At 40.6% G+C, this 56420-nt stretch carries 47 protein-coding genes, 4 tRNA genes and 3 pseudogenes; 29 read left to right on the top strand and 25 right to left on the bottom strand.

From position 1 onward, the window contains the following. The 4 genes and pseudogenes from FTV11_RS13420 to FTV11_RS13435 all read left to right on the top strand — a co-directional run. Positions 1-90: pseudogene (locus FTV11_RS13420) on the top strand (IS5/IS1182 family transposase); the annotation flags it as partial. 37 nt (positions 91-127) lie between these two features. Next, positions 128-412, top strand: a pseudogene (locus FTV11_RS13425) (DUF4424 family protein); the annotation flags it as partial. Between the two features lie 152 nt (positions 413-564). Continuing rightward, positions 565-1194, top strand: a complete 630-nt coding sequence (locus tag FTV11_RS13430) for a hypothetical protein (RefSeq protein ID WP_180074146.1) — start codon at positions 565-567, stop codon at positions 1192-1194. Between the two features lie 160 nt (positions 1195-1354). Further along, complete coding sequence (locus FTV11_RS13435; RefSeq protein WP_180074147.1) at positions 1355-1879, top strand: cysteine peptidase family C39 domain-containing protein; 525 nt, start codon at positions 1355-1357, stop codon at positions 1877-1879. A 64-nt stretch (positions 1880-1943) separates the two neighbouring features. Here the strand turns inward: FTV11_RS13435 and FTV11_RS13440 are convergent, their stop codons facing one another. The 6 genes from FTV11_RS13440 to radA all read right to left on the bottom strand — a co-directional run bounded on the left by FTV11_RS13440 (position 1944) and on the right by radA (position 7680). Then, positions 1944-2456 carry a tetratricopeptide repeat protein gene (locus FTV11_RS13440; protein ID WP_180074148.1) on the bottom strand — a complete coding sequence of 171 codons (513 nt, stop codon included), beginning with the start codon at positions 2454-2456 and terminating at the stop codon, positions 1944-1946. 102 nt (positions 2457-2558) lie between these two features. Next, a complete protein-coding gene (locus FTV11_RS13445) occupies positions 2559-2897 on the bottom strand; it encodes a DUF3325 domain-containing protein (RefSeq protein ID WP_180074149.1) in 339 nt (112 codons plus the stop codon). Then, positions 2894-4645, bottom strand: coding sequence for a PepSY domain-containing protein (locus FTV11_RS13450; protein ID WP_180074150.1), 1752 nt, complete (start codon positions 4643-4645; stop codon positions 2894-2896). The genes FTV11_RS13445 and FTV11_RS13450 overlap by 4 nt, the downstream gene beginning before the upstream one ends. 1 nt (position 4646) lies before the next feature. Then, complete coding sequence (locus FTV11_RS13455; RefSeq protein ID WP_180074151.1) at positions 4647-4994, bottom strand: hypothetical protein; 348 nt, start codon at positions 4992-4994, stop codon at positions 4647-4649. A gap of 202 nt (positions 4995-5196) precedes the next feature. After that, positions 5197-6168, bottom strand: coding sequence for a Tim44 domain-containing protein (locus FTV11_RS13460; RefSeq protein ID WP_180074152.1), 972 nt, complete (start codon positions 6166-6168; stop codon positions 5197-5199). Positions 6169-6291: 123 nt separating this feature from the next. Beyond that, positions 6292-7680, bottom strand: coding sequence for a DNA repair protein RadA (gene radA, locus FTV11_RS13465; RefSeq protein WP_180026689.1), 1389 nt, complete (start codon positions 7678-7680; stop codon positions 6292-6294). Between the two features lie 185 nt (positions 7681-7865). On the opposite strand from radA, the pseudogene FTV11_RS13470 reads away from it, so the two are divergent. Continuing rightward, positions 7866-8222: pseudogene (locus FTV11_RS13470) on the top strand (hypothetical protein); the annotation flags it as partial. A 246-nt stretch (positions 8223-8468) separates the two neighbouring features. On the opposite strand, the gene FTV11_RS13475 reads toward FTV11_RS13470, so the two are convergent. Continuing rightward, positions 8469-9824 carry a sodium:alanine symporter family protein gene (locus FTV11_RS13475; protein ID WP_180074153.1) on the bottom strand — a complete coding sequence of 452 codons (1356 nt, stop codon included), beginning with the start codon at positions 9822-9824 and terminating at the stop codon, positions 8469-8471. A 333-nt stretch (positions 9825-10157) separates the two neighbouring features. Between FTV11_RS13475 and FTV11_RS13480 the strand changes: the two genes are divergently transcribed. From FTV11_RS13480 to FTV11_RS13510, 7 genes are all read left to right on the top strand, one after another. Continuing rightward, a complete protein-coding gene (locus FTV11_RS13480; RefSeq protein WP_078192075.1) occupies positions 10158-11561 on the top strand; it encodes an amino acid permease in 1404 nt (467 codons plus the stop codon). A 344-nt stretch (positions 11562-11905) separates the two neighbouring features. Next, positions 11906-12115 carry a lipoprotein gene (locus tag FTV11_RS13485; RefSeq protein WP_373685428.1) on the top strand — a complete coding sequence of 70 codons (210 nt, stop codon included), beginning with the start codon at positions 11906-11908 and terminating at the stop codon, positions 12113-12115. Between the two features lie 24 nt (positions 12116-12139). Beyond that, positions 12140-13384, top strand: a complete 1245-nt coding sequence (gene lysA / locus FTV11_RS13490) for a diaminopimelate decarboxylase (protein ID WP_180074154.1) — start codon at positions 12140-12142, stop codon at positions 13382-13384. Positions 13385-13397: 13 nt separating this feature from the next. Then, the gene (gene dapF, locus FTV11_RS13495; protein WP_111883917.1) at positions 13398-14243 is read left to right on the top strand and encodes a diaminopimelate epimerase; all 846 of its coding nucleotides are present in this window, start codon (positions 13398-13400) and stop codon (positions 14241-14243) included. Between the two features lie 84 nt (positions 14244-14327). Further along, entirely contained in the window at positions 14328-15161 is an 834-nt protein-coding gene (locus FTV11_RS13500) for an enhanced serine sensitivity protein SseB C-terminal domain-containing protein (protein ID WP_180074155.1), read from the top strand. A gap of 71 nt (positions 15162-15232) precedes the next feature. Then, positions 15233-16156 carry a tyrosine recombinase XerC gene (locus tag FTV11_RS13505; RefSeq protein ID WP_180074156.1) on the top strand — a complete coding sequence of 308 codons (924 nt, stop codon included), beginning with the start codon at positions 15233-15235 and terminating at the stop codon, positions 16154-16156. Between the two features lie 279 nt (positions 16157-16435). Beyond that, complete coding sequence (locus tag FTV11_RS13510; RefSeq protein WP_218949190.1) at positions 16436-16807, top strand: hypothetical protein; 372 nt, start codon at positions 16436-16438, stop codon at positions 16805-16807. A 453-nt stretch (positions 16808-17260) separates the two neighbouring features. Here the strand turns inward: FTV11_RS13510 and FTV11_RS13515 are convergent, their stop codons facing one another. Further along, positions 17261-17755 (bottom strand): Lrp/AsnC family transcriptional regulator, encoded by a 495-nt coding sequence (locus tag FTV11_RS13515; protein WP_180074157.1) that lies wholly within the window; start codon positions 17753-17755, stop codon positions 17261-17263. Positions 17756-17868: 113 nt separating this feature from the next. Between FTV11_RS13515 and FTV11_RS13520 the strand changes: the two genes are divergently transcribed. The 7 genes from FTV11_RS13520 to FTV11_RS13545 all read left to right on the top strand — a co-directional run bounded on the left by FTV11_RS13520 (position 17869) and on the right by FTV11_RS13545 (position 25520). Continuing rightward, positions 17869-18474 (top strand): LysE family translocator, encoded by a 606-nt coding sequence (locus FTV11_RS13520; RefSeq protein ID WP_180023307.1) that lies wholly within the window; start codon positions 17869-17871, stop codon positions 18472-18474. Positions 18475-18999: 525 nt separating this feature from the next. Next, positions 19000-19752, top strand: a complete 753-nt coding sequence (locus tag FTV11_RS13525) for an electron transfer flavoprotein subunit beta/FixA family protein (RefSeq protein WP_078192067.1) — start codon at positions 19000-19002, stop codon at positions 19750-19752. Positions 19753-19770: 18 nt separating this feature from the next. Further along, positions 19771-20703 carry an FAD-binding protein gene (locus tag FTV11_RS13530; protein ID WP_111883923.1) on the top strand — a complete coding sequence of 311 codons (933 nt, stop codon included), beginning with the start codon at positions 19771-19773 and terminating at the stop codon, positions 20701-20703. A gap of 598 nt (positions 20704-21301) precedes the next feature. Further along, positions 21302-21481 (top strand): hypothetical protein, encoded by a 180-nt coding sequence (locus FTV11_RS17195; protein WP_257223255.1) that lies wholly within the window; start codon positions 21302-21304, stop codon positions 21479-21481. Beyond that, complete coding sequence (locus FTV11_RS17200) at positions 21459-21728, top strand: hypothetical protein (protein WP_257223256.1); 270 nt, start codon at positions 21459-21461, stop codon at positions 21726-21728. The genes FTV11_RS17195 and FTV11_RS17200 overlap by 23 nt, the downstream gene beginning before the upstream one ends. Before the next feature lie 290 nt (positions 21729-22018). Further along, positions 22019-25003, top strand: a complete 2985-nt coding sequence (gene gyrA / locus FTV11_RS13540; RefSeq protein WP_180074158.1) for a DNA gyrase subunit A — start codon at positions 22019-22021, stop codon at positions 25001-25003. A gap of 73 nt (positions 25004-25076) precedes the next feature. After that, on the top strand, positions 25077-25520 hold the full coding sequence (locus tag FTV11_RS13545) for a DUF3887 domain-containing protein (protein ID WP_180074159.1): 444 nt from the start codon (positions 25077-25079) through the stop codon (positions 25518-25520). Positions 25521-25587: 67 nt separating this feature from the next. Here the strand turns inward: FTV11_RS13545 and gltP are convergent, their stop codons facing one another. Then, positions 25588-26883, bottom strand: coding sequence for a glutamate/aspartate:proton symporter GltP (gltP, locus tag FTV11_RS13550; RefSeq protein WP_180023311.1), 1296 nt, complete (start codon positions 26881-26883; stop codon positions 25588-25590). Positions 26884-27343: 460 nt separating this feature from the next. Between gltP and FTV11_RS13555 the strand changes: the two genes are divergently transcribed. Beyond that, the gene (locus tag FTV11_RS13555; RefSeq protein WP_180074160.1) at positions 27344-27892 is read left to right on the top strand and encodes a hypothetical protein; all 549 of its coding nucleotides are present in this window, start codon (positions 27344-27346) and stop codon (positions 27890-27892) included. A 119-nt stretch (positions 27893-28011) separates the two neighbouring features. Here the strand turns inward: FTV11_RS13555 and FTV11_RS13560 are convergent, their stop codons facing one another. From FTV11_RS13560 to FTV11_RS13575, 4 genes are read right to left on the bottom strand one after another with little or no spacing between them, the layout of a single operon-like run. Continuing rightward, the gene (locus FTV11_RS13560; protein ID WP_180074161.1) at positions 28012-29130 is read right to left on the bottom strand and encodes an ABC transporter permease; all 1119 of its coding nucleotides are present in this window, start codon (positions 29128-29130) and stop codon (positions 28012-28014) included. Next, the gene (locus FTV11_RS13565; RefSeq protein ID WP_168379364.1) at positions 29127-30257 is read right to left on the bottom strand and encodes an ABC transporter permease; all 1131 of its coding nucleotides are present in this window, start codon (positions 30255-30257) and stop codon (positions 29127-29129) included. The genes FTV11_RS13560 and FTV11_RS13565 overlap by 4 nt, the downstream gene beginning before the upstream one ends. After that, positions 30257-31420: an HlyD family secretion protein gene (locus FTV11_RS13570; RefSeq protein ID WP_180074162.1), complete on the bottom strand. Its 1164-nt coding sequence runs from the start codon at positions 31418-31420 to the stop codon at positions 30257-30259. Before FTV11_RS13570 ends, FTV11_RS13565 begins: the two co-directional genes overlap by 1 nt. Positions 31421-31441: 21 nt before the next feature. After that, positions 31442-32929 carry a TolC family protein gene (locus FTV11_RS13575; protein WP_180074163.1) on the bottom strand — a complete coding sequence of 496 codons (1488 nt, stop codon included), beginning with the start codon at positions 32927-32929 and terminating at the stop codon, positions 31442-31444. Between the two features lie 348 nt (positions 32930-33277). On the opposite strand from FTV11_RS13575, the gene serC reads away from it, so the two are divergent. After that, positions 33278-34357 carry a 3-phosphoserine/phosphohydroxythreonine transaminase gene (gene serC, locus FTV11_RS13580; protein WP_078192058.1) on the top strand — a complete coding sequence of 360 codons (1080 nt, stop codon included), beginning with the start codon at positions 33278-33280 and terminating at the stop codon, positions 34355-34357. Positions 34358-34964: 607 nt separating this feature from the next. On the opposite strand, the gene nudC is transcribed toward serC, so the two are convergent. From nudC to dnaQ, 3 genes are all read right to left on the bottom strand, one after another. Next, positions 34965-35738 (bottom strand): NAD(+) diphosphatase, encoded by a 774-nt coding sequence (nudC, locus tag FTV11_RS13585; RefSeq protein WP_180026822.1) that lies wholly within the window; start codon positions 35736-35738, stop codon positions 34965-34967. Continuing rightward, positions 35738-37384, bottom strand: coding sequence for a chemotaxis protein (locus FTV11_RS13590; RefSeq protein ID WP_180008300.1), 1647 nt, complete (start codon positions 37382-37384; stop codon positions 35738-35740). Before FTV11_RS13590 ends, nudC begins: the two co-directional genes overlap by 1 nt. Positions 37385-37512: 128 nt before the next feature. Continuing rightward, positions 37513-38913 (bottom strand): DNA polymerase III subunit epsilon, encoded by a 1401-nt coding sequence (gene dnaQ, locus FTV11_RS13595; protein WP_180074164.1) that lies wholly within the window; start codon positions 38911-38913, stop codon positions 37513-37515. A gap of 206 nt (positions 38914-39119) precedes the next feature. Between dnaQ and FTV11_RS13600 the strand changes: the two genes are divergently transcribed. The 7 genes from FTV11_RS13600 (at position 39120) to FTV11_RS13630 (ending at position 50046) form a co-directional block, all read left to right on the top strand. After that, positions 39120-42446 (top strand): LysM peptidoglycan-binding domain-containing protein, encoded by a 3327-nt coding sequence (locus FTV11_RS13600; RefSeq protein ID WP_180008296.1) that lies wholly within the window; start codon positions 39120-39122, stop codon positions 42444-42446. Positions 42447-42472: 26 nt separating this feature from the next. Continuing rightward, positions 42473-44311, top strand: coding sequence for an extracellular solute-binding protein (locus FTV11_RS13605; RefSeq protein WP_180008293.1), 1839 nt, complete (start codon positions 42473-42475; stop codon positions 44309-44311). 33 nt (positions 44312-44344) lie between these two features. Then, a complete protein-coding gene (locus FTV11_RS13610) occupies positions 44345-45412 on the top strand; it encodes a microcin C ABC transporter permease YejB (RefSeq protein ID WP_180074165.1) in 1068 nt (355 codons plus the stop codon). Next, on the top strand, positions 45412-46425 hold the full coding sequence (locus FTV11_RS13615) for an ABC transporter permease (protein WP_180074166.1): 1014 nt from the start codon (positions 45412-45414) through the stop codon (positions 46423-46425). Before FTV11_RS13610 ends, FTV11_RS13615 begins: the two co-directional genes overlap by 1 nt. Beyond that, positions 46400-48001: an ABC transporter ATP-binding protein gene (locus FTV11_RS13620; RefSeq protein WP_180008388.1), complete on the top strand. Its 1602-nt coding sequence runs from the start codon at positions 46400-46402 to the stop codon at positions 47999-48001. Before FTV11_RS13615 ends, FTV11_RS13620 begins: the two co-directional genes overlap by 26 nt. Before the next feature lie 112 nt (positions 48002-48113). Further along, positions 48114-49358 carry an NADH:flavin oxidoreductase/NADH oxidase family protein gene (locus FTV11_RS13625; RefSeq protein WP_180008287.1) on the top strand — a complete coding sequence of 415 codons (1245 nt, stop codon included), beginning with the start codon at positions 48114-48116 and terminating at the stop codon, positions 49356-49358. An 88-nt stretch (positions 49359-49446) separates the two neighbouring features. After that, positions 49447-50046 carry a YiiX family permuted papain-like enzyme gene (locus FTV11_RS13630; RefSeq protein WP_180008285.1) on the top strand — a complete coding sequence of 200 codons (600 nt, stop codon included), beginning with the start codon at positions 49447-49449 and terminating at the stop codon, positions 50044-50046. Positions 50047-50112: 66 nt separating this feature from the next. Here FTV11_RS13630 and FTV11_RS13635 read toward each other — a convergent pair. The 6 genes from FTV11_RS13635 to FTV11_RS13660 all read right to left on the bottom strand — a co-directional run bounded on the left by FTV11_RS13635 (position 50113) and on the right by FTV11_RS13660 (position 53189). Further along, positions 50113-50188: transfer RNA gene (locus FTV11_RS13635), tRNA-Glu, on the bottom strand. 58 nt (positions 50189-50246) lie between these two features. Further along, positions 50247-50322, bottom strand: a tRNA-Glu gene (locus tag FTV11_RS13640). A gap of 24 nt (positions 50323-50346) precedes the next feature. Continuing rightward, a tRNA-Glu gene (locus tag FTV11_RS13645) sits at positions 50347-50422 on the bottom strand. A 132-nt stretch (positions 50423-50554) separates the two neighbouring features. Then, a complete protein-coding gene (locus FTV11_RS13650) occupies positions 50555-51460 on the bottom strand; it encodes an alpha/beta fold hydrolase (protein ID WP_180074167.1) in 906 nt (301 codons plus the stop codon). Between the two features lie 109 nt (positions 51461-51569). Next, positions 51570-52988, bottom strand: coding sequence for an amino acid permease (locus FTV11_RS13655; protein ID WP_180074168.1), 1419 nt, complete (start codon positions 52986-52988; stop codon positions 51570-51572). 125 nt (positions 52989-53113) lie between these two features. Further along, positions 53114-53189, bottom strand: a tRNA-Glu gene (locus FTV11_RS13660). Positions 53190-53295: 106 nt separating this feature from the next. Here FTV11_RS13660 and FTV11_RS13665 point away from each other — a divergent pair. Next, the gene (locus FTV11_RS13665) at positions 53296-53988 is read left to right on the top strand and encodes a hypothetical protein (RefSeq protein WP_180074169.1); all 693 of its coding nucleotides are present in this window, start codon (positions 53296-53298) and stop codon (positions 53986-53988) included. 156 nt (positions 53989-54144) lie between these two features. On the opposite strand, the gene FTV11_RS13670 is transcribed toward FTV11_RS13665, so the two are convergent. From FTV11_RS13670 to FTV11_RS13680, 3 genes are all read right to left on the bottom strand, one after another. Further along, entirely contained in the window at positions 54145-55572 is a 1428-nt protein-coding gene (locus tag FTV11_RS13670) for an amino acid permease (protein WP_078192919.1), read from the bottom strand. A gap of 128 nt (positions 55573-55700) precedes the next feature. Beyond that, positions 55701-55853, bottom strand: coding sequence for a hypothetical protein (locus FTV11_RS13675; RefSeq protein ID WP_180004134.1), 153 nt, complete (start codon positions 55851-55853; stop codon positions 55701-55703). A gap of 65 nt (positions 55854-55918) precedes the next feature. Next, the gene (locus FTV11_RS13680; protein ID WP_180074170.1) at positions 55919-56167 is read right to left on the bottom strand and encodes a hypothetical protein; all 249 of its coding nucleotides are present in this window, start codon (positions 56165-56167) and stop codon (positions 55919-55921) included. Between the last annotated feature and the right edge of the window lie 253 nt (positions 56168-56420).

A 56420-nucleotide genomic window follows, 5' to 3' on the forward strand; every position in this document is an offset into this window, starting at 1 on the left:
AGAGGAATTGCCACAAGATACGATAAGCTAAAACGTAACTATCAAAGCGCTGTTGCTTTAGCTTGTATATTTATATGGTTGCCTCTTTAGCTCAATTTATCGGCTGTAAATGTCAACACACCCTAATCAAAGTTATTGTATGGATCAAAACTTTAAGGCAGGACTCAGAAAGGCCAAATCACAGCATGCACCATTTCAAGCACTGGGCTATATCTTAAAAACTGGCGCCAATTGGGCAAAGCCTATTCAAGATTTTAAACTGACTATCGAGCGTGATGCAGGAGAGCTGGTTTCTTTTTGCTGGGCAGGTAAAGTGAAGAAAATCAGCGCTACGCAGTTTCAAATGGTTGAAAAGAATTTTGTACCGAAACAAGATTTGGACATTATTTTTGTGAGTAAACGTCCGTCATAAGACACAATCCAGCAAGAGATATAACCAAAGTAATGAGCCTAGAAAAATTTAAATCATATGCTGCATATTTCTTGGGAATGTGTGCCTGTTTATATGGTTGTTATACTTTTTTCTATGAAAATGACAAATGGCATTTGTTGCTGTTTTCAATAATGTTGTACGGCTTGCTGTATGCAGTATTTAGATTTATCAGCAAAAAATCATGGGGCTGGTTGTGTCATGGCCTCAGTTTTATTGTTTTGTATAGCACTGTTTTAGCCATATTTTTTAGTTCAAGTTTTTTACAAATTAAAGAATTTCAACTGACTCATCCCAACTGGATTTTGGCAGATCAGGTTCAGATTAATCAAGTTGAAATTGATGATTATAGGCACAGGCGTTCACTGCAATATGCGTATACGCGAGCGCAATACCAATACATGCTGAATGAGCAAATAAGTACAGGTGTTGCAGATAAACTTGACCCGCAATATATGCTTTGGTTTCTTGAAACGTCGCAGGATTTAAAAGTCAGAGCAGCACTCAAAACTGAGCATGCAATACATCAGCAGCAGTATTCAGTGTATGTAAATACTCAAAATCCGAATCAATCACGATTTTTTCTTAACCAAGACTATTTTGAACTTCGTAATTCAGGGTTTGCATGGCTGGTTTACGGCCTTCAAATGCTGTCCTTGGTTTTAGTTCTTATCGTTGTCATTTTGCTGTGGGATGCCTTTTCTGATTCGAAAGAATCTAAGACCGCTAAAAAAAGTAAGACTAAGCCTAAGGCAAAGGTGTAAAAAGCTAAACCTGATATGGAGTAAACATCTTCGTCCTAAAAAACTTCTGCACTAGGGATAAATTTTTTTTGATGCGGCATAACTATGTTTATAAAAATTGCCGTACAAATCGCGCTGATTTGTTTATTATCACTGCAGATTTAAGTTGTGAGTTCTTATTATGTCTTTGGAAATGCCTGAAGAATTAGCCAATCTTGAAGCCAATGGCGGCATTTTTGCAGTATGGATGCTGTTGCAGCATTTAGGCATTGATGCGGATGTTCAACAGTTGGTCGAAGTCTGCGGCTATGAGGCAGAGCATGGCACAACCACCATTGGTTTAGCTGTAGGGCTGAGAAAGTTTGGCTTTCAAGTCAAGTTTTACACAGAGCATGATCCTGAGCTGCAGGACAGTGAAAAACGCAGTTATGCAGAAGCAGACCAATTGGAACTGTCTATATTGCCTGCAATTGGCTATGCACAAATTCAGCAGGCTTTTGAACAAAATCAGTTTGTGATTGTGTATTACGATACTCTAGAGGGCGTGGGGAACCATTCTTTGGTATATGACATTGACGAAACTGAAATTAGTTTCTTTGACAGTTTTGATGTCATGCCAGCAGACGTATTTGAACAGCAGCGTGGGGCAGAGGGCATTTGCCGACAAGTGATTACTGTAGATGTAAATGACTATGTGGCGAGCTGAGCCATTTTGTTAAAAGCAAAAAGCCCATCATGAGATGGGCTTTATTTTTTAGAAAAAAATTGGATTACTGCTCAGCCACATCGGCTTTTTCATTCCAAAAATCTGCTTTTTTTTCATCAGCGTCGATGCCTAAGCCATTGGCATAAATAAAGGCTAAGTCACGCATGGCCTGAACTTCACCTAATTTTGCAGATTGTTCAACTAGTTCAATGGATTTAGCGACATCTTTTTCCACCACATCGCCGCGACGGTAAAAATTGGCCAATTCTAAAATTGCAGCAGGATGGTCATGTTTTGACGCTTGTTCTAACCAGCGGTGCGCATGCTCAAAATAGGTTTTAGATTCTTCAGGATCTTCTTCGAGCATGTCTTTGGCATAGACTGCATAGCCTTCACCCAGCCAATACATGGCTTCTACATGACCTAATTGAGCTGCTTTGAGTGCCCATTCTTCAGCAAGTTCAACATGCTCATCATTTTCACTTTGCATATAAATTTCAGCCAGTTCAAATTGAGCATCTTTATTGCCTGCCATGGCACGGTTATATAAAGCAGGAGAGATCGAAAGTTCAGACATGTGTAATCCAAAAGAGCAGAATAGGCATAGCCTAATCGGTTGGCATGAAAAAAGCCAATCCGAAGATTGGCTTTCAATGTTTAGAGATGGTTGTCTAATGAATTAAAATTTAAGAAACACTGCTGACAATACAAATACGACAACCAATGCACCAATAATTTTCCAAAAGTATTCAGCGATATAACTAATACATAGCCCGACAAATAAAGCCGCAATAGTCAGAGCGCCAAACCAATAACTGATGTTATTGCTCGGCGTTCCAAGAGAGAGGCAAATTATCAAGGCAATAATCAATAGCGCCCAGCCGACTAGCGTGGCTATCCGTGTTTGGCCCACACTTAGTTCTTTGCTGTAGAACTGCTTTTGATGTTTAGACATGCTGCTTGCCAAGGCAAAAAAACCTAAGCTACTCAGTGCCCAAATCAGGAGAAAGAACATCATGCTTCAACCTCCTTTGTGCCACGCGCTTTTTTAACAGGCAGCCCTTTATGTTTTTTCACTTTGTAAAATGAGTAGGCAAACAAGATAGCCAAAAGCCACATTGCAAGATCAAAGGATGCAATCATCCATTGACCATTTGCCATGGTATTCCAAAGCGGTTGACCACCAGTCATGAAGTTTACAATCGGCAGTAAGGCAAAAATTGCTGTGGCAAAAGCTAAAAGTTCTAGCCACGCTTGACGGTGCGTACGGAAAATCGCATAAACGAGCGTCAGTAGCCAAACAATAAAGAAACTACGAATTTCTAATTCCGAACGGTTTTCAAGCTGTGCTGGAATAAAACGGTTGGCATAGAAAAATGCTGCACAGGCAATCGGCAAACCAATAATCGCTGCAATATTGGTCACTTCAACCGTGCGGTAGCCAAATGATTTAAAGCCTTGTTTCTGCTGTTGAGGCGCACGTTTTACACACCACAGAATGAGACCTGTAGCGACCATTAGGGTGCCTACAATCCCTGAAATAAACAGCAGCCAACGTAGTGCTAAATCTACACCGCGTGCTTCATGTAGCGTAGTGACTACATTATAAATACCCATCGGTACAGAAGGGTGCTTTAACTTGGCACTTTCATCAGTTAGGTCTTTGCCAGTTACGCCATCAAATTGTTTGCTTGCATAGACATTTCGATACGCGACACTTTCACCATGTAAGGCACGTAGCTCAATTTTAGCTTGGTCTGTATTTGGTGCAATGATGCTAACGGTACTAATCGGATTGGTTTTCCATTCAGTCTGAACCGCAGTCACGATTGGCGCTAAGTTGGTCAACGGCGCAGCAACGACAGGTTGCTCTTCACGTTTAGAGCGACGATCTCCTCGACCTTCACCACGGCCCTCAGCACGATTTTCGCCTTGGTTTTGCGCAGAATTGGCACGGGCTTGCTGTGGGCGTTCGCCACGTTCTTCGCGTCCTTGGGCAGATTCACGTCCTTCAGGTTTATTTTCTTGAACTAGGGCACGATTTTGTTCTTGTAAAAATTGTCCCCGGTTTTCATAAATACGCTCAATCCCCCAAGGCATGATCGTAAATAACAGCAGCAACAGGCCACTAAAGGTGATCATGATGTGGAAGGGAAGCGCAAATACTGCGGTTGCATTATGTGCATCTAGCCAAGAACGTTGTCCTTTACCTGAACGGAAGGTAAAGAAATCTTTAAAGATTTTTTTATGAGTAATCACACCACTAATGATGGCAACTAACATCAACAGTGTCGCTATACCGACAAACCATCGCGTCCACATACGTGGCATACCATAAAGTTCGAAATGGAAACGATAGAGAAAATTACCACCACGTGTATCGCGCGGCTCAAGCACTTCACCTGTAGCACTATCAATGTAGATTTGTTTACCACCACGGCGTGCGCGAGGGTCTTCACCTTGTTCACGAACGGTAATTAATGTGGCATTTTGACGCGTATTCGGCAGCAAAATATTCCAAGCACCTGCATTCGGATGATTTTGTTGTAAATAATTCAGTGCAACTTGAGTTTGTTGGACTTGTGAACTGGCTGGAACAGATTGATGCAGCTCAGGTGTCATCCAAACATTGATTTCATTTTTAAAGAAGCTTAGGGTCCCGGTCAGGAAAATTGCATACAGCAACCAACCTAAGATTAGGCTGGCCCATGTATGCAGCCAAGACATGGACTGGCGAGGTCCCTCTACTTTTGCATCAACACGCATTTTAGCTTCCCATCATCATGTAAATGGCATAGAAACACACCGCAGGGATCACAATACCTAAAGTTGCTTTGAGGGTTTTATTCACCATAAAGACCCAAATAAATGCACAGCTCCACAGGATAAATGCAATTAAAGTTGCACTCATGACTGCACTTCCACGGTCTTCGCTAAATACATCTGCGATTACGATGGCAGATAGCATCGCGACAACATATCCGCCCACTAAAGCGAGGGCAAAGCGATAGAAAATCATCAAGCGATAGGTCAATAGAGAGGGGGTGTCTTTACGCGTTTTAGGCAGCGCAGATGTGAGGGGTGTCACGAGTGCCTCAGGTGGTGAGCTATTCATAAAATACTTAAGCGCTTGGAAATTGTATTAAAGTTAATCTAAATGATAACAATTATTATTAATAATTAGAATAATGTATTCACAAAATTATTGATTTTTCAGCATGCTGAGTAGAAATGGATTTAAAAAGAGGGGAATTAAAGGCGAAAAAATAGCGACCGGAGTCGCTATTTTAGAATGCAAGAATACTTAATTGTCTACATTATTGCTCTTGTTGAATGCCTGCAACTAACCAGTCTTGATCAGAACCCGCAGGTTTAACAAAATGCCATACTTCAGCAAATGGCTGTGGCAGGCTATTTAAGTCTTCACTTACAGTACCTGTAAAACGAACACTTACAACGTATTGACCATTTTCGTTAGCAGAATCGACCACCATAGCATTTAAGTTAGAAAACTCAGCAACGTCTTCATCTTTATTCGCCATAATGTCGTTATACATCGACTGGTAAAGATCAGGCGTTAAGTAACGCTGAATTTCAGAAATGTTGCTTGCAGTATTCATCGATTGAATGTGGTTAAAACGCTGACGTGCAACACGTAAAAATGTTGCTGGCTCTGTACCATCAGGCAATTGATTGCCGCTGTTGGTATAGGCAGCACCAAAAGGCGCATTTGAAGCTGCTGAATTACCGCCTACAGAATTACCAAAAATATTCGTATTGTCATTACCTGCACGAGGTGCGGCATTTTGCTGGCCAAACGGTGCATTGTTTGCACCGCTGTTTGGCGCATACGGATTGTTAGCGGCTAGTTTTTTTTTTGCGCCCATCTTACGGAAAATGAAGAAGGCAACAGCAGCGGCAAGTAAAATCCAGATCCAGCCTGGAATACCACCTTTCTCTTCCTGTTGTTGAGCTTGCGCTTCAGAAGCTGCTTGACCGTTATTGTCATCGGCCATCGCATTTGCAGCGACTGCACCAATTGCAGCACCAGCCACACCAGCTGCAACCATTCCGCCCACATTCGAGCCAGATTTTGCTGGAGCGCCAGCAGTTGCAGGCTGTTGAACAGGAGCAGATTGACGAGGTTGCTGATAAGACTGAGTTGGAGCAGCTTGACGGCTCATACCATGGCTTTTACCACCACCGGCACGTTTCGCTTCTGCAATCGGCGCTACCAAAAGGGCTGCTGTTAAAAGAGCAGTCATCAAACCACGCTGTCGAACTTCCATCAAATTTTCCTATATCTATATAAATTTAAAATAGCCATCTAGTTATGCCGCCATTTGTACTGAATTTCAATAGAACATCGGTAAAAAATTGAAAATTCATTCAAAATAAACGATTCAACGTGACTAAGACTCATCGGTAAGTGTAATTGCCTGACTCAACGCCTCATGTAAACGTGCGACAGAAATAATTTCTACACCTGAAATCGGTTTTTGCGGTGCATTCCCACGCGGTAAAATAATGGTTTTAAACCCATGCTTAATGGCTTCTTTGAGTCGTTCTTGTCCATTGGGTACAGGGCGGATTTCGCCTGAAAGGCCGACTTCACCAAATACTGCCAAATGCTGTGGCAGGGCTTTAGCTCTTAAGCTAGAGGCGCAGGCTAAAAGTACCGCAAGGTCAGAACCGGTTTCAGTGATTTTTAAACCACCCACGACATTGACATAGACATCTTGTCCTGCAGTTTGTACGCCACCATGACGGTGCATAACGGCTAAAAGCATGTTTAAACGGTTTTGTTCTAAACCTAAGGCCACGCGTCGAGGTTGTCCGTGCGCATCATCTACCAAAGCCTGAACTTCAACCAAAAGTGGACGTGTACCTTCACGGCTAATCATGACAATGGAACCCGGAATGGCTTCATCATAACGACTCAGGAAAATAGCGGATGGGTTTGATACCTCGCGCAGACCTTTATCAGTCATGCCAAATACACCAAGCTCGTTGACCGCACCAAAACGGTTTTTCACCGCCCGAATCATACGGAAGCGCGAGTCAGACTGACCTTCAAAATACAAAACACAATCGACCATGTGCTCAAGCACACGAGGGCCTGCCAAAGAGCCTTCTTTTGTTACGTGACCGACAATAAACAATGCTGTGCCACTATTTTTGGCAAAGCGGGTCAGGAGTGCAGCCGATTCACGAATTTGGGAAACACCGCCCGGCGCAGACTGGAGTGTTTCGGTGTATAAGGTTTGGATCGAATCTAAAATGGCCACGGCAGGGCGTTCATGTGCCAATACTTCGCAAATACGCTCGACACAGGTTTCTGCCATGACTTTGAGTTGATCGGTCGGCAAATCTAGGCGTTGGGCACGTAGCGCCACCTGAGACAAAGATTCCTCACCTGTGACATATAAGGCAGAACTTTTACTCGCCGCCATATAGGTTGCGGTTTGTAGCAAAATAGTGGATTTACCAATGCCGGGGTCACCACCAATCAGCACAACTGAACCTGTGACCAGTCCACCGCCAAGCACACGGTCAAATTCACCAATACCTGTTGCCATTCGGGTTTCATGCGAAACAGAAACTTGATTTAAGGTGGTCACAGCAGCGGCTTGACCTGCATAGCCACCGCCCATTTTAGGCTGTGCACGGTGTGTAACGGCGGGTGCAATACTGACTTCGACTAATGAATTCCATTCACCACATTCGGTACATTGACCGGCCCATTTGGGATGATCAGCACCACATTGTTCACATCGATAGACACTTTTTGCTTTCGCCATAATATTTACTGTGCACAAACTCAAATTGAGTCACAGCATAGCGGTGAATACATCGAAAAACCAAGTTTTTATCGCATGAAATGACTGTTGAAGGTCAATTGATGTCGTTTTATTTTCAAGAGCTGCACTTTTACATAGTAAGCACTTTATAATAGCGCATAATATTTTTTGAAATGGGTCACCACATGACTGAACTATTACGACATATCGATGCCATCGCACGTGAAAAAAATCGTGATGTGTTATTTGTGCATTTTGAAGAATATGATCATCAACATCCTGAAAAAAATACGGTGCGTAATGATGTTATGCACTGGTTTGACCTGCAAAATATAGACTATTTCCCTTGTATGGGGCTAGAAGGTGAGTCTTTGATCGATAGCTATACAGGTGATTTATACCTCGACGTGCCTTTCGATGAAAGCAGTCCTGCATATAAAACCCTCAGTGAATACCTTGAAGATGAGCAAGGGAATATGAAAATTCAGGGGGTATTGTTCTTTTCTTTATCCTTGGAAATTGCCCTAGAAATCGAAGCCGATTTGATGGAAGCCAGTGCTGTAGATTCTGAATATGCTGAAAATGAGTTTGGTGACCAATTTGGTGAAGGCTTTATTGAAGATGCTGAAGCAGATCCAAAAGATGAAGCAGCCAATGAAAGCAACACGAAAAACGATAAATTTGATGATGGTCAAATTGGTACGATTCAATAAGTAAATATCGATTATCAGTCCGAATAAAAAAGCCACGTGAATTCACGTGGCTTTTTGTTTAGTAGCGTGAAAGGATTAGTACAGTTCACCTGATTTACGACGTGCAATAAAGTCCTTCGATTCTTTGGCAATAACACCAGAAAGTAACAACAGCGCAATTAAGTTTGGTACAGCCATCAAACCGTTAAAGGTATCGGCAAATAACCACACAAGATCAAGAGTCGCCACACAGCCTACAAAGACTGAAGCGATGTAAATCAAACGGTAAATCAAGACAAACTTTTCACCAAGTAAGTAAGTACAGCATTTTTCACCATAGTAACTCCAACCTAAAATGGTTGAGTATGCAAAGAAAATAATCCCGAAGGTGACGATCAAGCCGCCAAAACCCGGTAATAATTTATCAAATACGCTGATAGTTAAAACTGCACCAGTTTGGTCGCCAAAACTGTTGCCTGCCATAATAAAGCCCATGACCAAAACAATCCCGGTGATAGAACACACGATAATCGTATCGATAAATGTACCTGTCATTGAAACTAAACCTTGACGTGTAGGGTGATCCGTTTTTGCAGCAGCCGCGGCAATAGGTGCAGAACCCATACCTGCTTCGTTAGAGAAAACACCACGGGCAACACCATAACGAATAGCCGCACCAATCGCACCACCTGCCGCAGCTTCGCCCGTAAATGCATAGCTAAAGATCATTTTTAGTGCAGGGATCACCAATTCAAGGTTGGTGAAAATAATGATTAAGCCACCCAATACATAACCTACCGCCATAATTGGAACAATAAATGAAGAGGCTTTAGAAATGGATTTGATGCCGCCGAGAATTACTAAAGCAGACAGAATAGTAATAACAATACCTGTAATCCACGTTTCAAGTCCGAGACTATTTTCAACAGCGAGGGCAACCGTATTGGACTGTACTGAACTGCCAATGCCGAAAGAGGCTAAAGTACCAAAGAGGGCAAAAATGACAGCGAGCCATTTCCACTTCAGTCCACGTTCAATGTAGTACATTGGACCGCCGCTCATTTCGCCATTTTCATTTTTTACGCGATATTTGACTGCGAGTACGCCTTCACCATATTTGGTTGCCATACCAAAGAGGGCTGTCATCCACATCCAAAATACTGCACCGGGGCCACCAAGGACGCAGGCTGTTGCAACGCCTGCGATATTACCTGTACCGATGGTTGCAGATAAAGCAGTCATAAGTGAGGCAAAATGTGAAATATCGCCTTCATGTGATTTGGCATGTTCATGCCTTCCAAACACTTGTTTAAATGCTAAAGGCAACATGCGGAATTGCCAGAATAGTAAACGGAAGGTGAGGAATACACCTGTTCCGACAATGAGGACCAACATGTATGGGCCCCAGACCCAACCGCTGAGTGTATTCATGAGTGTGTGTAGATCTTGCATAGTATCTTTCTTCTTATCGGCCCTGAGTGAGTGAATGCTACATTTTTGATATCTGTAGCAATTGATATGCCATTGTTAGAAACTTCCATGATTTTTGGCATAAATTTTTATCGTTGGTAAAATATTTTTTGCATAAAATTTAAGTTATTACAAGTAAATTGTTGTTTTATTAGTCGCTTTAAAATGTGAACTGGCGCTAAGATTTTTATATATAAGAAAAATAAATTAACTTTGTCACTCAATCCGAAAATATAGATGATGAGAAATAATTTTGTATTTTCTGAAATTTTTACGTTAATTTGTCGCAATTGGAACGCGAAGTTGAATTAAATAATGTCAAATGAAATTCATGGATCGCACGCTGATAGCGGCGATTTGAAACGAAGCTTGTCCAACCGACACCTGCAATTGATTGCGATTGGTGGTGCGATTGGTACAGGTTTATTTATGGGGTCAGGAAAGACCATCAGTTTAGCTGGTCCGTCCATCCTTATTATCTATATGATTATTGGTTTTATGGTTTTCCTCGTCATGCGTGCATTAGGCGAGTTATTACTATCAAATCTTGAATATAAATCTTTTATCGATTTTGCAACCGACTTAATTGGCCCGTGGGCAGGCTATTTTGTGGGTTGGACCTATTGGCTGTGCTGGATCACTATAGGGATTGCTGATTTATCGGCCATCATTTATTACCTGCAATTCTTTAATGGAGGTAACCCGTTCTCGCCCGAAGAAGGGGTGATGATCAGTGTTGCCGCCATTGTATTTATCATGGGGTTAAACCTTGTTACGGTTAAACTTTTTGGTGAATTAGAGTTCTGGTTTGCACTGATTAAGATTATTGCAATCGTGGTGCTTATTGGTGTCGGTCTTTGGATGATCTTTACCGGTTTTACCTCATCGACAGGTGAAATCGCATCATTCACACATTTATGGTCACATGGTGGTCTATTCCCAACAGGAGTAACTGGCTTCTTGGCAGGTTTCCAGATCGCCATTTTTGCCTTTGTCGGCGTAGAACTCGTGGGTACTACGGCAGCAGAAACCAAAGATCCAGAACACAACTTGCCTAAAGCTGTGAACTCGATTCCGATTCGTATCATTATTTTCTATGTGCTGGCACTTGTGATTGTGATGTCCGTTACGCCATGGAATGCCATTGACCCAAGCATTTCACCATTCGTGAACTTGTTTAGCCAAGCCGGTATTGCTGCTGCTGCGATTATTATGAACTTGGTTGTGTTGTCATCAGTTATGTCATCGATGAATAGTGGTGTGTTCTCGACTTCACGTATGTTGTTTGGTTTATCTCGTGAAGAGCAAGGTCCAAAAGCGTTTGGCCGTCTAAACTCACGTGCAGTTCCGGCAAATGCGTTGTATTTCTCGGCAGTTTGTTTACTGTTGGGTGCGGCATTACAGTATTTCGTACCGAACACGGTTGAAGCCTTCACTTTAGCAACTACACTGTCGACGATTTTATTTATCTGCGTATGGCTCATGATTATCTGGAGTTATATCGTTTACTATAAAACTCGTCCTGAGTTGCATGCGAAATCAACCTTTAAACTACCGGGTGGTTTATATACCTGTTGGCTCGTGATTATCTTCTTCATCGGCATGATTTATGTCTTGTCGCTAGAAGCAGATACCATGAAAGCGCTCATGGTGAGCCCGATTTGGTTCATCATATTGATTATTGGCTATTTCGGTTTTTATAAGAAAAAGCACCATTAATTTACATTTTTAATCTGATGTAAAAACATAAAAAGCTGCTCCTGAGGGGGCAGCTTTTTTATTTGGATATGGACTTATTTTAAGTTAAAACAGACTGTTTATTAGCGTTTCGATTTGTATTAAACAGCATTCAAATTGATATGCTATTTCAGTGAAATCAATAGCCTGATCGAGCTAGAAATAAAGACAAATAAGGATTGAAAACAGCACCATCAAATTTTGCTTAAATTTAGTGCAGAATGGCAAAAAGCTCACTTGGAATTACAGGGCTTTTCTTTTATCCGCGGGTTGATCACGTTATACTCGGAAAAATCTTTTCATTAGGTACGTTTATGTATCGTTTTATGAATTATAAAATTATTGTATTAGCAAGTGCTGTGCTGCTGACAGCTTGTGGTCAGTCTGGTGCATTGCATTTACCTTCAGATGCAAATGCAGATAAGCGTGCAAAATATCTGATTTATCTAGATACGCCTGCACAGCAAAAGCAGGAAAAACAAGCGGCTCCTGTTGCAACTGAATCGGAATCATCAAATTCTAACCCTACACCTTAATGCTTTTATAGAAAGGATACTTTCATGAGTTTCACCCGTACGAATGGGGTATTGCATGCAGAGCAATGTTCTTTACAACAGCTTGCACAGCAATATGGCACACCGCTTTATGTTTATTCAAAAGCTACTTTTGAAAAGCATTATTCAGATATGGATCGTGCATTTAGCTTTATCGACCATCAAATTTGTTTTGCGGTAAAGTCAAACTCTAATCTTGCGGTGTTAAACGTACTTGCCAAGCAGGGTGCTGGTTTTGATATCGTGACGGGTGGTGAACTCGCACGTGTATTAAAAGCCGGTGGTGAAGCTTCTAAAATTGTATTCTCTGGTTTGGGTAAAACTGAAGCCGATATCCAAAAAGCGTTGGACGTGGGTATTGCATGTTTTAACGTTGAATCACATGCAGAGCTAGATCGAATCCAAAAAGTTGCTGCGGCAATGGGTAAGAAAGCACCGATTTCATTGCGTGTAAATCCAGATGTGGATGCTAAAACGCATCCTTATATCTCTACGGGTTTAAAAGAAAATAAATTCGGTATTCCTTCAGACAGCGTTTTTGACACCTATGCGTATGCGGCGACATTGCCAAATCTTGAGATTATCGGGATTGATTGCCATATCGGTTCACAGTTGACTGAAACTCAGCCTTTTGTTGATGCACTTGATCGTGTCATTGTGATGATCAATCAATTGAAAGAGATGGGGATTCACCTAAAACACATCGATATCGGTGGTGGTTTAGGTGTGACTTACAAAGACGAAGTTCCACCAACTGTTGAAGAATATGCTCAGGCAATGCGTCCGGCTTTAGAAAAATTAGGCCTTAAGGTGTATATGGAACCGGGGCGTAGTATTTCTGCAAATGCAGGTGTGTTGTTAACTAAAGTTGATTTACTCAAACCAACCAATCATCGTAATTTTGCCATTATTGATGCTGCTATGAACGACTTAATCCGACCTGCTTTATATGAAGCATGGATGGATATTCAGGAAGTAACGCCTCGTACTGATACAGAAAAGAAAGACTGGGATGTTGTTGGCGCGATTTGCGAAACTGGCGATTTCTTAGGAAAGCAACGTCAGTTGGCGATTCAAGAAAATGACGTGCTTGCAGTATTGGGCGCAGGTGCTTATGGTTTTGTCATGAGTTCAAACTACAACAGCCGCGGACGTGCTGCTGAAGTAATGGTTGACGGTGATCAGTCTCATTTGATTCGTGAGCGTGAAACCATCGAATCATTATGGGAACGTGAACGTTTATTGCCTTAAGGAGAAATTCGAGATGTTATTAGAATTTACCAAAATGCATGGCCTTGGCAATGACTTTATGGTGGTCGATCTAATTAGCCAACGGGCTTATTTAGATACAGTGACGATTCAGCGTTTGGCTGACCGTCATTTTGGTATTGGTTTTGATCAGCTTTTGATTGTAGAGCCACCTGATTTGCCTAATGTCGATTTTAAATATCGTATTTTTAATGCAGATGGTTCGGAAGTTGAACAATGCGGTAATGGCGTACGTTGTTTTGCGCGCTTTGTGCATGAACGTAAGTTGACCAGCAAAACCAAAATCAAAGTACAAACCAAGTCAGGTATCGTAGAGCCTGAATTAGGTGCAAATGGTTGGGTGCGCGTCAATATGGGTTATCCACGCTTTTTGCCGCATGAAATTCCATTTATTGCGGAAGAGCCTGAAAACTTATACGACATTGCATTGGCGAATAATGAACAACTCACCATTGATGTGGTGAGTATGGGTAATCCGCATGCAGTGACGATCGTTCCTGATGTTATTACCGCAGACGTTGCTAAAATTGGTCCACAAGTCGAATCGCATGAGCGTTTTCCACAGCGTGTAAATGCAGGTTTTATGCAAATTGTGGACGAGAAACATGCACGCTTACGTGTATTTGAACGTGGTGTCGGTGAAACTATGGCCTGTGGTACAGGTGCTTGTGCAGCGGCAGTATCAGGTATGCGTCGTGGTTTATTAGCCAATTCGGTCGAAATAGAGTTGGCAGGTGGTAAGCTGCAAATTGAGTGGCAAGAAGGTGGTGTGGTTTGGATGACTGGACCAACTGCAACAGTTTACGAAGGACGCTTAGATTTAAGTTACTTCCAAGGTTAAAATTAAAGCCCTGATTCATTCAGGGCTTTTTTCATAAAATAAAAAGTGAATAAAAATTTATAATTCAATTGGATTGGAATCAACATGGAACAAATAAACGAAGAAATAAAAGAAGAAATCTTAGAACAACTTTTTCATAAAGCCTTACATGAACCCGCGTATCGACCCGAATTTTTAGCTCAGTTATTGGCAGCCAATGTGTATTGTGTGGGAACAACAGGGGGACGTGATTCACGTATTGCCGAAGATTTGATCTTGGATGAAGGCGACCGTATTCAATTGAAATCATGGGAAGATGAAACATATGATTGCGTCATTCCATTTTTTACGTCCTTGGAAAAAATGCGTTTAGCAATATCTGAAGAGGAGTCGTATATCCGGCTACCAACCAAGGCATTATTTGAAATGACTTTAGGAGCAAGGCTTGTATTGAATCCACAATCACCTGATGCGACGAAGGACTTTGTACCAGAAGAAATTCAACATTTGCTGAACGGGCAGTATATTCAGCCCTCAGAAAACTATGAAGTTACGGAAGATACGGAAGTTTTAATTGGTCAGCCGGCGGAATATCCGCAGTTTATGATTGATCAATTAAGCATTTTTTTCGGCACAGAGCGTGTGGTAAAAGCTGCTTATTTAGCGCAAATGCTGAATCAAGCTCGAGATGATTCACCGACTTTGTTGATCGGATTAGATTTAGAAGCAGGATTATCTGAACAACAAATTCAAGAATTGCACAGTAAAATTGGTCGTATCACACAGGATAGTTTAAAAGAGCAATGCCCAGTGGATTTAATCCATGTCAATACGCACAGTGTGGATGGTGTAGAAGGGTATTTGCTTAATGAAACGCAAGCTTTTTACCAACGTGTTGATGGTAAGCCTAAGGGGTTCTTTGCTAGACTCTTTTCATAAAATAGATATGTAAAATCGCTTTAGTGAACGTACTGCAACGCTAAAGCACATGTTGAAATGGGAGAAGACAGATGACGATGGATCAGACTCAACTACTGACTATGTGGTTGAAGGAACGTGAAATTCAAAATCAGTCTAAACATACATTGCAAGCGTATGAGCGTGATGTCAGTGATTTTCTCCAATTTTGTACAATACGCAACTTGCCACTGCATGATGTCGAAAAGTCAGATCTGCGTGAATTTGTCGCTTATAAAGTGGAACAGTTTCAGCTCAGTCCAAGTAGTTTGCAGCGCATGTTATCTTCGATACGCCAATTTATGAAATGGGCAGAACAAGGAGATTATCTCAATTTTAATCCTGCAGATGATTTTCAGCTCAAACGCCAATCACGTCCTTTACCTGGATTGGTCGATATTGAAACCATTAAACAAATCATGGAACAGCCTGAGCCAGAAAGTGAAATTCAACGGCAGCTTTGGATACGTGATAAAGCGATTTTGGAGCTGCTATATTCAAGTGGTTTACGTTTGGCTGAAGTGCAGGGCTTAACCATTCGAGATATTGATTTTAATCGCCAACTGTTACGTATTACGGGTAAAGGGAATAAAACCCGCATTGTACCTTTTGGTTCTAAAGCCAAAGAGGCTGTGATGCATTGGTTGCAATTATATCCTGCATGGCATGGTGATTTTGTCCCAGAAGCCCAAGTTTTTATCACTCAAAAAGGTAATCCACTGGGGGTAAGACAAATTGAAAATCGGGTTAAATTTCAAGCTCAACGTGCAGGTGTAAATGTCGATTTACATCCGCACTTATTGCGTCATTGCTTCGCCAGTCATATGTTGTCCAATAGTGGTGACTTGCGTGCTGTACAAGAAATGTTGGGGCATAGTAATTTAACCACCACGCAAATTTATACCCATGTGGATTTTGATCGATTGGCACAAGTTTATGATCAAGCCCATCCACGGGCGCAGCATAAAGATTCGTAACAATTGCAAATACGACTTTGGCTCGTGGTGGTCTAAATATTGCTTAAATTTATAGGCTAGATTTCACATTTTGCATCCTAAAGTGGTCTGCTTCATGAAAGTTAAATAAGGATGTGAAAAAATATTGGTAAAATTGACCGACATTTTGAACTATTGTCGCATTATAAAAATTCAAATTATCGGGTATAAAAATTGTCCATTATTGAATTGACGTAAGTGCTGAAGTGAAATTCGCCATTTACTAAATTGCTGTACCGTTAAAAATATATAGGCCATACCATGATTTCAGATATTCAAGAAAAATATGACCAGTTAAATGGTCAGCAAAAAGAAATTTTTGCAGGATACGGCTTACGCCAGATCAAACACTTTGTTGAAATCAGTTTGCCTGAAGTAGAAGCTGTATTGCCTGAAGGTGCGCAGCTACAAGGGATTAATGCCGATGGTAAAGTTCAGGCGTTTAATGCGGCGACGGGCCAATACTTTATTTGGATTTCGGATAAACAATGGCAGCTTACCAATAAAGCAACTGCTAAATTTGACAGTAAAGAAGATGCCCTCACCATTTGGCGTATTTTTGATTTGGCACAATATGAACTTATTGACCTAAGCCACATCCATCGTGACTTTTTGGAAAATCAGCCAGCCTAAACTATCCGGAAAATATACAACTCATGGGCTATCTTCATTGGATTTGGATGTTTAGCCCTTATATTACTTACAGCATGACATCTTGATTTGCTTTTGTGCAGCGCGTTAGAGTATTGATCTTCTTTGCATAGCTTAGTTGCCTAAACAAAAATTTCTAAATGCCAATCCGTTTCGCTGCTTAGTAATCAATTCGCTCAGTTTTGATAGCGAGAGCCTGTAAATCCAATCAGTCGTATTCTTGTTTAAGAAATTAAGCTCAAAGGCTCCTTAGATTGTGTTCGTTCATTTGCCGCAAATCATTATTTTTCTTTGCTTAAAATATAATGAAATACCGCATAGCTAGGTTTTTGCATTCGAGGCTGTGAATAACTGCGTTACTACGTTGTCATTCTTGTAGTATCAGCCTCGTCGTTTCTAATGCTTGAGTTGCTCGTTGGCAGATCAATTGTTTGGTTACAAATCTTCTAACGGTAACTGGAAGCTTTGTTTGATGATTTGGCTAGGTAAATCAGTCTTTACACTAGTGATGCCATTTTTCTTGGTTAAGTGAGTAGACTGAAATTTACGGTAACTTTCTAGGTCAGGAACTACAACTTTGAGCATTGCATCGCACTCACCCAAAATAATGTAGCACTCCATGACTTGAGGAAGTTCTTTCATCGCTTCGATAAAAGTATCGATGGTTTCAGCATCTTGCCCAGTCAACCAAATACGAGAGAATAAAATCAATTGAAAGCCAATCTTTTGTGGATCGACCATGGTGGTGTAATTCTGAATCACACCTGCTTCTTCGAGTAATTTGACCCGACGTAAACAAGAAGAAGGCGAGAGTCCGATTTCCTTGGCTAAGTCATTATTTTGCATGCGGCCATTATTTTGAAGTGCGCGAATGATATTTTTATCAATACGATCTAGTTTAACTAGAATTGACTTAGAAGATGTCTTCATAAAATAGAATATAATTCTAAAAATAATATCTATTATAGAATATTTGATATCCTATTTTAAAGCGATTCAAACATACTAATTTCACTTTCAGGACATAGAAAGGGAAAATTGAAATGTCTGTATTTGCTTTGTTTGCCTTAACGGTAATTCCCCTTATTTTCACACCAGGACCCGATATGCTTTTTATCCTGTCACAAGTGATGGGTAAGGATGCAAAAGCAGGCATGATGGCAACAGTAGGGGTGTGCTCAGGTTATTTGGTTCACTCGATTTTAGTGGCATTGGGTATTGCTGCGATTATCGTGTCATTTCCACTACTGTTTGAAACAATCCGCTGGTTGGGGATTGCTTATCTTTTATATTTGGCGACGCATTTGCTGCGTTCAGTATTTAGCAGTAAAAAATTAAGTATTGAGAAAAAGTCAGCGTCCAACCCGATTAAAAAAGGCTTTTTTACGGCTTTACTGAACCCGAAAGGAATGTTGATTTATTTTGCAATTTTGCCGCAATTTATCGATAAATCAGCGAATACTGTGAGCCAAGGTTTGATTTTGTCCTTCATTTTTATTGGGCTGATTTTTGTGGTGTATTGTAGTTTGAGTGTGGTCTTTGCACGTATTACACAAAAAACTCAAATTGATGAACGCAAACAAAAGTGGATTGATGGTACATCAGGTGGTTTGTTGGCTCTTGCTGCGACGTGGTTAATTGCCAATTAAAACAGCAAATGTAAATTGAGATAAATGCCTTAACTAAAACCTTCGTGAAAGCGGAGGTTTTTTATATGTGCTGAATATCGACAGATATTAAGAATAAGAAAGGGAGAAAAACACGCCAATTAGCGTCGGAAAAGTGAAATCAGAGCTAAATTCATTATGCTTCTATCTTAAATGACAAGTTTAGATATGTTGCCGAATGTGTAGAGGGAAAGCTCTATTTCAGAAAGATTGATCGAAAATTGATATTAAATCAGATCTTTTGATGAGCTAAATCAAGTAAAAAAATAATAAAAATCAATGCTTAAAAAATAACTGAATAATGCGTTTTTTTGGATAACTGAAGCATTCTTTAAAAAATGTGAACGATAAGTTCAAGGAAATTACGCTTTTTTACAGGTCTTTCGATAATTGTGACTTGACCGAAATGCCGTACACATTGCAAGATAGGGCACCTAAAAAATTTAAAGTGAAGAGTTAATATAACTTTTCTCAACATTTACATTTGCTAAAACAGCCGAGGATTACATGAAGGCTCTTGTTGCTGTAAAACGTGTGGTTGATGCCAACGTTAAAGTTCGCGTTAAGCCGGACAACAGTGGTGTTGACTTAACGAACGTTAAAATGTCAATTAACCCATTCTGTGAAATCGCAGTGGAAGAAGCGGTTCGTTTAAAAGAAAAAGGAACTGTTTCAGAAATCGTTGTTGTTTCTATTGGTCCTAAAGAAGCTCAAGAACAAATCCGTTCTTCTATGGCGCTTGGTGCAGACCGCGGTATCCTTGTTGAAGCTGACGACAGCCAGTTAGGTGCACTTGAAGTTGCAAAAATCCTAAAAGGTGTTGTAGACGCTGAACAACCTCAATTGATCCTTCTTGGTAAACAAGCAATTGATGACGACTCTAACCAAGTTGGTCAGATGCTTGGCGCGCTTTTAGGTGCTGGCCAAGGTACTTTCGCTTCAGAAGTTAAAGTTGAAGGCGACAAAGTACAAGTGACTCGTGAAATTGACGGTGGTTTACAAACTGTTGAACTTGCACTTCCTGCAATTATCACCACTGACTTGCGTTTGAATGAGCCACGTTATGCTGCTCTTCCAAACATTATGAAAGCGCGTAAAAAGCCGCTTGATACTAAGTCACCTGCTGATTATGGCGTTTCACCTGCAACTAAGCTTAAAACTGTTAAAGTTGAAGCTCCTGCAGAACGTAAAGCGGGCGTACAAGTGAAGTCTGTAGACGAGCTTGTAGATAAATTGAAAAACGAAGCGAAAGTGATCTAATACAGAAGGATAAAAATCATGAGTATTTTAGTTATCGCTGAGCACGACAACAAAGCACTAAATGGTGCAACTCTTAACGTTGTTGCTGCAGCGCAAAAAATCGGTGGTGATATCACTGTATTAGTAGCTGGTTCAGGCGCTCAAGCAGTTGCAGACCAAGCAGCTAAAGTTGCGGGTGTAAGCAAAGTATTACTTGCTGACGACGCTGCTTATGCTAATCAATTGGCTGAAAACGTTGCTAAATTAGTTGCTTCTATCGGTGCGGGTTACACTCACATCCTTGCTGCTTCTACGACAACGGGCAAAAACGTACTTCCACGTGCTGCTGCGCTACTTGACGTAAGCATGATCACTGACATCATTGCTGTTGAAGGTCCTAAAACTTTCAAACGTCCAATCTATGCAGGCAACGCGATTGCAACTGTAGAGTCTGGCGAGTCTGTTGTAGTTGCGACTGTTCGTGGTACTGCATTTGATGCTGTTGCAAGCGAAGGCGGCTCTGCTGCAGTTGAAGCTGTTGCATCTACTGGTGATGCTGGTATTTCTAAGTTCGTTTCTGAAGAAATCGTGAAATCTGAACGTCCAGAATTAACAGCTGCGCGTATTGTTGTTTCAGGCGGTCGTGGTGTTGGTTCAGGTGAAAACTATCACACTGTTCTTGATCCATTAGCGGACAAGCTTGGTGCTGCGCAAGGCGCATCTCGTGCAGCTGTTGATGCTGGTTTCGTACCAAACGATATGCAAGTGGGTCAAACAGGTAAAATCGTTGCTCCTGACTTGTACATCGCGGTGGGTATCTCAGGTGCGATTCAGCACTTGGCAGGTATGAAGGAATCTAAAGTGATCGTTGCGATCAACAAAGACGAAGAAGCGCCAATTAACTCAGTAGCTGACTACTGGTTAGTGGGTGACTTGAATACTGTAGTTCCAGAATTAGTATCTAAAATCTAATTTCTGAACGCAGTTCAAAACGCTCCTAAGCTTATGGTTTAGGGGCGTTTTTTTTGTGTGGAATGAATGCCGTTGTAGATATTCTTGATCATGCTTAATGGGATGAGGGATTCTTAATTTAGTACTTCAAAATTCATCCGAGGTATTTTCTTATTATCAGTCTTAGATACGACTGTAGCATAAGCTAAACGTATGTTGAAACTTAAATGGTAAGTAAGCAGGCGCAATCGCTTGGTAATAGGATGGAGATTAATAAATTATAAAAAATACAAAGATTTAAAATAAAATAATAAAAATTTATCCTTCAAGTTTGAATCTTAAACTTAAAGCAAGCTTAAAGGATTGTATATTTTGTGTTAACATTGCTTTTTTATTGAACTTGCCTTTAGGCGGAGTCTCCCTTTGAAATTTGATTTTCAGTTACCAATCAGTGTATTGGTGCTGATGATCTGTTGTTTACTTTTTCCTGTTTTACAAAGTATCTCTTTTCCTTTATTTGATGGAATGACTGTTACAGCAGTTGAATCGGTCTAAGCATTGTTATTGCTGTTTTTTGCGATTTTTACTTTTTTCTATATTCGACCACTTGAAATGCAAGATGGAAAGAAACAATTTTGGTTGTGGGCTGTCGCATGGTGGTTGTTGCTATTTGGTCGTAGCATTAGCTGGGGGGCGTGACTATTTCCCTGATGCGCCTAAACCGTATTTTCGTTTAATTTCGGTATTCATGATTGCACCAGTCGTCTTTATGCTATTTGCGTCAAGAAATTGTACATAAACTAAAAACCTTGGCTTTGCCAATTTGTCCATTAGGCTTGGTGATATTGGGCTTACTTATTTCTGATGCAGTTGAGCATAGTCGAAGTCTTAGTTTTTTATTTTTGTACGATTTGGCTTATAAAGATTTCATCGAAGAAGTTTATGAGTTTCCGCTTATTTTAGGTTTGTTTCTAACAGCACACCCATGGATGCAGCAGGATCATGTACCTCAAGAATTAAAGGTCATGCAATATCATAAAGAGTAATTTTTATCACATTTATGCGTCTAAATTTGAAGCTTCAAAAAGAATTTTTTTGAACAATAAACAACCTCTATTCGTAGAGGTTTTTTTCACAGCAAATAAAATCAAAATGCTTAAAATAAATACAAAAAATCATGGTTCTAGTGCAAGATGATTGGCACAAAAATCAGGGTTTTTATGCTATACTGTCCGACTTGATTTTTGATATTGGTTCAGTGTTTTTTGAACTAATTTTTACAGATTTACGATATATAAATGCGGGCAGAATTCTGCTTGTATAACAAGGAGTATGCATGAGCGTATCGGAAATTAGACCGATTGCCATTGAGGATGAACTGAAGAGCTCATATCTCGATTATGCAATGAGCGTGATTGTGTCACGTGCGTTGCCAGATGTCCGAGATGGTCTCAAACCTGTTCACCGTCGTGTGCTTTTTGCAATGCACGAATTGGGCAATGACTACAACAAAGCTTACAAAAAGTCTGCCCGTGTAGTCGGTGACGTCATCGGTAAATATCACCCACATGGTGACTTAGCTGTATACGAAACTATTGTTCGTATGGCTCAAGATTTCAGCTTACGCTATCAATTGGTTGATGGTCAGGGTAACTTCGGTTCTGTCGATGGTGACAGTGCAGCAGCAATGCGTTATACCGAAGTTCGTATGCGTAAATTGACCCACGAACTTTTAGCGGATCTTGAGAAAGATACCGTAGAGTGGGAAGACAACTACGACGGTTCTGAACGTATTCCACAAGTCATGCCAACACGTGTGCCTAACTTGTTGATTAACGGTGTAGCTGGTATTGCTGTAGGTATGGCAACCAATATGGCTCCGCATAACATGACAGAAGTCATTAATGCATGTCTTGCTTATGCCAACGATCCGCACATCAGCATTGAAGGATTAATGGAACACATTTCTGGTCCAGACTTCCCTACAGGCGGTATAATTTACGGTAAATCTGGCATTGTCGATGCGTACCGTACTGGTAAAGGCCGTTTGCATATCCGTGGTAAATATCACATTGAAGAAGACCAAAAATCGGGACGCAGCACGATTGTCTTCACTGAAATTCCTTATCAAGTTAACAAAGCAAAAACCATTGAGCGTATTGCTGAGTTGGTCAAAGAGAAAAAACTTGAAGGTATTTCTGAACTTCGTGATGAATCAGATAAAGAAGGGATGCGTATTGCAATTGACTTAAAGCGTGGTGAAAACGCTGAAGTGATTGTAAATAACCTATTCCAAAATACCCAATTAGAAAATTCATTCAGCATTAACATGGTCTGCCTCGATAATGGTCAGCCTAAGTTAATGAACTTGAAAGATATTATTGCAGCGTTTATCCGTCACCGTCAGGAAGTGGTTACACGCCGTACCATGTTCGAACTGCGTAAAGCACGTGAACGTGGACATATCTTAGAAGGTTTGACGGTTGCACTCGCAAATATCGATGCGATCATTGAAACCATCAAAACATCTGCAAACCCTAGCGAAGCACGTGAACGTTTACAAGCGGGCGAGTGGGCAGGCGGTGGTGTTGTTGCATTGCTTGAAAAAGCAGGCGCGGTATCTGTCCGTCCAGATGAAATTGAAGGCGAAGATCCAGCACGCCCATTTGGTTTAACAGGTGCTATTTATCGTCTGTCTCCAACCCAAGTGGGTGCGATCTTAGAACTTCGTTTACATCGCTTAACCGGTCTAGAACAAGACAAGTTACAAGCTGAATATACAGAAATTCTTGGTCAAATTGCTGAATACACGGCAATTTTGAACGATTTCAACTTATTGATGAACGTAATTAAAGAAGAATTGGCTTTAATCCTTCAACAATATGGCGATGCACGTCGTACCGATATCGTGGAATCACGTATCGACTTCTCTCGTGAAGATTTAATCCCTGAAGAGCAAATGGTACTGACTGTTTCTAAATCAGGTTATGCAAAAACTCAACCATTGTCAGACTACGCTGCACAGCGTCGTGGTGGACGTGGTAAGTCTGCAACTTCAATGAAAGAAGACGATTACATCCAACATTTGATCGTGACTTCAAACCACGCAACAGTGCTTTGCTTTACCAATGTAGGTAAAGTTTATCGTCTGAAAGTCTATGAAGTGCCTCAAGCATCTCGTGGTGCGAAAGGTCGTCCGATGGTGAACTTATTGCCATTAGATGAAAACGAAACCATCACCGCTATTTTACCAGTGGTCGATGCGCCGAAGAAATTTAAAGAACGTTTGGCTGACTTTAAAGCATTTGTTAAAGCCAATAGTGCACAGCTACAAACCAATGAAGTGATTAATAGTCATTTTGCTGGCTTAGAAGCTGCGCTTGCTGAGACTGAAGACGGCGCAGATGATTTATCTGACGCACTTCGTATTCAGTTGAAACAATTGGGTCTAGAGTTATCTACGACTGATCTTGATGATGAAATCATCAATGACTTTGCACAGCAAGCAGAAGCCGTTCGTAAAAACTTCTACGTATTTATGGCAACAGAATACGGTACGATTAAACGTGTTGAGTTAGAGCAATTCTCGAATGTTCGTTCAAACGGTCTACGCGCGATTGAGCTGAATGGTGATGACACCTTAATTGGTGTTGCCATTACCGATGGTGAACAACAAATCATGTTGTTCTCAAACGAAGGTAAAGCTATTCGTTTTGCAGAAACTGATGTGCGTTCAATGGGTCGTTCTGCCAAAGGTGTTCGTGGTATGCGCGTGACCATTGGTGCGGCTGCTCAAGCTGAAGATGCTGAGGATGCGGATGTAGAATCTGATGATGACGATACCTCTGATTCAGCACTCATTAGCCGTATTGTGTCATTGGTGGTTGTTCCTGAAACCGGTGAAGTACTTTGTGCTTCAGCCAATGGTTATGGTAAGCGTACACCAGTAGATGACTTCCCAACCAAGAAACGTGGCGGTAAAGGTGTTATTGCAATCAAAACATCTGAACGTAACGGTGAACTTGTTGGTGCGGTAGCGATTGATGCGTCTAAAGAGCTGATGTTAATTTCTGATGGTGGTACGCTGGTTCGTACACGTGCATCTGAAGTGGCACAAACAGGCCGTAATGCTCAAGGTGTTCGTCTGATCCGTTTAGGTGAAAGCGAAATCTTGGTCGGTGTTGTTGCGATCGAAGCAGTTGAAGAAGACGAAACTTTTGAAGAAGTGGAAGCAATCGAAACTGAGCAGCTTGTCGATGATTCAACGATTATTGATCAAAATGACAATGAATCAGATCTCAATGAGCCTGAAGAAGACTAATTGAAGATTGAGAAAAGAGGGCGCTACGGCGTCCTTTTTTATAGACAGATAATTTTAGATTGATGAGTACAATATGAAATTAAAATATTTTGTAACGGCTTTACTTATTGGGCTGGGCGGCTGTGACCAAATTGGTCAAAAAGCCTTAAATGCAATCCCAGACCCAAGTGCTGAACAGACTGAAGTTGCCCAAGCTGCCTATGATCAGTTGCGTGGAGGCAATTTTGAAAAGCTGTACACTTACTTTGAACCAGAACTCAAAGCGAAGTTTGAACAGAATGAAAAAGAGCTGCGTAAATTTGCACGAGGTATTCCGAAACAAGATTACTCACGCAAAAATATTGTGGCTAAGCACATTGAAAAATCGACTGAAAAACCGTCTTTATATACGGTCACTTATGAGTACGGTTATACCAATAAAAACCTTGTACAGTATGATGTAAGTTTTGATAAGCCGGCAGGAAGTAACAAAATTCGAGATTTTAATATTTCAGTATTTGGTGAAAAAAATAAATAAAGTTTGGTAAAAAATAAAACAAAGCTGTAAAAAAGGACGCCTAAGCGTCCTTTTTTATGTCATCAAATTAAGCGGCATCTTTTAGATTAGAGGCATAATTTTTTTGTTTTTCAGTATCAAATTGGCCTTCCCATTTACTGATTACCAGTACCGCAAGCGCGTTACCAATCACATTCAGTACAGTACGTGCCATATCTAAAATACGGTCAATACCTGCAATGAATGCCAGACCTTCAAGTGGAATACCGACACTACCGAGAGTCGCCAGCAAGACCACGAAAGAAACGCCAGGTACACCTGCAATCCCTTTAGAGGTAATCATCAAGGTCAGTACTAGAATCACTTGTTGGGTGATTGTCAGATCAATCCCGTAAAGCTGAGCAATAAAGATAGCTGCAATACTTTGATATAGGGTCGAACCATCGAGGTTAAATGAATAGCCAATTGGAATCACGAAACTGGTAATCGGTTTCGGAGCACCGTAAGCTTCCATTTTTTCCATAATACGGGGTAGGACAGTTTCAGAACTTGCAGTTGAATACGCGAGAATCAATTCATCTTTTAAGATCTTGATAATGGCCCAAACACTGAAGCCACAGAATTTAGCAACTGCACCTAATACAATGAAAATAAAGAAGAATATTGCGCCATAAACTAAAACTGCGAGTTTAAGCAGTGGCACAAGTGAGCTGAAGCCGAAATTCGCAACAGTTGCAGCAATCAAGCCGAATACACCAATAGGTGCAAACATCATGATCATGTGAGTAACTTTAAACATCGTTTCAGAAACAGCGGTCAACACTTTAATTAAAGGTTGTTTTACTTCCTGATCAAGCGCACCTAAACCTACACCAAACATCACAGAGAAAAAGATGATTGGGAGCATTTGACCACTCGTCAAAGCTGCAAAAAAGTTAGATGGAATAAGTGAAAGTATTGTTTGAATCAAACCATGAGAATGTTCACTGACTTCATGTGTTGTTTCTTGATACTTTGAAATATCGACTTGCGTCAATGCAGACATATCAATGCCGGCACCAGGTTGGAATACGTTGGCTGCAACTAAACCGACTAAAATAGCAACGGTAGTAATGATTTCAAAATAAATAATTGTTTTGAAACCTAGTTTACCTAAGTTACTACCGTGACTTGTATTGGCAATACCTAAAATAAGCATCGACACAACAAGCGGAATAACGATCATCTTAATAAGATTAATAAAAATTGAGCCCAAAGGAGTCAAAAAGTTATTAACTAAAGCATCACGATATTCAGGAGAATAGTGTAGGAAAGCACCAACAAGTATACCTAGAATGAGAGCAATCACGATTTGCCAGGCAAGGCTCACCTTAATCTTTTTCATACATCAGCTCTTATGTCAGATTTGGGAGAAAAAAGCCCACAGTCATCCACGAACAAATGTTGCAGACAGACTGAATCCGCCATGACAAAAAGTTCTGAATAATTTGGGAGATAAATACGATAATATTTTGCAGTTTATATGAGAATACAGCCAACGATTTTGATCAAAACCAAACTGTTTGATCGATAAATTATCATTTTTAGTCGTATAAACGATTTTATTGTTAAATTTAATTTATAAAACGAATAAAATTGAGTTATTAATAAACACTTCACAAAATCTCTGATTTATCTAGAAAGATCGAAAAAACTAAATGTGAGCCTGTATTTTTCATTTTTATATAGAAGTTTGCTTTATACTTGTGAAGCAGATAAATCAGTGAAAATTCTATAAATCACACAGATTATCCGAAATAAATTTTAACTTTATATATTTTAATAATAAGCAGAGGGCTTGTACGGTGTTGAAAAAATTAGTCGTCATCATCGCTTTAATCTTACCTATAACGGCTTGTGAAAAAATTGGCGATTTCTTGATTGCAAAATTCGAATCAAGCCTACCAAGTGAGACAAGCTCCCAGCGTACTAAGTCAGAAAAATTATTCGCAGCACTACACCAACCCCATCAAGACAGCTTTTTGGCATTGGTTGAAGAAAATGTTCGTGATGCGATGCTAGCAGATCCAGAGCTGTTTTCACGTATGAAAAAGCTGATTCCTGCAGGTCAACCTAGCGCTGAGGCGGAATTGATTCAGCGAATGGCAAATACTCGGCTGGGAGAAGGTAAGACCACAACAATTGTGTATAAATATGATTATCCGCAAAAAGAACTGTATATGAGTGTGGTCTTTGCAGGTCATGATGGAGACGATAAAGTGAAAGGATTCTGGCTTGAAAACGCTGCAGAAAAAGAATCAGATGATTTGGTTACTGAGATCACCTCAGATGCAGATGATTTTAATATTCAAGTGGATGAAGCATCGACTGTGACGCCAACAGCATACAGTTAATAGGTGGCAGAAAGAATTAATATTTGAGACATGCTAAGAAGCAAAGCGTTCGAGTCCATGATGAATAGGTTTGAACGCATTTCGCTTGAGACCAGACATGTCTTATAGCACAAAAAGCTTTATCTTTTGGCAAACTTTAAACGCCAGACAGCAAGACATAAAAAAATCAGCCCAATACTTGTGAGGTAAAGCAATTTAGGGATGACAATTGCTGTAGGTACACCCATCTGATTGAGTTGAAGAAACATTTGAATGCCTTGAGTTGACGGCAACACCTGAGCAAGTATTTGCATCCATTCAGGCATAGCTGCATGCGGCCATGCCGTTCCCGAAAGTAGAAATAGCGGAATAGAACTAAAAATGATGACATGTCCTGCACGTTCTGGCAGGTCAAGAAAAGTTGCGAGATAGAGGGTCATCGCAATAATACAACTGAGGAAGATGGGCACAGCAATGAACATGCCCCAAAAATTTCCACCGCGTGGATAATCATTCAGCCAAAAGGTAAAACCAAATAAATAGAAGCACCCTAAAGTTCCTATGGTCAAAATACACAAGAAGATGCCAGCTAATTGTGTATAGCTCGGACGCCATGCTGTGTTTTGTCGATAGGTCGCAATCAGCATGCACAGACCCAATAAAATCGTCTGATGAATAATTAAGGGTGCAACCGCTGGGAAAATATAGCTGCCATAGCCTGAAAGTGGATTAAATAATGGAATCTTATGGATCGACAAAGCGGGGCTAAAATCGGATATGTTCTGGAATTTTTCTGCATATTCGACGAGGGCATTTTCCATCGAACTGGCTAAACCTAAGCCAATTTTTTGTGTCTTTAGAAAGTTTGCAGCACTGAGATATAAACCAATTCCACCGGTTTCACCACGGCGAATGCTATTTGAAAGATTACTCGGCAACAGTAAAATCCCGTCAGCTTGCTGACTACTGAGCATATTTTCAGCCTCAGCAAAATTACCAGTCACAGCTCGAATTTCTACATTGGGACTATTGGCTACAGCACCAATAATCGTATTGGTGAGTATGCTTTGTTCCTCATCCACCACAATGATAGGGAGCGATTCTGCGTGTTCCGCTTGATAGGCAATAGGATAAAAAAAACTGTAAAGAAAAACAGAAAGCACTAAAGTGGTAAAAATCGAACTGTGCTTCACAATATCTTTAAAGGTTTGAATATAGTGTCTGAGCAAATTTGATAGAAATGACACGATTACATTCATATGACTTGCTCCTTTAGTACTTTACGTAGAAAGAAGCTGGCAAGAACAAAATAGAACAGACAGTAAATGATCAGGGTGACAAGCGGTGTGATTGAAATGGAGATTGGGCTACCAATGACCCATTGTTCTGTTTGTAATTTGGCATAAGGCGTATAGGGAATAATATTGGCCCAAAACTTTGTAAACATCGGTGCGTTATTCAGCGGCAATGTTACCCCTGCAAAACTCAGTGATGAGCCACCATATACCGCAATAAAACCAAAAGACTTGGTGAGATCACGCGTTGCTAAAACTACGGTAGAGCTGATAAAGGCATAGGCTGTATAAAAAAACAATTGCCCGAGCAAAATTAGCAATAATGACCCCTGAACAAACCACCCTCGAAACACGATTAGCCAGAACATCCACGCCCATGTCCAAGCGGTAAAAATGAAAACATAACTGAGATTTTTAGCGATTAAAGCTTGAAAGACAGAAGTCGGTTTCACCCATTGATTTACAGTGCCATATTTGATTTCTTGACCGACTGAAAATGCGACACAGCAACACAGTAATAAATGCAGAATCGCAGGAATCATGTACGGCTCTAAATAGAACTCATAATTTAAACCTGGATTATATAAAGGTGAAATTTTGACATTGGGTGTCGGTGCATCGAGGTAGGGAATTGTATTTTCTAAATACTGATGACCACTAAAATCGGCCATGGCTTGCAATGTACTTAGCAGCATGGCTGATGAAATACTATTGCCGACACTAAAATAGCTTTGGTTATAGGCAATGCTGACTTCTGCATCTTTTGCTTGAACCAGTCGTTGCTCTGCACCAGCAGGAATATGAATATAGCCCCAAATTTGAGTCTGATTTAAAAGCTTTTCAGCATCATCCATACTGGGTGTAATGGTGGCTACTTTTAAGGTATGGTTCAGCTGCGCAAAATGAGTAATGTTACGGCTTAAACTGCTTTGATCTTGGTCTATGATCGCGATGGGTAAATGATCTGGTTTGCCTTGAGCAAACATATTGGTAAAGAGCAAAATCACAAGGGCAGGGGCAAGTGTGACCATACACAAGTCCCATTTATGCTGCATCAAATAGCGAAACTCACGCAGAATGCCCCTAAACATTATTTACGCTCTTCAATTTTAAACAAAACGCTCATACCCACTTTTAAGTCAGCAATCGGCTGAGCGGGTTTCAGTTGGACTTTAAAACTACGAATGTCATAGCCGCCCGTTTGCCGCGTGGTTTTAATCGTTGCAAATTCACCTTCCGCTTCAATGTGATCAATTTTAAAATCGGCAGATTTGTTCAGTGCTGGTATAAATCCTTGCATGGTCTTGAGTTGATACACTTGAGCATACTGGTCTTCACGGACATTTAAGCTAATCCATAAGCTATCATCTTGAATCAGGCTTACAACGGGCACACCCATTGCAACTAATTCTGAAACTTTGCCATAGGTTTTTGAAATAGTGCCATTGGACGGTGCAAATAACTTGGTTTCAGCCTCAAGTGCATTGGCTTCAGCCAACGCGGCTTGCGCAATCTTGACTTGGGCATCTGCCGAGCTTTGTTGTTGCGGTGTACTGCCACGTTTTGCACGCGCATATTGTTGATAAGACGCTTCTGTCATTTGTGCAGCAGACACTGCGGCAGCTTGCATTTCATCACGGCGTTGTCGTGAAATGACACCTTCTTTATAGAGGTTTTGACCACGTTGGTATGTGGTTTGCGCCAATTGTTGCTGTGCTTTTAGACTTTGCCAATTGGCATATAAACTATCAATATTTTCTTGTTGAGAGCCACGTTCAGCTGTGGATTGCAGTGCTTGCGCAGATTGGAGTGCAGCTAAAGCCTGTTGTTTCTTTGCATCGACTTCGGGGCTGGTTAAACGAACCAGTGCTTGACCTGCTTGTACTTTTTCACCGTCATGCACATATATTTCTTCAATACGACTAGGTACTTTTGTACTAATGTGGATGGTTTCTGCCTCAACTCGACCTTGTAATTCAACCTGCTTGGGCTGATAACTTTTCCATAAGCCAAATGCAATCAATGCCAAAAGCAGAACTAAGACAATGCCAATCACGAGCTTGATCAAAGCAGATTTATTGCGACTTTGCACTGAGCTTTTTTTCGTCTCTGCATCAGTATTGGTATTCACTTTCTTTGGAGTATCCTCAGCAGTATTTGCTGTAGACGAAACGTTTGAACTCGAGACATTGGATTGGGATGTTTCAGCATTCGCAGAGGCATCTTCTTGGTGATCAGTTGGTTCCTGATTCATATTGTTTCCCCTCGGCTAAACTTAGCGAATATAGTCGGTGTGTGATTGATTGATATAGCTTTGGAACTGGTCAATGCTCCCGTGACTTTGTAGCAGTGTTGCGAGTGACATCACGTATTTATAAGCATTTAGCGCCATTTCACTTTGTAGCCCGTTCAATGCATTTTGTGCATCAATGACTTGTGTGGCCGTTCCCATGTCTTCTTTAAACGAAAGCTGTTGGATTCTTAAATTTTCTTGTGCGGCTTTTAGATTCTGCTGTAACAACAGGTGACTTTGCTGAGCGCTGGTGACTTCATTAAATGAGCTATAAATCAGGCTTTCAATTTCTTGTTTGGTACGCTCAGTCATTAACTCAGATGCATAGCGTTGAAGTTCAGCAGCTTGTACGGATTTGTTTTTATCAATACCTGAAAATAAGTTGTAGCGAGCGGCAACACCAACGATCCAGTTTTGTTTATCGTCGAGACTATATTCGCCAAATGCAAAGACGTTGGGTTTTTTTGCTGCGCTTTGGGCTTTCACATTGGCACCGGCCAATTGACTGTCCAATTGCATTTTACGCACCAAACTAGACTTATCCTGATAACTTTTTAGTAAGGCGGTTATATTTTGATTGTGTTGCTGATTGATAAATAATGGCGTTGAAAGATCAGTAATTTGGCTGCTTTGCATTAAGTTGTTTAACTTAAATAAGCTAGAGCGGAGATTCGCTTCAGTATTTTGAAAAGTTCTGAGCGCATTATTCTTCGCCACTTCAAATTGCATACGCTGGCCTTTGCTAATGAAACCCTGTTGTTCCATTTTGAGTGCATTGGCATAGTGTTGTTGCATCGCATTTAAATTGAAGCGGCTGCTTTCGACTAATTTTTTTTGTAATTGAGCATTGAAGTAGGCTTGGATTAATTCAAAACGTTGCACATCTTGTTGTTGTTCACTGCTTATCGCGCTGCGTTTGGCTTGGATATTGGCAATTTCCTTGGCGCTAGACGTTAAACCACCGGTATACAGCGGCATTATTACGGAAACGGTAGGGCGGATCACTTGATCATCTAAGACCACTTGGGAAGAATCTGGAATTAATCCGACACCATCACGGATTGGCTGTTGCAGACTGTCTTTTAATGGGGCTGCCAAATCACTCGGTAAGCTTTCATCAATTTTATTATTAATGCCATTACTCAGCGTTTGTTCTAAGTTATTTTTTAGGGCACCGAGAGGAATATCGAGTTCATTATGAAAGGCATAGGCACGGACGTTTAAATCCACACGAGGTAAACCAAGGCCTTTCATGGCCTGAGCTTGAAGTTCGGCAGATTGTTGTAGCGCTTGGTTGGCCTGAGTACTATACGAGCTGGTGAGTAGACTTTGTTCTGCTTGGCTATAACTGATACTTTGCGCAAGTACGGTGGGGCTAAAAAAGCCACTGAAACAACCAAGGCCAAGCAGTAAACCTGAACGAAATGTATGTTTAATTTTTATAGAATAATCTGTTCGAGGTAAAGGCATAAAAATACACTCACAGCTAGGATGGGTTCATTATAGTCATTGTGATGAAGTTGGGTAAATTCACTAAGTTGTTGTATTGTTTCATATACATATGTAAATAAATTTTATCTTTGCAGCGCACATCATTTTTCGCACATCAAGACCTTAAATTAGCATCAATTCAAGGGATAAAAAATATCAGTAAATCTAATAATTTGAATTAAGAAGAATTAATTTTGATCTTTATTGAAAATTTGACTTCAAATGTCAGACAGCATTGGAATATTTTCAGCTTTAACTACTGCAAGCACGCGTCAGATATGGTTAAATGCCATCATTTTATTGTGTTTCACTTTGAAAGGAAAACTCATGCGCGCGTACAACTTCTGTGCTGGTCCTGCTGCATTACCCACTGCCGTTTTAGAAAAAGCTCAAGCTGAAATGCTTGACTGGCAAGGCAAAGGCCTTTCGATCATGGAAATGAGCCACCGTAGTAAAGACTATGTCGCTGTGGCAGAGAAAGCAGAAGCTGATCTTCGTAAGCTGATGAATATTCCAGACAACTATAAAGTGTTATTCCTTCAAGGTGGCGCATCACTTCAATTCTCTGCGATCCCATTAAACCTATTGGGTAAAAACAGCAAAGCAGACTATATCCACACTGGTATTTGGTCTGAAAAAGCGTTGAAAGAAGCACAGCGTTATGGCGACATTAATGTTGTTGAAGCGGGTACCACCATTGACGGTAAACTTGCGATTACTGATCAAAGCACCTGGAACTTATCTGATGATGCGGCTTATGTGCATTATGCAGATAATGAAACTATTGGTGGTCTTCAGTTTGCCAACATTCCTGAAACGGACAAACCATTGGTTGCCGATTTTTCATCGAGCATTTTATCTGCACCATTAGACGTATCTAAGTTCGGTTTAATCTATGCAGGTGCTCAGAAAAATATTGGTCCTGCTGGTTTAACTTTGGTGATTATTCGTGATGATTTATTGGATCAAGCGAAAGCAGATATTCCAAGTATCTTGAAATATTCAGCTCAAGCGAAAAATGGTTCAATGGTGAATACACCTTCAACTTATGCATGGTACTTATCTGGCCTCGTTTTTGAATGGTTACTTGAGCAGGGCGGTGTAGACGCAATTTATAAAGCGAATATGGCAAAAGCTGAATTACTTTATGGTTATATTGATTCAAGCGATTTCTATGCAAATCCAATTGCAAAAGAATTCCGTTCAATCATGAACGTACCATTTACTTTGGCGAATCCAGAATTGGAAAAACAATTCTTGAAAGAAGCTGAAGAAAACCACTTGCTGAATTTAGCTGGTCACCGTTCAGTGGGTGGTATGCGTGCAAGTATTTATAATGCTGTTCCGCTAGAAGGCGTTCAAGCACTGGTTAACTTTATGGATGACTTTGCAAAACGCAACGCATAATCCTAAAGGCATAAAAAAACCGGCAAATGCCGGTTTTTTTTATTGAATAGATTAAAAAATAAAAGTATGTAACACGTATGCACAAATCAGCATACCTAACATAAAAAATAAGCAGGACATTGGCTCGATTTGATATCGAGATTCCATGTGATGGTCAACTTGCGATAAGTTTTCTTCTTGCACGACTTTCATAGATATTCTTTCCGATCTATTTATCGTTAATTACTATTTCTTAAACGCATTTTTAACATAATTATTTGATTAAATAAAGTACTATCTACCATAAACTTACTAAACTATTTATTTTATTTAAAAATAAGCAACTAAATTGCTAAATTTAGTTTCATAAATTTCCTATCTTATTTATTTATATTAGATTTTTATATTTTATCTTTTGCAGATAGATTTATTTTTTGGCATTATTTTGAATTTAATATTGTGGGTAAGTTATTTTAATTTGAATTTAAAAGTAGAATAAATCGACCAGCTTGTGGATAAAAAATATTCAATTATTTAAATATGCAGTGAATACACATGATTAGTGAGAAATAAAAAAACCACACTGAGGCGGCTTTTTTTTATTTCTAAGTTCCTCAAAAGCAGTAGCTTATAACCATGCCTGGGTATCATCTGCAACAGCAGAACCATGAATGACATGCATAATCATCGAATGGGCGATACTGCCTTTGAAAGGAATTTCAGGTAATGCATCAAATTTAAAGAAAGCTGCATCACTGATTTCTTCTTCTTGTAATTGAAGTTCACCAGCAGCATATTCTGCTTTAAAGGCGATCATTAAATTACTTGGGAAGGGCCAAGGTTGGCTGGCTAAGTATTGAATATTTTTGACCTTTAAACCCACTTCTTCTTCAGTTTCACGACGAACCGCTTCTTCTAAAGTTTCACCGACTTCAACAAAACCCGCGATCAGTCCATACATGGCACGGACATTTTTTGCATTTTTTGCCAATAAGATTTCATCTTCACCACGGGTAATGACGGTAATGACACAAGGATTGACACGAGGGTATTGGTGATAACCGCAAGTGGGACAAACCATGGCGTATTCTGTGGCATGGACTTGAGTTGCTGTGCCGCAGTGGCTACAAAATTTATGATTACGACGCCATTCTAAGAGTTGAATAGCACGGCTGGCTTGTTCAAATTGTTGAACATTCCACAATTGTAGAAGCTGGCGAATAGGGATGAGTTGTAAGCCATCAGGAATAGGCTCATTTTCAAGTAGGTCACGGGCAATCACTCGATCACCCGTGCCAATATTTAAATCACTTGCGAGTTGTTCAACTTCGGGAAGTTGAAAGTTTTCATCGACTAGCAATTGCTGTTGTTTGAAGATATACGCAAGTGATAATTTAGACATTAGGCCGCTGCTGATTTCAGTTTTTCGCTACTGTCCAATGCTACCTTAAACATGCCCTGTAAAACAGGTTGTTTGTTCTTTAAATTGTCAATCAACATATCTGCGCTTGCCAATGAATCTAATGCTTGATTCACTTCATTTGCTTCAATGGCTGTTGACGATTCAACTCGTTTCAAAATGAATTGAGCTGTTGAGTTCAGTGCATTTTGAGCCGCATCTGCATTGAGGAACAACATTGCACCACCAATTTCGCGGAATTGAGTTGCAGTCGCTTCAAGTTGTGTCAAATCTTGGTTTTGTAAATACTGAACCAAAGATTGGCTAGCAGCATCAATTAAAACCTTGGTCTCATTTAACAGAGCAGCGTGTGCTTCATCTAAACGGTCGAGTGAAATATTCATATTATTCACACGAAGTTGTAAGCGGCTAGAAGTGTGATGACGCTCAAGCACACCAATCGAGTTCATGGCAGACAAGATATTGTTCATCAACTGCTGGGCAAAGCTTTCATCTTGTAAAATCTCAGCATTACCTAATGACGCAGCTTGACGCGACAGGTCGTTATACGCTTCATTTAAGTTCAAGACTTTGAAAATATTTGCCAATTCGTTCAATTTCGCTTGAAGTTCTTGGGTTTTTTCAGGCGTCATATTTTGATAATTAAATTCAATATCATTACGAATTTGCGTCATTTCAGTCGTAACCAATTCACCAATGGTATGCATGGTTTCGAAGTCAGGACCATATAAATGACGACTGAAAACTTGCAATTGGGTGTCGGTAAGAAGGTCTTCACCGATATTTAACTTGCCACGAATATGATGAGAAATGTCATCTTCTTGGCTAATGCTTAGACTTAAGACATTGGCTAAATCAGAAATGGATGCTTTAAAGCGCTCAGTTCCTGCAAAATATTGAGCCATATTGCGTTCAATGCTTACCAAGGTACGTAAACGAGCATCGGTAATTAAGATTTGATCAATTTGATTAAACGCAACAAAAACCAATTTCCAGTATTGTTTGCTTGGATGTTTGTCTGAAAGACCTGCTAAATACGTACCGACCAATTTAATCGCTTGCAAATCCAGCTCAGTTTCTTCTTGTTTAATCAATTTATTCAACGCCAACTTATACAGACGGTGAACGTATTTTGATTTTTCAAGTGCAGGAGCTTGAGGTAAGTCAAAGTCAGGAGTAATACAATCGAGTAGGGACTCAATGTGTTGGCCTTCCGACGTTAGAGGTTTACCCAAAGACAGTTCTAGACGATTAAGACTGTCCAGCAGGAACTGTGGAATTTTAACTTCACGTAGGCAGATAAATTCGATATAGCGTTTCAGCATGGTCGTGCCTTCGCTCAGTGCGATGACCTCTTGAGTGTTAATTTGCGCAGGATTCCCCATGATCTTGCGCATTAACTCTGCTGAATATTGAGCGATTTTTGCCAAACTTGGCATATCAACTAAAGCTAGTACTTGAGCACATTGTTCAAATTGAATCAGTGCATCATCAATCCCGAAAGGTAAAGTTTGATCTTCAACTAAGGTGCTGACTGCTGATTCGACTAACTTGATTGAGTTATCAACCTCATTTTTTATTATCAGCAAAGCCGTTGGATCAAAATGGATAGAGGTTTGGTAAGACATGTATCTGCACCTTTCCTAGATGTTTTATCTTGTTTATTAACCGCCCCTTAAGGCGGTCCATGTTTATGGTTTTACTATAGCGTATGTAAGAATTGTTTATATACAAAAAGTAACACGAAATTTAGATTTTATTTCGCAAAAAGGCAAGGTGTACCATGTTTTTCTTCAAATTGTTTGACCCATGTCTCATGGGCTTCAAGTTCATCGGCTGAAGGTAAAATCACTGGTAATTCTATTTCAACAGCGGCGCGGGTTTGCGAACCATCTTCATTTTGCGAGTGGGTCAGTGCATCGATATCAAAGGATACCTGACCACCCGTCATTGCTAGGTATACGTCAGACAGAATTTCCGCATCGAGTAAGGCACCATGGAAGGTACGGTCACGTTGTGGAATTTCGTAACGACGCACTAATGCATCGAGTGAGTTTTTCTGGCCTGGATGCTTGGCTTTGGCCATAGCCAAGGTATCGGTGACTTCGCAAACTTCAGATAAGGCCACAAAACCGGCACGTTTGAACTCCATATCAAGGAAGTTCATATCGAAGGTTGCGTTATGCGCAATGATTTCTGCGCCTTTTAGATAGTCAAATAAGACATCAGCAATTTCAGCATACAGTGGTTTGTCTTTTAGAAAGTCATCACTGATTCCGTGAATATTTTCAGATTCACCGACAGGTTTTTGCGGGTTGATATAAATATGAATTGAGCTACCGGTCAGTTTGCGGTTAATCATTTCCACCGCACCGACTTCAATAATACGGTCGCCATCTTGGAAATAGAAACCTGTGGTTTCCGTATCCAAAATTAATTGTCGTGGGCCAGATACATCGACGGTTGCTGGTGTAATGACAATCATTGGATGGATTTCAGCAGCTTGCTTAGACTGTATAGGGGCAGCTTCATTCAACGTTGAAGCAGTGTCTGTTGCTTGTTGTTCTATCGCAATGTCATCAATCTGCTCTGCGTCAATAGTTTTCTCAGCAGAGATTTCTTCTGCTTCATCCTCGCTATCAGCAAATTCAAGTCCAAACGGATCATTTAATAGCCAGTCAGGTTCAGCTTTTTTTTTAGGTGCTTCAGCTGTAGATGCTGCTTGTTTGATGCGTTCGAGGGTTTTTTCTGCGCCTAGATTGGCCAATTGATCAGCCATTTCATTTCCCGGATGGCCTGCATGCCCTTTAATCCAGTTCCATTCAATTTCCCGACCCTGACAAGTTGCATCCAGTAATTTCCACAGATCAGGATTTTTAACATCTTTCCAGTTTTTCTTTTTCCAACCATGTATCCACTCGGTAATGCCTTGTTTGACATAGTTGGAGTCTGTCCAAATAATCAGTTTTGCATCGGACGGACAGTGTTGAATGCCTTCAATTGCAGCAGTCAATTCCATACGGTTATTGGTGGTTTCAGCTTCGCCGCCGCAGAGTTTTTCTTCTCCAGTTTCACGGATGATATACGCCCCCCAACCCCCTAAGCCAGGGTTGCCTTTACATGCACCATCAACATAAAGCGTGATTGTTTGAGACATAAATCAAATCCGGAGAAAAACGAGCATTCAGAACCGTATATTGTATAACGCAAATGACGGAGAGAAATCCATTTCTGGCGATTTTTTTAATTTCTTGTAACATTTATACTGAAATAGCGTTAAATTAACGCCTTGTGTCTGTGTTCTGCTTCACTACAATGGCATATCTAAAAAATAAATTTTATATGAGTTGTCTGGATTTTTTTATGTATAAATCAACTGCGACTGTCTGGCAGCCTACGTTACCACAAATTTTTAAATTTACAGTCTTGGGTTCTGCGCTCGCAGCTCTTGGTCTGACGGGCTGTTCTTCATCGCAAACGACTAAGCAGAACTCAGCAAGTAAACAAGTTGGCTCAAACTTTCTCGATGCCAATAGTTTAGATTCACTCGAAGATTTACTTTCTGCAACAGACATGCGTGCCGTAGAAGGCGATCGCCTTTTAGTACTGAAGCATGGTGATGTCTGGAAGCGTATGACTGTGGGTTTCAAAATGGATTTGAACCACTGGGATACGCGAATTGAAGCGCAGCGTGGTTGGTTTATTTCACGTCAACCATATATTGATCGTTTAAGTGCGCGTGCGTCCCGTTATTTATATCACACGGTTAAAGAAGCAGAACGTCGTGGTTTGCCGACTGAGTTGGCGTTATTACCAGTGATTGAAAGTTCTTATGACCCAGCAGCAACCTCAAGTGCAGCCGCAGCGGGCTTATGGCAATTTATTCCAAGTACTGGACGTATTTACGGCTTAAAACAAACCTCAATGTATGATGGTCGTCGTGACGTAGTGGAATCAACGCGTGCAGCTTATGAGTTTTTAGGTGCGCTACATAACCAGTTCGGTTCGTGGGAATTGGCTTTGGCTGCATATAATGCAGGGCCGGGCCGCATTCAACAGGCGATTAACCGTAACCGTGCGGCAGGTTTGCCAACGGATTATTGGTCGCTAAAACTGCCCCAAGAAACCATGAACTATGTCCCACGTTTCTTGGCTGTTGCTCAAATTATTAAAAATCCAAGTGCCTATGGCGTAAGTTTGCCACCAATTGCCAACCGTCCACACTTTCGTGAAGTGGCTGTAGGGCCTGCAAATTTAAATGAAATTGCATCTATTACCGGTTTAAGCCGTGCAGAACTCTATGCACTAAACCCTGGTCATCGTGGCGATGTGATTGATAGCAGCAGCCCAATGCGGATTTTAATTCCTGCGGATGTGAGTCCATCAGTTGATGCACGTTTGAAAAAATTACAATCAGGTGGTTCATCAGGTTATTGGGCAAGTAATTCAACTTATAACTTACCAAAAAATAATGTTGAAATAACACCGTCACGTGTTACTCCGCCGGAATTAAATAGTAAAACTATTCAGCCCGCTAAAGTGACGCCACCTACGCTTAAAACACAGCCGACAGTGACAGCTTCTGCCAAACCACCTGTAGTCGCTACAACGGTAACGCCGAGTGTTCCATCAGGAACGAAAGGCAAAACGCCAATAGGATCATCTGCTTTGGCTGCATTTGCATCGAATAGTGATATTCCAAGTGCGCCGCGTATTCCAGTCGCTGTAACACCTTCGACGCCTGTGAAAGCCGTATCTGTCGAGCCACCACTCAGCGCAAATGAGCGTGAGCAAATCATGGCGGCTATTAAAGCTGAAGGTGAGACCAAAACAGTCGATGAGGTATTAAAACCAGTAGCGACTAAAGCAGAACAAGAAGAAGTCGTTCAGGAAATTAAAGCTATTGCGCCGAAAGGCACTGAAATTGTCGATCCTTATGATGGCAAGATTAAGTTGACTGCGATTCAGACCAGTCAGTCAATTGCAGACCAACAAGGTAAAGAACTGACGAAAGGGTTCTCTTACCCGAAAAGCGTGGCTGAAAATACAGGTGCAGATTCCGAAGAAGCCAAACGCAACCAAGGTAAAAATGTCATTCGTACAGATTCTGAAATTGTAGTTGTACCACCTAAAGGTAAACGCAGTACTTATACAGTTTTGGCGGGCGACACATTAGCGTTGATCGCGATGAAAAATGGCGTGAATTGGCGTGATATTGCAGCTTGGAACCAAATTTCGCCAGATTCGACCTTGTATGTCGGTACGACCATCTATTTATATGATGCGAAACCGATTGTGCAAAATAATGAAGAATCGAAAGCTAAGCCTATCGCAGATAGCTATGTGGTGAAAGCAAATGACAGTCTTACAGCTGTTGCGAGTCAATTTGGTTTAAGTACGAAGCAACTCGCCGATTACAATGGTTTAACCACCACGAGTGGTTTATATGTTGGGCAGAAATTATCCTTAAAAGAAACGCCAGCATCTAAAGCAAAATTGGAAGCTGACAAGAAAGCAGCTCAAGTTGTCGAAAAATCTGCAAAAGTTCAAACCAAATCCTACACGGTAAAACGTGGTGAATATCTAAAACTCATTGCAGATCGTTATGCGCTGTCAAATCAAGAGTTGGCAGATTTAACAACTGGTTTAACGGCTGGCAGTAGCTTGATGGTGGGACAAAAAATTAATGTGCCATTACAAGCTGTAGCAGAAGTTGAGAAGCTCGAAAGCAAAGTCGTGAATCGCATTGAAAATGTCAAAGTTGATCCTGCGTATAAAGTTGAAAGCTATAAAGTGCAGCGTGGTGATACCCTTTACAGTATTGCGACGCGGTCAAAAATCAGTTTGTCAGAATTGGCGAGTCTAAATGATATGTCGGTAAATAGTGGGCTGATGGCTGGGCAAAGCATTAAAGTTCCTGCAAGTTCAACTGTTCCGGATACATATGTGGTGCAGTCTGGCGATACACTGACAGGCATTGCTAGTCGCTATGATTTAGGCATGGACTATGTCGCAAATTTAAATGGTATAGAGCGTAGTTCTGGTCTACGCGTTGGGCAGAAATTAAAATTAACAGGTGATGTCGCACCGGTTAAAGTAGAAACCAAAGCTGAGGCGACCAAAATTGAAAGCAAAACCAATACACGAACGAATTCCGTTGATGCGACCGATATTCATGTGGTGAAATCAGGTGAAACATTGGGTGTGATTGCGAAGAAATATCATCTTCAATTACGTTATTTAGCTGAATTAAATGGCCTAAATACCAATAGTGCGATTCGTGTAGGGCAGCGTTTAAAAGTAGATGGTGAACTACCTGCTGATGTAGCTAGTAAAGCAACTGAAACCAAAAAAACGGAAGCTAAATCCTCTACGAGCAATGTGAAACCAACAAATACTGAAAGCTATACTGTGAAATCAGGCGAGTCTTTAAATTCGATTGCTAGTCGGACAGGTTTAACTGTGGCAGCATTGGCTGAATTAAATAACTTGAATCCGCGTGCTGGGCTTCGTGTCGGTCAAAATTTACAAGTCCCTAAAACTATCAGTGAATACCGTATTAAACGCGGCGATACATTGATTGGTTTAGCAAGCCGTTATGGACTTGATACATCAAAACTTGCTGAAATGAATGATATACAACCGTCTGCTCAGTTACGTATTGGTGAAGTCATTAAAGTACCAAACTGAGTCCAAACATTAAGGAGTTAAGTTGAATGTATTCTGCTTCAACTTCGCGTTACGTGTTTGGTGTGACTTTGAGCATACTTTCAACAGGGGCGTGGGCTGCGTTGCAGACCACGCCTTTTCTTGCCATACATAGTAGCCCTCAATATCATCAATTACAGGCAATGCCCTATGCCAATCCTCTTGCCAATAAAGGGGGATATATCACGACCTCGAGTATTGGGAGTTTTGATAATTTAAACAGCATGAATGGAAAAGGGCGTTCTGTTGAAGGTATCAATTATCTTTTTGATAGCTTGATGAGTTCATCTTTAGATGAACCGGGTGTGATGTATCCATTGCTTGCCGAAAAGGTGACATTTGACCCGAAAAAAACTAATTTTGTTATTTTTCATTTAAACCCAAAAGCACGGTTTAGTGATGGTTCTGAACTCACTGCTGAAGACGTTAAATTTAGTTTTGATACCTTTCAAACTAAATCAAATCCCGGTCTACAAATGTACTTAGCGGATTTGGACAAAACAGATGTTTTATCTAAATATCAGGTGAGGATGAGTTTTAAATCTGGACACAACACTGATATGCCCATGATTTTGGCGCAAATGCCGATTTATTCCAAAAAAGATTGGGCAAAAAAAGATTTTACTCAAATTACATTGCAGCCCATATTAGGCTCAGGCCCTTACACAATTGAGACGATCGATGCAGGTAGGAGTATTCGCTACAAGCGCAATCCTGAGTATTGGGGGCAGAACTTAGCTGTTAATCGTGGTCGATATAATTTTAACCATCTGAAATATGTATATTACCGCAGTCCTGACATTGCCTTTGAAGGCTTTAAAGCAGGTCAATTTACGTTATATGAGGAAAAGACTGCACGTAATTGGGTGGGAGCGTACAATTTTCCTGCTTTTAAAGACGGTAAAATTGTCAAATATCGCTTTAAACATGAACGACCGATTCCCACAAAAAGTCTCGTATTTAATACTCGTCGTGCGCCATTTAGTGATATTCGCTTTCGACAAGCTTTAACCTATGCTTATGATTTTGAATGGCAAAATAAAGCATTATTTTATGGGCAGTATCAGCGTTTGCAGAGTTATTTTAGTAATAGTGTGCTAGAAGCGAAGGGGAAACCCTCTATCCAAGAGTTGGATATTTTAAAACCGATGTTATCGCAACTTGATCCTATTCAAAGACAGGGGGTCTTATCCAATTGGCAATATCCCATTTCTGATGGCAGTGGATTTAATCGAAAAAATCTGCTGCATGCACGCCAACTGTTATTGAATGCGGGTTATCGTTATCAAGACGGCAGATTGGTGGATGCAAAATCTCGGCCTGTGAAATTTGAACTTTTGATTCAGCAACAAGATTTGCAGCGAACCTTAATGCCATTTATACGAAATTTGAAACGTTTAGGTATTCAGGTGTTATTACGACAAGTCGATGGGCCGCAATACACCGAGCGTATGCGAAATATTGACTTTGATATGATCGTGGATGAAATGCCTCAATCGCTCACTCCAGCAGGTGAGCAAGCTCAACTTTGGGGCAGTCAAGCAGCCGATCAAGTGGGTAATTATAATTATGCAGGGATTAAAAATCCTGTGATCGATAAGCTCATTCAACAGGTGATCAATGCTCCAAATCGGGAGGAATTGATTATTCGTACGCGTGTTTTAGACCGCCTGCTCAGAGCGGGTTATTATCAAATTCCAATGTTTGGGCAAAGTGAAAACTGGTTTGCCTATTGGCATATGTATAAGCAACCTTATGTCAAACCTAAACTTTCTGCAGGGATTGACTATTGGTGGAGTGATGCAGCTCAAGCCAAGCAAATAACACAATATCTACGGCAGCAATAAATACACCTGAATGACAAGGAATGTGAAAGCAACATGGGCACATATATTTTAAAAAGATTGCTCCTGATTATTCCAACATTGTTTTTCATTTTACTGATTAACTTTGTCGTGATTCAGATTGCACCGGGAGGACCTGTTGAACAAGCCATACAGCAAGCTGAGTCCTTTCAAAGTATGGGAAACACAGGTGGTGGTGAAACTGCGACGACAGGCAGTAAATACCAAGGTGCTAAAGGCCTCAGTGAAGAAATGGTGGCAAAAATCGAAGCGCAATATGGTTTCGATAAGCCATTGTTCGAACGTTTTTGGCTCATGTTAAAGGGGTATGTGACGCTAGATTTTGGTACCAGTTTCTTTAAAGATAAGCCTGTGACTCAGCTGCTTTGGGAAAAACTGCCAGTATCTTTATCCCTTGGCTTATGGAGTACCTTGCTGATCTATATGGTGTCTATTCCATTAGGCATTAAAAAAGCCCGTCAACATGGTCTGTTATTTGATAAAAGTACGTCTATTTTATTGGCTATCGGCTACGCCATTCCTGCTTTTGCCTTTGCCATTTTACTCATTGTATTTTTTGCAGGTGGTTCATATTTTCAGTGGTTTCCTCTACAAGGTTTAGTTTCAGAGAATTTTACTGAGTTAAGTGTATTTGGCAAAATTGCAGATTATTTTTGGCATATGGCGTTGCCTTTGTTTGCCATGGTGATTGGTGGTTTTGCTGGCTTAACTTATCTGACCAAATACTCTTTTATGGAAGAACTAAATAAGCAATATGTTCTTGCTGCTCGTTCTAAAGGTTTGACCGAATCACGTGTGCTGTATGGGCATGTATTTCGTAATGCAATGCTCATTGTTATTGCTGGTCTACCAGAAGCCTTGATTGGCATCTTCTTTGTGGGAAATCTATTTATTGAAATTATTTTCAATCTAGATGGCCTGGGATTGTTGGGGTTTGAAGCCATCGTACAACGCGATTATCCAGTGATTTTTGGCACCTTGTTTATTTTTACCTTGATGGGGCTGATCTTAAGATTAATCAGTGATGTCATGTATCAAATGATTGATCCACGAATTAATTTTGATTCGCAGGGGGCAAAATAATGTCTCCGATCATGCAAGCGCGATTTCAACGTTTTAAAGACAATAAATTAGGTTTTACATGCTTTATCAGCTTTGCCTTGATTTTTATGTTGTCTCTAGCTGTCGAGTTTATTGCCAATGATAAACCGCTCTTGGTCAAATACGATGATTCTTTATATGTGCCCGTACTAAAAAGCTATCCAGAGACCGCATTCGGTGGGGTATTTGAAACTGAGGCTGATTATAAAGATCCTGTCGTTCAGCAACTGATTGAAGAGAAAGGCTGGGCTGTATGGCCACTAATTAAATTTTCCTATCAAACACCGAATTTAGAACTGGCTGTGCCCGTACCATCTGCACCAACTGCACAAAATTGGCTTGGTACCGATGACCAAGGGCGTGATGTGCTCGCACGTATTTTATATGGACTACGTGTGTCGCTCTTGTTTGGTTTTGCATTAACTTTTGCTTCAGCCATATTGGGCATCATGGTTGGGGCGATACAGGGCTATTATGGTGGCTGGGTAGACCTCATTGGTCAACGGATTTTAGAAGTCTGGGGCGGACTACCGATGCTATTCATGGTGATGATTTTGGTCAGCATGTTTACGCCGAGTGTGTATTGGCTCTTTGTCATTATGCTGCTGTTTGGCTGGCCCACTTTGGTCGGCTTGGTTCGTGCAGAGTTTTTGCGTGCTCGTAATTTTGATTATGTCCGTGCAGCACGGAGTCTTGGCGTTACAGATAGCACCATTATGTTTCGGCATATCTTACCAAATGCGATGAGTTCCAGTCTTTCACAGCTACCTTTCATGCTCACGGCAAATATTACGGCACTGACATCCCTAGATTTCTTAGGTTATGGCTTACCGCCTGATGCAGCGTCATTAGGTGAGTTATTGCTTCAAGGGAAAAACAATCTGAATGCACCATGGCTTGCCTTATCGGGATTCTTTACCTTAGCGATCGTGCTGTCTTTATTGATCTACATTGGGGAGGCGACACGTGATGCATTCGATCCTAGACGTCAATAATCATCAAGTTAATGTACATCCCATCGTGTTAGAGGTGGAACATTTACATATTTCACATGCAGCACAGGTCTTGGTTGAAGACCTGAATTTTAAATTGCATGCAGGTGAAACGTTAGCCATTGTTGGAGAAAGCGGTTCAGGTAAATCGATTAGCAGCCTAGCTATACTCGGTTTGTTGCCAAGTGATCTGCAGGTCACAGGCAGCGTCAGCCTGAATGGACAAAATATTCTTGGACTGAGTCCTGAGCAGCACCGAAACATTCGTGGACAGAAAATTGCCATGATTTTTCAAGAGCCGATGACGGCCTTAAATCCCTTACATCGGGTTGAAAAGATTGTTGGTGAGTCACTGTTGTTACAGGGATGGTCGAAGGCAAAAACTCGGCAGCGGGTTATAGAATTATTAAATGATGTTGGTATTCCTGATGCTGAAGATAAGTTAAGACGATACCCACATGAGTTATCTGGGGGGCAGCGACAACGTGTCATGATTGCCATGGCATTGGCCTTAGATCCTGATATTTTAATCGCTGATGAGCCAACCACGGCTTTAGATGTCACTTTGCAAGCGCAAATCTTAAATTTATTAAAGTCGCTACAACAGCAGCGTAATATGGCCATGATTTTAATTAGCCATGACCTGAATTTGGTCAAGCGCTATGCCGAACATGTGATTGTGATGAATCGTGGACAAGTGGTGGAACAAGGAGATGTTCAGGAAATTTTTGAGCAACCGAAGCAGGCGTATACCCAAAATCTGTTAGACCATGATTTTGGTGTAGCAATACAGGTTTCACAAACGCAGACACTTTTAAAATTACACAAATTAGGAGTGAAGTTCCCAGTCAAACAAGGCTTATTGAACCGCATCAAAGATTATGTCGTTGCGGTAGAGGCTTTGGATTTAACAGTGGCTGAAGGTGAGTCGATCGGTATTGTTGGAGAGAGTGGTTCTGGGAAAAGCTCCCTAGCATTGGCTATTGCTCGGCTCATAGAAAGTGATGGCGAAATTATGTTAAATCAACACGCCATCCATCAACTTTCAGAAAAACAGCTCAGACCTTTACGTCGTGAATTTCAAATTGTCTTTCAAGATCCATTCAGTAGTTTAAATCCACGGCTAAATGTAGAGCAAACCATTGGCGAAGGTTTGGCCTTACAGCATTTATCTGCAAATGAAATTGTACAGCGTATAGATGAAGCTTTGCAGAAAGTCGAATTAGCCAGCTCATTTAAGCAGCGTTATCCACATGAGTTATCCGGTGGGCAACGGCAGAGAGTCGCCTTAGCACGTGCGTTGGTATTACGTCCTAAATTATTGATACTCGATGAACCCACATCGGCACTAGATCGGACGACACAAAAAGCCATCGTGAAGCTACTACGGCGTTTGCAGCAAGAATTTAATATGAGTTATTTATTTATCAGTCATGATTTACACGTGGTCAAAGCCCTGTGTCAAAAAGTGTTGGTACTGCGACATGCCAAAGTCATGGAGTTTCAAGACACTGCAGATCTATTTGCACGACCACAAACGGACTATACCCGTAAATTAATTGCAGCCAGCCAATACTAAAATCAAAGCTATGGATATTTTGACATGTGTCATTGTCAAAATATCCTTGACCTTTAGAAAATAATAATTAGAGTAAATACTCAGGACTTATTATTTCATTTTGGACATTGCCATGAGCCATTTAGCTGAAAGCTTTAAAATTCGTAATACCACATTTAAAAATCGCATCATTAAAGGTGCAATGAGCGAAGCATTGGCCAATACCGCAGGCCAACCCAATCACTTACATTTTGGGTTATATGAAGCTTGGGCGAAGGGTGGTTTAGGCTGTGCCATTACGGGTAATGTCATGGTGGATTTTTGTGCTAAAAATGAGCCTGGGGTTGTTGTCGCTGAAACAGAGCGTGATTTAGCACAGTTAACACAGTGGGCTGAGCTAGGCAAGAAGCACGGCATGGTGCAATTGGTTCAACTTTCACATCCTGGCCGCCAATGTCCTAAAGGTTTAAATAAAGAAACGGTTGCACCATCTGCTGTGCCATTTAGTCCAATGTTAGCTACAACGTTTGGAACACCGCGCGAACTTCGTGAAGATGAAATTTTAGATATCATTCAGCGTTTTGCACGTGCCGCACACATTTGTGAAAAGGCAGGCTTCGAAGGCGTGCAATTGCATGGTGCGCATGGTTATTTAATTAGTCAGTTCTTGTCGCCACTGACCAATAAACGTCAAGATCAGTGGGGCGGTTCAAATGAAAACCGCATGCGCTTTTTGCTTGAAATCTATAAGGCAGTTCGTGCAGCGACGACAGATGATTTTATTATTTCGGTCAAACTCAACTCTGCTGATTTCCAACGTGGCGGAATTAGCGAAACAGATGTGATTGAGGTCTTTAAGGCAATCGATTCCGCAGGGATTGATATGATTGAAATCTCGGGCGGTTCCTATGAAGCGCCAGCGATGGCGGGTGCTAAAGAAGAAAAACGTAAAGCCAGTACCATTGCTCGTGAAGCTTATTTCCTCGATTTTGCGGACAATATCCGTAAAGAAGTGAAATGCGCGTTAATGGTTACCGGCGGGTTTAGAACCGTCCAAGGCATGAATGCTGCACTAGACAGTGGAGCTTGTGATTTTATTGGTATTGCACGTCCTTTCGCTGTTGAAGTCGATTTGGCTGATCGTTTATTGGCGGGTCAGGATGTTCGTTATGGTGTGGACAAAATTAAAACTGGCATACCGATGATTGATAAAATGGCGATTATGGAAATTATTTGGTATGCCGCTCAGTTTAAATCGATTGGTGAAGGAAAACAGCCAAATCCTAAACTTTCACCGTTAAAAGTGTTTTTTAAATATCTCAAAGGCAATTTAACCGCGGTCATTAAAGGGCAAGTCAATTCACGTAAGTCGGCTTAGTCAATCATTGAATTATTAGAATAAGGGCAATCGGCATACATCCATGTTATGGTTGCCTTCATTCATATCAATATTACTTACAATAAAAATGTCTAAAATTTTAATATTAATAGTCATTCTTTCGGGGCTCAGTTCTGCTCTCTATGCCCAGTCTACATTTCAGACGGGGGATATCATTTTTCATATCTCAAAGTCACAACAAAGTTTAAGCATTCAAAAGGCGACACATTCGCCTTATAGTCACATGGGCATGATCGTAAATAAAAATAACCAAACTTGGGTGCTTGAAGCTATTCAACCTGTGCAATATACCGCTTTAAATCAATGGATCGCGCGTGGGGAGAATGCTCACTATGTGGTGAAAAGGCTCAAACAACCCTTAAATGTGCCGCAGAAAACGAAGCTAGTACAAAATGCAGAAAAGTACTTGGGCAAACCCTATGATATTTATTTTGAATGGGATGACCGTGCAATTTACTGTTCTGAAATTGTTTGGAAAGCTTATCAGCATGCTTTAGGAATCGAACTTTCGCCGTTACAACAACTTAAACAATTTGATTTAAAACAATATGAAGTGCAGCGTCTAATGCGGCAGCGCTATGGTCAAAATATTCCACTAAATGAGCAGGTGATTGCCCCTAAGGCCATTTATGATTCAAAACTTTTAAAAGAAATATTTAGAAATTAAGGCAATAAAAAAGCCCAAGTCGCAATGCTTGAGCTTTTTAATGAGTGGTTAAAACCAACTCGAATATGGCGTCCCTACGGGGATTCGAACCCCGGTTACCGCCGTGAAAGGGCGATGTCCTAGGCCTCTAGACGATAGGGACAGTACAGAAAGCAAATTTTAAAACCGTTTATTTCAGTCTAAGTTTTTAGACTAAATAATGGCGTCCCTACGGGGATTCGAACCCCGGTTACCGCCGTGAAAGGGCGATGTCCTAGGCCTCTAGACGATAGGGACTTAATAAAATGTACTTCTGAAAATTGGCGTCCCTACGGGGATTCGAACCCCGGTTACCGCCGTGAAAGGGCGATGTCCTAGGCCTCTAGACGATAGGGACGTTTCAGAGGTGGGCGTATATTAGGGTGAAAATCGGGGGGTGTCAAACGCTTTTCTATAAATAAATTCAGTTTTTGTTGTTGAGTGCATAAAATTAAAACAATTTGCTAAAAATGTTTGAAAAATACATTATTTATGTCGGTTTTTTCAACACTTGTAAGATTGTAGCAATAACTTCTGGATGCGTTAAATATCCAGCAATATCGTGTGGGTGTTCAATCGATGTCTGAATTTGCTGGTTGATAATGGCGGGTTGAAAATCAAATGGTGCCTGACTCAGTGGAAAAGCGCTGAGAAAATCATCATGTGAATAAAAGTTTAACCAATCACCTGAAATTGCATCAGGTCGCTGTAAAGGCTGAGGTAAGTGGGCTTGGATGACACGAAAAGCCAAAGGTGAGCCCAAGGTAATAAAGCGCTGTATGTTGAGTTCAGGATGTAACAGTAAAAAATGATACGCAATCACGCTACCTAGCGAATGTGCAATCAACAGGGTGGGTTTCGTTTGATGTAATTGCTCATGCAGACGAGTATGAACTGCCTGAATAAAGTGTGGATTGGATAAATAGAGATAAGTTTCGACCAAAAATTTATGCAAAAGTGTGGCATGTAATTTTGGGAAATAATTCATTAAAACTGCAAAATCGCGTAGGGCAAGATCTTTGCCAAGTGCAGTGATCGATTTGAATGATTGACTAAATCCAATAGCATCATTGAGGGTGATGTCAGGTAGATTGTTTTGTACGGCATGATGCTCAAGTACTTTTGGTGATTTTTCTAGGAGTTCAGTGCGATGGATAAACGGAAAATGTGGCCACGTTTGAGGCGTCAAGGTGCTGGCTTGAAGCATATTCTGCAAATGATAACGCGTGAGTAAATCTCCATAAAAAGGCATGCGCATATGGTGCTGTATATATGATAAAAAAGTCTCTTGATGGCTTTGCTTTAAGCCTTGAGACAACAGTGCAAGCCAATGCTGTTCGAGCGAACGTGCAGTTTGTTGCTGTTGATTCATGCCATGGATAAAGATGATCTGCATATTGCACCTCATCGACGGATCAGTTTTTATTCTACTTTTATTAAAATATAGCCATAAAAAAAGAGCAACCGAAGTTACTCTTTTATCGTGTTTGGTATGACAACGCAGATCAATCTTTGTTGTGATACAAGGTGTAGTAGCTGATATAACACGCCACAATGAAGATCATACAGCAGATAAAGCCAGTTAACATTTCTGGGTCAAATACCATACTAATACAGGTAATAAGACAAAATACAAAACCGAGTATCGGCACGATTGGGAAGAGTGGTGCAGCAAAAGCTAAATCTTTTGCAGTTTTGCCTTCTTTATACCACTGACGGCGGAAGTTGAATTGGCTTAAACAAATACTCATCCATACCACCACCATGGTAAATGCCGCGACACCTAACAAGTTTTTGAAGATGGTTTCTGGTGCAAATTGCTCAGAAAGTAAGCCCGGCATACCACCGATCATGGTCACAATCACGGCAACATAAGGAATACCACGTGAGTTCACTTTAGAGAACACCGCAGGTAATTGCTTACTATAGGACAATGACCACATCATTCGAGATGCAGCAAATAAACCTGAGTTTGCAGCAGAAAGTAGGGCTGTGATAATCACAAAGCGGATGATGTCTTCTGCATAAGGAATACCAATGTGCTGGAATACTGTTACGAAAGGTGAACTACTTACACCTTCGGCAGATAAGCCAGCTTCTTGGTGTGGCAATAATGCAGTAATAACAACAATGGTACCTACAAAGAAAATCAATAAGCGGAAAATCGCCGTGTTAATGGCTTTAGGTACATTTTTCGCTGGATCTTTGGTTTCACCCGCAGCAACACCAATCAGTTCAGTACCTGAGAATGCAAAGTTAACAATCAACATTGTAGCGAAGATTGGGAACAAACCTTCAGGGAACCAGCCTTGTGCAGTGAGGTTGCTAAACAGCGGTGCAGCTTCATAGCCTCGATAGCCTAAAATACCAAAAATGGCCAATAGACCTAAAATAATAAAGGCAACAACTGTAATCACTTTGACTAAGGCTAGCCAAAATTCAGATTCAGCAAACCATTTGGTTGAAATCATATTCAAGCAGAATACAAAAGCACCAAAGATTAAGGTCCACATCCACATAGAGCTGTCTGGGAACCATTCCTGCATTAAAAGTGCAGCAGCAGTAAATTCAGTTCCTAGCGTTACTGACCATGTCAGCCAATACAGCCAAGTGATGGTATAACCCGTACCCGGTCCGATATAGCGTTTAGCATAAGCGCCAAATGAACCAGATTCTGGCATATGTACAGCGAGCTCGCCTAAGCAAAGCATCACCATATAGGCGATAATACCGCCTAAAAAATACGAAATAATGGCACCTACAGGCCCCGTTTGTGCAATGACTTCACCCGAACCAAGAAATAAACCAGTACCGATTGCGCCGCCAAGCGAAATCATCACCAGATGTCGAGTACTCATAGCGCGTTTTAACGGCGCAGAATTGCCCTGATGCGAAGCATCATTCGGAGAATGTGATGACTGCATAGAGAAAAAGGAGAATCAAATAATGAAGCGAGTAATTGTAGAGAAGAATGCAATGATGATGCAATCAATTAATATAAATTATAGATAAATAAACTTTAAGTTTGTCTCAGAGCTGACAGAAGAATTGGCGTCCCTACGGGGATTCGAACCCCGGTTACCGCCGTGAAAGGGCGATGTCCTAGGCCTCTAGACGATAGGGACGTTTTGAGGTGGGTGTATAGTACATAGCCCATCTATATTTGTCAAAATAGAGTTTGATTGTTATATTCTAAATGTATATAAATGAAACAAAAACAGAATCTTTTTAATGAAAAATAATTTTAATGAGTTTATTTCTGGAATTTTATTTGAAATCAATCAATTTAATGTGGGCAAAGTCCATGAAAGATTCTATATAGTTTTATTGAATTATTTGCATTGGTTTGAAGTTTATCCAAATAATTTTTCTTCGTATATCAGTAAATCAGAGTTTGAAAGAATTATTGATGAACTTTTATTTAGGGATTTAGATGGGGAAAGTAGAATTACGTATAATCACCTCAAATCTTTAGATGATTCTCATTATTTTTTAGATATCCAGAGCTTTTTTAAATTATATCTAATCTTAAAGGTTCGAAGATATCAGTTGTCTAGTGATGATGTAGAACTTGAAAAATTAGAAAAAAAATTGGATGTATGTTTTGAGCCAATGTTGTGGAGTAAAGACAAACAAGATTTATTGGTTATTAATCGTGATTTTCCTGAATTTAAAAAACAGATGAATTCAAGTCGGGTGCTTTTGCCACTTTCATTAATAGTTTTTAACTTTACTTTTGTTGAATTAATATCTAATACAAGTTTGAGAGTATCTATCCAAATATTTCTAGCAATAGTAGCTGTGTGTCTTTTAGCTAATGTTTCTAAAGGGGCAAAATCCGAAAAGGACTCATTAGAGTTGAAAGTATGGGATTATATCTTGGTGTTGAGCGAGGATAAAAACTCATTGACGAAAAGCAGTTGAACTATTTCTTTAAATTATAATTTGTACAGTGGTTTTTGTGGATTAAACTGCTCCCACAAATCATTTTTGAATTTATATGGAAACCCTAATTTTTCTCTCATAGGGAAGAGAAATAGTTTCATAAAAAAAGGTGGCTAATGAGCCACCTTAACTATTTTATTTATCGTGATATAACCAATAATAACCTGCATAACACGCCGCCATAAAGATCAGACAGCCAATAAAGCCTGAAAGCATTTCAGGATCTGCAGCCATACTTAAACCTGTTGCGGTACAGCAGACAAAGCCAAGAATTGGAACCAGCGGGAACCATGGTGTACGGAATTTAAGTTCTGACACGCTATGACCTTGTTTCAGCCATTGGCGACGGAAGTTAAATTGACTCCAGCAAATACTCATCCACACGATCACCATGGTGAAGGCAGCAACCCCCATCAAGTTCTTGAAGATGACATCTGCGCCAAATTGTTCTGACAATAGACCTGGTAAACCACCGATCATAGTGACCAATACAGCAATATAAGGCACACCAGTTTTGCTTAATTTGCCGAAAGCACGTGGTAATTGTTTTTGTGCGGACAGCGCCCACATCATACGTGATGCAGCATATAAACCAGAGTTAGCTGTAGACAGTAAAGCCGTAATAATGACGAAACGAATTAAGTCTTCTGCATAGGGAATGCCCATCAGGTTAAATACGGAAACGAATGGGCTACTACTTAAGCCGCCATGTCCACCAACATTTAAACCTGCATCGGTATAGGTCAACAGTGAACTGATGACGATAATAGTGCCGACAAAGAAAATGATTAAGCGCCATACCGCAGCATGAATGGCTTTAGGCACATTCTTTTCAGGGTTTTCAGTTTCACCTGCAGCGATACCAATCATCTCCGTACCATTAAAGGCAAAGTTCACGATCAATAGCGTGGCAAACAGAGGGAACAAACCATTTGGCAGCCAACCATGTTCTGTCAAATTGTGGAACATTGGAGCTGATTCATAGCCTTGGAAAGGTACGAAACCAAAGATGCAGGCAAAACCAAGGATGATGAAAATCAACACTGTTGCAACTTTCACCATTGATAACCAAAATTCTGACTCTGCAAACGCACGTGTAGAACTTAGATTAGAGATCAGTACGCCAGCTGCAAAGATCAGTGTCCATAACCAAATAGAGGTTTGTGGAAACCATTCCTGCATCAAAATAGCCGCCGCAGTAAATTCTGTACCTAAGGTGGCAGACCAGCCCAACCAGTACATCCAAGACACCATATAACCGGTACCCGGGCCAATATAATTAGTCGCAAAAGCACCAAAAGAGCCAGAAACAGGTAAATGTACGGCAAGTTCACCCAAACAGAGCATGACCATGTAGGCAATCAAACCGCCAATAATATAGGCAAGAACAGCGCCTAAAGGCCCAGCTTGTGAAATAACTTCACCTGAACCCATAAACAAACCAGTACCAATTGCACCACCAAGTGAGAGCATCACAAGGTGTCGAGTCGTCATCGCACGTTTAAGCGATGGACTTTTACCTTCAGCAGACGAGTGTTGCGAAGGTTCAGAGGGAGATTGCATAGTGAAATGAAAATTGAATGAAAGGTATATTTTATGATTGAATGCAGTGAAATGATTGATAAATCGAATTTTTCTTATAATGTGATAATACTGATCTAAAATTTAAATCTTTAGCACTGACCATTAGATTAATGGTCAGGAGTTTGATATTCGGCTTCGGAGGTTGCAGGTACTTGAGTTTGTTCGGTTACAGGGGCTTTGTTGTCATCGCGGCTCACAATATACAGATAGAGTGCAGATGGAAATAAGATGGCTAAAACCAAGAGCAACTTTTTAAACATAGGGTATTCTTACATCAAAATAGATCAAGCTGAAGTATAAACAAAACCAGTCAGGCTGTAATTAATTAAAGTTTACGGTTTTTCTGTTCTAGATTGGATAGGATGACTTGGTAAATGTCGGGGTAGTGTTGTTTAAAGTTCCGTTGTTGCATGATTGTGATGGTTGAAGCATTTGGCTCGATACCCAGTTTTAAAATTTTTTGGGTTAAAGCGAGTTGAGGGGAGCGACCATCAAAATGTGTATTTAGTAAGTTACCATTGGTATATTTTACTGTGAGTCCGATATTCAGGAGATAATCAAAAACATCAGGCAAACCAAAACCGGCAGCTTTGTAGAGTAAATTATATGTTTCTGCACGATAGCCACGGCCGTATGTTTGATGTGTTTTTAATAATCCTAATGCATTATAAAATTCTAATTTAGCAATAATTTCTTGTTCATTAGATCTCTTTCATAAATCAAAAAACGATCTTCTTTTTGGTTAATATTTGCACTCCGGATTTCTTAGCATTCGTGCATAATCTGCGGATGAAATACATCGATTCAAACAAGCTTTCTGATCCTCA

Origin of the sequence: Acinetobacter sp. YH12231 (assembly GCF_013417755.1) — a bacterium.
Taxonomy (GTDB): Bacteria; Pseudomonadota; Gammaproteobacteria; order Pseudomonadales; family Moraxellaceae; genus Acinetobacter; species Acinetobacter amyesii.

What these genes read in the sequence shown, in the direction of transcription:
- FTV11_RS13430 (WP_180074146.1), top strand. Translation starts at nt 565, where the DNA reads ATGTTGTACGGCTTGCTGTATGCAGTATTTAGATTTATCAGCAAAAAA.
- FTV11_RS13435 (WP_180074147.1), top strand. Translation starts at nt 1,355, where the DNA reads ATGTCTTTGGAAATGCCTGAAGAATTAGCCAATCTTGAAGCCAATGGC.
- FTV11_RS13440 (WP_180074148.1), bottom strand. Translation starts at nt 2,456, where the DNA reads ATGTCTGAACTTTCGATCTCTCCTGCTTTATATAACCGTGCCATGGCA.
- FTV11_RS13445 (WP_180074149.1), bottom strand. Translation starts at nt 2,897, where the DNA reads ATGATGTTCTTTCTCCTGATTTGGGCACTGAGTAGCTTAGGTTTTTTT.
- FTV11_RS13450 (WP_180074150.1), bottom strand. Translation starts at nt 4,645, where the DNA reads ATGCGTGTTGATGCAAAAGTAGAGGGACCTCGCCAGTCCATGTCTTGG.
- FTV11_RS13455 (WP_180074151.1), bottom strand. Translation starts at nt 4,994, where the DNA reads ATGAATAGCTCACCACCTGAGGCACTCGTGACACCCCTCACATCTGCG.
- FTV11_RS13460 (WP_180074152.1), bottom strand. Translation starts at nt 6,168, where the DNA reads ATGGAAGTTCGACAGCGTGGTTTGATGACTGCTCTTTTAACAGCAGCC.
- radA (WP_180026689.1), bottom strand. Translation starts at nt 7,680, where the DNA reads ATGGCGAAAGCAAAAAGTGTCTATCGATGTGAACAATGTGGTGCTGAT.
- FTV11_RS13475 (WP_180074153.1), bottom strand. Translation starts at nt 9,824, where the DNA reads ATGCAAGATCTACACACACTCATGAATACACTCAGCGGTTGGGTCTGG.
- FTV11_RS13480 (WP_078192075.1), top strand. Translation starts at nt 10,158, where the DNA reads ATGTCAAATGAAATTCATGGATCGCACGCTGATAGCGGCGATTTGAAA.
- FTV11_RS13485 (WP_373685428.1), top strand. Translation starts at nt 11,906, where the DNA reads ATGAATTATAAAATTATTGTATTAGCAAGTGCTGTGCTGCTGACAGCT.
- lysA (WP_180074154.1), top strand. Translation starts at nt 12,140, where the DNA reads ATGAGTTTCACCCGTACGAATGGGGTATTGCATGCAGAGCAATGTTCT.
- dapF (WP_111883917.1), top strand. Translation starts at nt 13,398, where the DNA reads ATGTTATTAGAATTTACCAAAATGCATGGCCTTGGCAATGACTTTATG.
- FTV11_RS13500 (WP_180074155.1), top strand. Translation starts at nt 14,328, where the DNA reads ATGGAACAAATAAACGAAGAAATAAAAGAAGAAATCTTAGAACAACTT.
- FTV11_RS13505 (WP_180074156.1), top strand. Translation starts at nt 15,233, where the DNA reads ATGACGATGGATCAGACTCAACTACTGACTATGTGGTTGAAGGAACGT.
- FTV11_RS13510 (WP_218949190.1), top strand. Translation starts at nt 16,436, where the DNA reads ATGATTTCAGATATTCAAGAAAAATATGACCAGTTAAATGGTCAGCAA.
- FTV11_RS13515 (WP_180074157.1), bottom strand. Translation starts at nt 17,755, where the DNA reads ATGAAGACATCTTCTAAGTCAATTCTAGTTAAACTAGATCGTATTGAT.
- FTV11_RS13520 (WP_180023307.1), top strand. Translation starts at nt 17,869, where the DNA reads ATGTCTGTATTTGCTTTGTTTGCCTTAACGGTAATTCCCCTTATTTTC.
- FTV11_RS13525 (WP_078192067.1), top strand. Translation starts at nt 19,000, where the DNA reads ATGAAGGCTCTTGTTGCTGTAAAACGTGTGGTTGATGCCAACGTTAAA.
- FTV11_RS13530 (WP_111883923.1), top strand. Translation starts at nt 19,771, where the DNA reads ATGAGTATTTTAGTTATCGCTGAGCACGACAACAAAGCACTAAATGGT.
- FTV11_RS17195 (WP_257223255.1), top strand. Translation starts at nt 21,302, where the DNA reads ATGGAAAGAAACAATTTTGGTTGTGGGCTGTCGCATGGTGGTTGTTGC.
- gyrA (WP_180074158.1), top strand. Translation starts at nt 22,019, where the DNA reads ATGAGCGTATCGGAAATTAGACCGATTGCCATTGAGGATGAACTGAAG.
- FTV11_RS13545 (WP_180074159.1), top strand. Translation starts at nt 25,077, where the DNA reads ATGAAATTAAAATATTTTGTAACGGCTTTACTTATTGGGCTGGGCGGC.
- gltP (WP_180023311.1), bottom strand. Translation starts at nt 26,883, where the DNA reads ATGAAAAAGATTAAGGTGAGCCTTGCCTGGCAAATCGTGATTGCTCTC.
- FTV11_RS13560 (WP_180074161.1), bottom strand. Translation starts at nt 29,130, where the DNA reads ATGAATGTAATCGTGTCATTTCTATCAAATTTGCTCAGACACTATATT.
- FTV11_RS13565 (WP_168379364.1), bottom strand. Translation starts at nt 30,257, where the DNA reads ATGTTTAGGGGCATTCTGCGTGAGTTTCGCTATTTGATGCAGCATAAA.
- FTV11_RS13570 (WP_180074162.1), bottom strand. Translation starts at nt 31,420, where the DNA reads ATGAATCAGGAACCAACTGATCACCAAGAAGATGCCTCTGCGAATGCT.
- FTV11_RS13575 (WP_180074163.1), bottom strand. Translation starts at nt 32,929, where the DNA reads ATGCCTTTACCTCGAACAGATTATTCTATAAAAATTAAACATACATTT.
- serC (WP_078192058.1), top strand. Translation starts at nt 33,278, where the DNA reads ATGCGCGCGTACAACTTCTGTGCTGGTCCTGCTGCATTACCCACTGCC.
- nudC (WP_180026822.1), bottom strand. Translation starts at nt 35,738, where the DNA reads ATGTCTAAATTATCACTTGCGTATATCTTCAAACAACAGCAATTGCTA.
- FTV11_RS13590 (WP_180008300.1), bottom strand. Translation starts at nt 37,384, where the DNA reads ATGTCTTACCAAACCTCTATCCATTTTGATCCAACGGCTTTGCTGATA.
- dnaQ (WP_180074164.1), bottom strand. Translation starts at nt 38,913, where the DNA reads ATGTCTCAAACAATCACGCTTTATGTTGATGGTGCATGTAAAGGCAAC.
- FTV11_RS13600 (WP_180008296.1), top strand. Translation starts at nt 39,120, where the DNA reads ATGTATAAATCAACTGCGACTGTCTGGCAGCCTACGTTACCACAAATT.
- FTV11_RS13605 (WP_180008293.1), top strand. Translation starts at nt 42,473, where the DNA reads ATGTATTCTGCTTCAACTTCGCGTTACGTGTTTGGTGTGACTTTGAGC.
- FTV11_RS13610 (WP_180074165.1), top strand. Translation starts at nt 44,345, where the DNA reads ATGGGCACATATATTTTAAAAAGATTGCTCCTGATTATTCCAACATTG.
- FTV11_RS13615 (WP_180074166.1), top strand. Translation starts at nt 45,412, where the DNA reads ATGTCTCCGATCATGCAAGCGCGATTTCAACGTTTTAAAGACAATAAA.
- FTV11_RS13620 (WP_180008388.1), top strand. Translation starts at nt 46,400, where the DNA reads ATGCATTCGATCCTAGACGTCAATAATCATCAAGTTAATGTACATCCC.
- FTV11_RS13625 (WP_180008287.1), top strand. Translation starts at nt 48,114, where the DNA reads ATGAGCCATTTAGCTGAAAGCTTTAAAATTCGTAATACCACATTTAAA.
- FTV11_RS13630 (WP_180008285.1), top strand. Translation starts at nt 49,447, where the DNA reads ATGTCTAAAATTTTAATATTAATAGTCATTCTTTCGGGGCTCAGTTCT.
- FTV11_RS13650 (WP_180074167.1), bottom strand. Translation starts at nt 51,460, where the DNA reads ATGCAGATCATCTTTATCCATGGCATGAATCAACAGCAACAAACTGCA.
- FTV11_RS13655 (WP_180074168.1), bottom strand. Translation starts at nt 52,988, where the DNA reads ATGCAGTCATCACATTCTCCGAATGATGCTTCGCATCAGGGCAATTCT.
- FTV11_RS13665 (WP_180074169.1), top strand. Translation starts at nt 53,296, where the DNA reads ATGAAAAATAATTTTAATGAGTTTATTTCTGGAATTTTATTTGAAATC.
- FTV11_RS13670 (WP_078192919.1), bottom strand. Translation starts at nt 55,572, where the DNA reads ATGCAATCTCCCTCTGAACCTTCGCAACACTCGTCTGCTGAAGGTAAA.
- FTV11_RS13675 (WP_180004134.1), bottom strand. Translation starts at nt 55,853, where the DNA reads ATGTTTAAAAAGTTGCTCTTGGTTTTAGCCATCTTATTTCCATCTGCA.